This is a genomic window from Methylobacter sp. (assembly GCF_023227905.1).
Classification (GTDB): domain Bacteria; phylum Pseudomonadota; class Gammaproteobacteria; order Methylococcales; family Methylomonadaceae; genus Methylobacter_A.
The window spans coordinates 1-49586 of record NZ_JALOCF010000034.1 but is presented as its reverse complement, the minus strand read 5'-3'; the positions used below and the strand labels follow the sequence as shown (position 1 = coordinate 49586).

46 protein-coding genes are annotated in these 49586 nt (G+C 48.4%); 31 read left to right on the top strand and 15 right to left on the bottom strand.

Going from position 1 to position 49586, the window contains the following annotated elements; genetic code table 11:
• The 5 genes from M0R47_RS13910 to M0R47_RS13890 all read left to right on the top strand — a co-directional run.
• The coding region (locus M0R47_RS13910) for a U32 family peptidase C-terminal domain-containing protein (RefSeq protein WP_292555855.1) at positions 1-740 on the top strand (740 nt) is incomplete at its 5' end.
• Positions 741-830: 90 nt separating this feature from the next.
• Positions 831-1316: a ribonuclease E activity regulator RraA gene (gene rraA, locus M0R47_RS13905; RefSeq protein ID WP_292555853.1), complete on the top strand. Its 486-nt coding sequence runs from the start codon at positions 831-833 to the stop codon at positions 1314-1316.
• A 36-nt stretch (positions 1317-1352) separates the two neighbouring features.
• Positions 1353-2300, top strand: coding sequence for a 4-hydroxy-3-methylbut-2-enyl diphosphate reductase (gene ispH, locus M0R47_RS13900; protein ID WP_292555852.1), 948 nt, complete (start codon positions 1353-1355; stop codon positions 2298-2300).
• 243 nt (positions 2301-2543) lie between these two features.
• Positions 2544-2903, top strand: a complete 360-nt coding sequence (locus M0R47_RS13895; RefSeq protein ID WP_292555851.1) for a rhodanese-like domain-containing protein — start codon at positions 2544-2546, stop codon at positions 2901-2903.
• A complete protein-coding gene (locus M0R47_RS13890; RefSeq protein WP_292555849.1) occupies positions 2904-3296 on the top strand; it encodes a S4 domain-containing protein in 393 nt (130 codons plus the stop codon).
• A gap of 21 nt (positions 3297-3317) precedes the next feature.
• On the opposite strand, the gene M0R47_RS13885 is transcribed toward M0R47_RS13890, so the two are convergent.
• From M0R47_RS13885 to M0R47_RS13875, 3 genes are read right to left on the bottom strand one after another with little or no spacing between them, the layout of a single operon-like run.
• Positions 3318-3650: a TusE/DsrC/DsvC family sulfur relay protein gene (locus tag M0R47_RS13885; protein WP_292555847.1), complete on the bottom strand. Its 333-nt coding sequence runs from the start codon at positions 3648-3650 to the stop codon at positions 3318-3320.
• On the bottom strand, positions 3641-3931 hold the full coding sequence (tusB, locus tag M0R47_RS13880; RefSeq protein ID WP_292555845.1) for a sulfurtransferase complex subunit TusB: 291 nt from the start codon (positions 3929-3931) through the stop codon (positions 3641-3643). The genes M0R47_RS13885 and tusB overlap by 10 nt, the downstream gene beginning before the upstream one ends.
• Position 3932: 1 nt before the next feature.
• A complete protein-coding gene (locus M0R47_RS13875; RefSeq protein ID WP_292555857.1) occupies positions 3933-4253 on the bottom strand; it encodes a multidrug efflux SMR transporter in 321 nt (106 codons plus the stop codon).
• A gap of 258 nt (positions 4254-4511) precedes the next feature.
• On the opposite strand from M0R47_RS13875, the gene M0R47_RS13870 reads away from it, so the two are divergent.
• From M0R47_RS13870 to xseA, 3 genes are all read left to right on the top strand, one after another.
• Positions 4512-5231 carry a flagellar brake protein gene (locus M0R47_RS13870; protein ID WP_292555844.1) on the top strand — a complete coding sequence of 240 codons (720 nt, stop codon included), beginning with the start codon at positions 4512-4514 and terminating at the stop codon, positions 5229-5231.
• Between the two features lie 146 nt (positions 5232-5377).
• A complete protein-coding gene (locus M0R47_RS13865) occupies positions 5378-6109 on the top strand; it encodes a flagellar brake protein (protein ID WP_292555842.1) in 732 nt (243 codons plus the stop codon).
• A 42-nt stretch (positions 6110-6151) separates the two neighbouring features.
• Positions 6152-7516: an exodeoxyribonuclease VII large subunit gene (gene xseA / locus M0R47_RS13860; protein ID WP_292555840.1), complete on the top strand. Its 1365-nt coding sequence runs from the start codon at positions 6152-6154 to the stop codon at positions 7514-7516.
• On the opposite strand, the gene thpR is transcribed toward xseA, so the two are convergent.
• From thpR to M0R47_RS13840, 4 genes are all read right to left on the bottom strand, one after another.
• The gene (gene thpR, locus M0R47_RS13855) at positions 7500-8045 is read right to left on the bottom strand and encodes an RNA 2',3'-cyclic phosphodiesterase (protein WP_292555838.1); all 546 of its coding nucleotides are present in this window, start codon (positions 8043-8045) and stop codon (positions 7500-7502) included. The genes xseA and thpR overlap by 17 nt on opposite strands.
• 65 nt (positions 8046-8110) lie before the next feature.
• Positions 8111-8866 (bottom strand): DUF4405 domain-containing protein, encoded by a 756-nt coding sequence (locus M0R47_RS13850; protein ID WP_292555837.1) that lies wholly within the window; start codon positions 8864-8866, stop codon positions 8111-8113.
• A gap of 153 nt (positions 8867-9019) precedes the next feature.
• Positions 9020-10684: a multicopper oxidase domain-containing protein gene (locus M0R47_RS13845; RefSeq protein WP_292555835.1), complete on the bottom strand. Its 1665-nt coding sequence runs from the start codon at positions 10682-10684 to the stop codon at positions 9020-9022.
• Between the two features lie 455 nt (positions 10685-11139).
• Entirely contained in the window at positions 11140-12207 is a 1068-nt protein-coding gene (locus tag M0R47_RS13840; RefSeq protein WP_292555833.1) for a GGDEF domain-containing protein, read from the bottom strand.
• Positions 12208-12643: 436 nt separating this feature from the next.
• Here M0R47_RS13840 and M0R47_RS13835 point away from each other — a divergent pair, with 436 nt between their 5' ends.
• Positions 12644-14566, top strand: coding sequence for an ATP-dependent DNA helicase (locus M0R47_RS13835; protein ID WP_292555832.1), 1923 nt, complete (start codon positions 12644-12646; stop codon positions 14564-14566).
• A 107-nt stretch (positions 14567-14673) separates the two neighbouring features.
• Positions 14674-15357, top strand: coding sequence for a tRNA (adenosine(37)-N6)-threonylcarbamoyltransferase complex dimerization subunit type 1 TsaB (gene tsaB / locus M0R47_RS13830; protein ID WP_292555830.1), 684 nt, complete (start codon positions 14674-14676; stop codon positions 15355-15357).
• A 780-nt stretch (positions 15358-16137) separates the two neighbouring features.
• On the opposite strand, the gene M0R47_RS13825 is transcribed toward tsaB, so the two are convergent.
• The 3 genes from M0R47_RS13825 to M0R47_RS13815 all read right to left on the bottom strand — a co-directional run bounded on the left by M0R47_RS13825 (position 16138) and on the right by M0R47_RS13815 (position 22260).
• Entirely contained in the window at positions 16138-17148 is a 1011-nt protein-coding gene (locus M0R47_RS13825; protein WP_292555828.1) for a virulence RhuM family protein, read from the bottom strand.
• A 342-nt stretch (positions 17149-17490) separates the two neighbouring features.
• Entirely contained in the window at positions 17491-19542 is a 2052-nt protein-coding gene (locus M0R47_RS13820) for an AAA family ATPase (protein ID WP_292555827.1), read from the bottom strand.
• Positions 19543-19689: 147 nt separating this feature from the next.
• Positions 19690-22260 (bottom strand): chemotaxis protein CheW, encoded by a 2571-nt coding sequence (locus M0R47_RS13815; RefSeq protein ID WP_292555825.1) that lies wholly within the window; start codon positions 22258-22260, stop codon positions 19690-19692.
• Positions 22261-22725: 465 nt separating this feature from the next.
• On the opposite strand from M0R47_RS13815, the gene M0R47_RS13810 reads away from it, so the two are divergent.
• From M0R47_RS13810 to M0R47_RS13795, 4 genes are all read left to right on the top strand, one after another.
• On the top strand, positions 22726-23673 hold the full coding sequence (locus M0R47_RS13810; protein WP_292555824.1) for an amidoligase family protein: 948 nt from the start codon (positions 22726-22728) through the stop codon (positions 23671-23673).
• Complete coding sequence (locus tag M0R47_RS13805) at positions 23646-24329, top strand: gamma-glutamyl-gamma-aminobutyrate hydrolase family protein (protein ID WP_292555822.1); 684 nt, start codon at positions 23646-23648, stop codon at positions 24327-24329. The genes M0R47_RS13810 and M0R47_RS13805 overlap by 28 nt, the downstream gene beginning before the upstream one ends.
• Positions 24326-24751: a YqaA family protein gene (locus M0R47_RS13800; protein ID WP_292555820.1), complete on the top strand. Its 426-nt coding sequence runs from the start codon at positions 24326-24328 to the stop codon at positions 24749-24751. The genes M0R47_RS13805 and M0R47_RS13800 overlap by 4 nt, the downstream gene beginning before the upstream one ends.
• 175 nt (positions 24752-24926) lie before the next feature.
• On the top strand, positions 24927-25871 hold the full coding sequence (locus M0R47_RS13795; RefSeq protein ID WP_292555818.1) for a sterol desaturase family protein: 945 nt from the start codon (positions 24927-24929) through the stop codon (positions 25869-25871).
• Between the two features lie 127 nt (positions 25872-25998).
• On the opposite strand, the gene M0R47_RS13790 is transcribed toward M0R47_RS13795, so the two are convergent.
• The gene (locus M0R47_RS13790; RefSeq protein ID WP_292555816.1) at positions 25999-27057 is read right to left on the bottom strand and encodes a cyclic nucleotide-binding domain-containing protein; all 1059 of its coding nucleotides are present in this window, start codon (positions 27055-27057) and stop codon (positions 25999-26001) included.
• 268 nt (positions 27058-27325) lie between these two features.
• On the opposite strand from M0R47_RS13790, the gene M0R47_RS13785 reads away from it, so the two are divergent.
• From M0R47_RS13785 to M0R47_RS13750, 8 genes are all read left to right on the top strand, one after another.
• Complete coding sequence (locus M0R47_RS13785) at positions 27326-28477, top strand: PilT/PilU family type 4a pilus ATPase (RefSeq protein ID WP_292555814.1); 1152 nt, start codon at positions 27326-27328, stop codon at positions 28475-28477.
• 78 nt (positions 28478-28555) lie between these two features.
• Entirely contained in the window at positions 28556-29986 is a 1431-nt protein-coding gene (locus M0R47_RS13780; protein ID WP_292555812.1) for a PilT/PilU family type 4a pilus ATPase, read from the top strand.
• A 188-nt stretch (positions 29987-30174) separates the two neighbouring features.
• Positions 30175-31221: a tRNA (5-methylaminomethyl-2-thiouridylate)-methyltransferase gene (locus M0R47_RS13775; RefSeq protein WP_292555810.1), complete on the top strand. Its 1047-nt coding sequence runs from the start codon at positions 30175-30177 to the stop codon at positions 31219-31221.
• Entirely contained in the window at positions 31218-31451 is a 234-nt protein-coding gene (locus M0R47_RS13770; protein ID WP_292555808.1) for a sulfurtransferase TusA family protein, read from the top strand. Before M0R47_RS13775 ends, M0R47_RS13770 begins: the two co-directional genes overlap by 4 nt.
• A 206-nt stretch (positions 31452-31657) precedes the next feature.
• Positions 31658-32803 (top strand): cation diffusion facilitator family transporter, encoded by a 1146-nt coding sequence (locus tag M0R47_RS13765; protein ID WP_292555806.1) that lies wholly within the window; start codon positions 31658-31660, stop codon positions 32801-32803.
• Between the two features lie 170 nt (positions 32804-32973).
• Positions 32974-34188 carry a bifunctional glutamate N-acetyltransferase/amino-acid acetyltransferase ArgJ gene (gene argJ, locus M0R47_RS13760; protein WP_292555804.1) on the top strand — a complete coding sequence of 405 codons (1215 nt, stop codon included), beginning with the start codon at positions 32974-32976 and terminating at the stop codon, positions 34186-34188.
• Positions 34189-34454: 266 nt separating this feature from the next.
• Positions 34455-35378: a Nudix family hydrolase gene (locus M0R47_RS13755; RefSeq protein ID WP_292555802.1), complete on the top strand. Its 924-nt coding sequence runs from the start codon at positions 34455-34457 to the stop codon at positions 35376-35378.
• Positions 35379-35841: 463 nt separating this feature from the next.
• A complete protein-coding gene (locus tag M0R47_RS13750; protein WP_292555800.1) occupies positions 35842-37203 on the top strand; it encodes a cellulase family glycosylhydrolase in 1362 nt (453 codons plus the stop codon).
• Positions 37204-37318: 115 nt separating this feature from the next.
• Here M0R47_RS13750 and M0R47_RS13745 read toward each other — a convergent pair whose 3' ends face one another.
• Entirely contained in the window at positions 37319-38215 is an 897-nt protein-coding gene (locus tag M0R47_RS13745) for an ornithine cyclodeaminase family protein (protein WP_292555798.1), read from the bottom strand.
• Between the two features lie 342 nt (positions 38216-38557).
• A complete protein-coding gene (locus M0R47_RS13740) occupies positions 38558-38887 on the bottom strand; it encodes a hypothetical protein (RefSeq protein ID WP_292555796.1) in 330 nt (109 codons plus the stop codon).
• A 458-nt stretch (positions 38888-39345) separates the two neighbouring features.
• On the opposite strand from M0R47_RS13740, the gene M0R47_RS13735 reads away from it, so the two are divergent.
• From M0R47_RS13735 to M0R47_RS13720, 4 genes are all read left to right on the top strand, one after another.
• Entirely contained in the window at positions 39346-39564 is a 219-nt protein-coding gene (locus tag M0R47_RS13735) for a hypothetical protein (RefSeq protein ID WP_292555795.1), read from the top strand.
• Positions 39557-39826, top strand: a complete 270-nt coding sequence (locus M0R47_RS13730) for a type II toxin-antitoxin system RelE/ParE family toxin (protein WP_292555794.1) — start codon at positions 39557-39559, stop codon at positions 39824-39826. Before M0R47_RS13735 ends, M0R47_RS13730 begins: the two co-directional genes overlap by 8 nt.
• Before the next feature lie 113 nt (positions 39827-39939).
• Positions 39940-40947: a GTP 3',8-cyclase MoaA gene (gene moaA / locus M0R47_RS13725; protein ID WP_292555792.1), complete on the top strand. Its 1008-nt coding sequence runs from the start codon at positions 39940-39942 to the stop codon at positions 40945-40947.
• A gap of 166 nt (positions 40948-41113) precedes the next feature.
• Positions 41114-42424, top strand: a complete 1311-nt coding sequence (locus M0R47_RS13720; protein WP_292555790.1) for a DEAD/DEAH box helicase — start codon at positions 41114-41116, stop codon at positions 42422-42424.
• Positions 42425-42451: 27 nt separating this feature from the next.
• On the opposite strand, the gene M0R47_RS13715 is transcribed toward M0R47_RS13720, so the two are convergent.
• Positions 42452-42751, bottom strand: coding sequence for a DUF2288 domain-containing protein (locus tag M0R47_RS13715; protein ID WP_292555788.1), 300 nt, complete (start codon positions 42749-42751; stop codon positions 42452-42454).
• A 120-nt stretch (positions 42752-42871) separates the two neighbouring features.
• Between M0R47_RS13715 and M0R47_RS13710 the strand changes: the two genes are divergently transcribed.
• Both M0R47_RS13710 and M0R47_RS13705 read left to right on the top strand, forming a co-directional pair.
• Positions 42872-43786 (top strand): hypothetical protein, encoded by a 915-nt coding sequence (locus tag M0R47_RS13710; protein ID WP_292555786.1) that lies wholly within the window; start codon positions 42872-42874, stop codon positions 43784-43786.
• 58 nt (positions 43787-43844) lie between these two features.
• The gene (locus M0R47_RS13705; RefSeq protein ID WP_292555784.1) at positions 43845-44282 is read left to right on the top strand and encodes a lysozyme inhibitor LprI family protein; all 438 of its coding nucleotides are present in this window, start codon (positions 43845-43847) and stop codon (positions 44280-44282) included.
• Between the two features lie 6 nt (positions 44283-44288).
• Here M0R47_RS13705 and M0R47_RS13700 read toward each other — a convergent pair whose 3' ends face one another.
• Positions 44289-44852 carry a DUF1415 domain-containing protein gene (locus M0R47_RS13700; RefSeq protein ID WP_292555782.1) on the bottom strand — a complete coding sequence of 188 codons (564 nt, stop codon included), beginning with the start codon at positions 44850-44852 and terminating at the stop codon, positions 44289-44291.
• Between the two features lie 448 nt (positions 44853-45300).
• Between M0R47_RS13700 and adk the strand changes: the two genes are divergently transcribed.
• From adk to M0R47_RS13685, 3 genes are all read left to right on the top strand, one after another.
• Complete coding sequence (gene adk, locus M0R47_RS13695) at positions 45301-45945, top strand: adenylate kinase (RefSeq protein ID WP_292555781.1); 645 nt, start codon at positions 45301-45303, stop codon at positions 45943-45945.
• Between the two features lie 268 nt (positions 45946-46213).
• On the top strand, positions 46214-47236 hold the full coding sequence (locus M0R47_RS13690; protein ID WP_292555779.1) for an aspartate-semialdehyde dehydrogenase: 1023 nt from the start codon (positions 46214-46216) through the stop codon (positions 47234-47236).
• A 54-nt stretch (positions 47237-47290) separates the two neighbouring features.
• Positions 47291-49586: FimV/HubP family polar landmark protein (locus tag M0R47_RS13685; protein WP_292555778.1), on the top strand; the 2296-nt coding region annotated here is incomplete at its 3' end.

Genomic DNA, 49586 nt, shown 5'->3' with positions numbered 1-49586 from the left:
ACGACACTATCCCTGCCGAAGAAAACGCCGAAGGCGATTTCCTGCCGGTTGGTGAAGTATTATCGATGTCCGACATCAGCAACGCCAGCTGTGGCGGCGCGGAAAGGCATCCGTTGGCGGACAAAGTGTATTTTCTGGAGGAAGAAGGCCGCAAAGGCGAATTGCTGCCGGTGATGGAAGACGAAAACGGCACTTACATCATGAATTCGAAAGACTTAAGAGCTATCGAGCATGTGCAGCGCTTGGTCGAAATCGGCGTGGACAGCCTTAAAATCGAAGGGCGTACCAAGTCGCACTATTACGTGGCGCGCACCGCACAAACCTATCGCCAGGCAATTGACGATGCCTTGGCGGGCCGTGCATTCCAGCCCGAACTGATCGGCGTCCTGGAAAACCTTGCCAATCGGGGTTATACCGACGGTTTTTACCAGCGCCACCATACGCATGAACAGCAAAACTACATAACCGGTTATTCCAAAAGCCATCAACAGCAATTTTGCGGCGAAATCAGGAGTTATGATCAGGCAACCGGCCTTGCGACTATCGATGTGAAGAACAAGTTTTCGGTTGGTGACAAGCTGGAATTGATACTGCCGGAAGGCAATCAGGATATTATCGTCGAGCGCATGGAAGGCATGTACGGACAAGATATGGAAGAAGCGTCCGGTGGCGGTTATGAAGTGAAAATACCATTGCCGCAAATTAACGCAGATAATGGCTTGTTGGCGCGGTATACTTAAAAATAGACGAAAGGCCAAGGGCGAAAGGCGAAAAATGCTCACCGCCTTTAGTCCTTAGCCTTTAGCCCTTGGCCTTTTGAGACTTGAATCATGACATTTACTACTGCCGACCTTTGCGATGCCCATTCGGAAGAAGATCACTTCCAGATTGCCGAACCGCTGCTCAAGCCTTATGGCGGCTACCCCAGCTTTTGCGGTCAAATCACAACAGTGAAAGCTTTTGAAGACAACGTTATGGTCAGGGCTGTTTTGGAAGAGAAGGTTGAAAACAGGGTGCTGGTTGTCGATGGCGGCGGTTCCCACCGTTGCGCACTGCTGGGAGCGGATCTGGCAAAGCTTGCCATCGCCAATGGCTGGCAAGGTATTGTGATTCATGGCTGCATCCGCGATTCTGCAATCATCGACCAGCTTCCTATCGGGATACGTGCTTTACATACGCATCCGTTAAAAAGCCATAAAAAAGATCATGGCGACCGCGACTTGTTGGTCACTTTCGCCGGTATCAATTTTAAGCAAAATCATTTTTTATATGCTGATGCCGATGGAATTGTCGTCTCAGAAACAATGTTGAGTTAAAATAACTCCAAATTAACCTAGCAAAGAAGTCAAGATATGCAAATTGTACTCGCCAACCCACGTGGATTCTGTGCCGGTGTAGACCGGGCTATCGAAATCGTTGACCAAGCCATTCAGGCTTTCGGTGCACCTATTTATGTCCGTCACGAAGTTGTCCATAACCGTACTGTTGTCGATGGGCTTAAAGACAAGGGCGCTATTTTTATCGAAGATTTAACCGACGTGCCGGTCGGCTCGTATCTGATTTTCAGCGCCCACGGCGTTTCAAAACAAGTGCAGCAGGAAGCGAAAGAGCGTGATTTGACGGTTTTTGACGCTACTTGTCCACTGGTTACCAAAGTCCATTTGCAGGTCGCTAAACACGCCAAAGAGAATCGTGAAGTTATCCTGATCGGCCATGCCGGGCACCCCGAAGTTGAAGGTACGATGGGGCAATATGAAAGAAGCGCTGACAACGGCGGTATTTATCTGGTAGAAACTCCTGAAGATGTTAAAAACCTGACGGTGAAAAATCCTGATAATCTGGCTTACGTCACGCAAACCACCTTATCGATGACCGACACAAAAATTATGGTCGATGCCTTAAGAGCGCGCTTTATCGCCATACAGGAGCAGAAAAAAGACGATATCTGCTATGCCACACAAAACCGTCAGGATGCGGTTCATGAGCTGTCTAAAACGGCTGATCTTATTCTCGTAGTGGGTTCGCCTAACAGTTCTAACTCCAACCGTTTGCGCGAAATTGCTGAACAGCTCGGTAAGCGGGCTTATCTGATCGATACCGCGAAGGATATGGAGCAAAGCTGGTTTAAAGACATTGCTGTGGTCGGCGTTACCGCCGGGGCTTCCGCGCCGGAAGTTCTGGTTCAGGAAGTTATCGATCAGTTAAAGCAATGGGGCGGACAATCGGCTGTTGAGATTCAAGGTATCGAAGAAAAAGTCGTGTTTTCTTTGCCTAGAGAATTAAAAAAACATATCAACTAAGCTTCCCCTATTGCAGGCGGCCATTAAATGGCCGCCTGCGGCTCTATTTTCCTCGTCCTTTACAGTCAATGCCGATCCTGCCGCACACCTGAATTAAAATAAAGACAAAAGCTATTGTTTTTATTTAGAATAAATGTAGCTGCAAAGCCAACTTTAACGACAATAATGGCGGCCTGAAATAAGTCTTATGAACATCGGCTCGCGGTTATTGCTAACATTCATTTATTTTTGCAAAGGATAATTATGAAACTTACCCCAATGGATCTCGTTGCTCAAGCCAAACAGAATATTGTTGAAATTGATGTTGATAGCACAAAAAAATCCCTGGAAACAAGCCTGGTACTGGATGTAAGAGAACCTGCTGAATATGCAGTTGGTCATTTGCCGGGAGCGTTTAACATACCGCGCGGCGTATTGGAATTCAAGATAGGCTCACATCCTGATTTTCAGGATAAGCAAGACGCCCATATCATTGTTTATTGTCAAACCGGCGGCCGTTCCGCCTTGGCTACAGAGGCATTAAATAAAATAGGGTTCAGTAATGCCGTCAGCATGGCCGGCGGATTTAAGGCATGGGCTGAAAGCGGCAATGAAGTAGTTTAGATGTCTGAACTGGAAGCTGTTCGCTTGGATAAATGGTTATGGGCTGCGCGTTTTTTTAAAACGCGCAAACTGGCTGCCGAGGCTATTTCCGGCGGAAAAGTGCATGTCAACAGCCAGCGTGCCAAGCCCGGAAAAGAAGTCAAGGCAGGTACCGCGCTCTCTATTAGCAAAGATAATTACCGGTGGGACATTACGATTATCGCCATTAACGGCCAACGGCGATCGGCTAAAGATGCGGTTTTACTCTATGAAGAAAGCGCTGAAAGCCGTGCCAAACGTGAGCAGCAAATCATTCAAAACCGTGAGCAGCGGGAGTTGTTCGATTTTAGCGGCAGGGATCATAAACCGAATAAGAAAGACAGGCGTCTAATCCACCGGTTTAAGCAAGGGTAGGGCGTAAGCTTTGCAATAATGCTATAAACAGGTAGGCGGCTTAGGCAAACCGGCCAGCTTGCAGGCATATTTTAAAGGGCCTTCGGGAAATAATTTGTGCAAATAACGGCTGTTGCCTTTTGCCACGCCCAACTCCTTGGCAATTGCTTTAGTAAAAACCCGCGCATTGGGCAAATGCTTAAATTGCTGGTAATAACGCCGAATGAACAAAATAATTTCCCAGTGTTCATCGCTCAGTTTTATATTGTTTAATGCGGCTAACCGTTCTGCAATGCCTTCATTCCAGTCTGCGGAATTGATCAGAAAACCCTGATCGGTTGTTTCCAAATGCAAATCAGCACTCATTACGTCCATGATTGAATGATCGGACTGTTAACCGTCAATTCCACCAGCTCTGCATAATCTATCATCTCAAGCCCTTTAACCAGCTCATCAGGGGAAATTCCACGTATTGCAATGTCATCTGATAGCACGCAAAAACGACTTCTGCCTAATTGCCGTGTTAGGGTATCGCTTATGACGCTGTTTTGTAGCACGCGCAGAACTGCATTTTCAAGAAACACTACAATATCCCCGGAATCAATTCGCTCCAAAATGGCGGTTTCAACCGGCGACTGAAAAACAAGATGCAGCACTTTAAGTGTGGTCCGTTAATTTAAGGCCAATGATTCCAGTAATGACCAGCGCAATTGACATCAAGCGATACCAATCGGCAGATTCTTTAAACAAAATGATGCCTAACAACGCTACGCCGACTGCACCCATGCCGGTCCAGACGGCATATGCGGTTCCCAATGGCAGGACTTTAATTGCCAGCATTAATAAATAAAAGCTTATGCCGCCGGACACCATCGTTATGATACTGGGCCATAATTTAGTAAAGCCTTGGTTGTATTTAAGACTTAAAGCGAAAACTATTTCTGCAAATCCCGCAGAAAATAAAAGAAACCACGCCACGGACACCCCTTTTCTTTGTGCTTGAATAGCAAATATTCTACAATATAATGGACTTAGCGGCATTTAAAAGATTTTAGATGACCTCCTTCACGGGTAAATCCTAAAAGGCCAGAGGATAGGCTGAAAAATCACTCGATAAGCCCGCATGTGAACAAAGCCGTTCAGCAGATTTAACAAGAGGGAGGCAGAAGGGATGAGTTTTGCATCATACGTATGCTTCGCATTTAGTGCAGAATAATCAATAACTAATATAAATTAATGAGCGACATATCTTCTTTTTTAGTCCAAAATCCAAAGCAAATAAACAGTAATTTATTATTATTAGTTAAAAGTAAATGTTTGCTCAGCGCTCGTTTCGGAACAAATAATGAGTCCTATATCACCACACTGCTTGATATTAATGCAGGGGATAATTTATTGGTTTTAGATTGCGGATCCAAAGAAGATTTGAATCAACGCATCCTTAATGCCGACAAAGTCTCATTCGATGCGGATTATAACGGCATTAAGATTTCTTTTAGTAGTCCAGCACTGAAAAGAATTACTTACAAAAACGAACCGGCATTCACCATGCCTATCCCTAAAGCGCTTTACTGGATGCAACGTAGAGAGTATTACAGGGTTAAATCGCCGTTTTCAAAATCCAGTTATTGCCAGTTAATAGTAGCAGGCAAAGAACCTGTTAACCTTAAACTATACGACATCAGTCTTACGGGTTTTTCCATGCTGAATGTTTCCAAAGAAGTTTCTGAACTTTTGGTTCCCGGCACATCATTTTCCGACAGCAAACTTATACTTTCAGGCGCGGGCGAAGGCGTGATTTCCTTTGAGGTCCGTGCCAAATACATAATCAACCCTAATAAAGTACAAAAAATTCAAAAAATAGGCTGTAAGTTCATCAAAATAACACATCGAGTTGAAGAAATTATTCAGCATTATATGCATCAGATCCAGCGAGAAGATTTGCAAAAAGAATGACGCATTCAAATTAAAAAGCATCTAGACTGCAACGGATCGAATTAGTGGTTACAGCATCACCCTTCACTCGATTTATGCAGCGCAAAATACCGGTGACTACACATTTGATGTTCCGATAATCAGCTAAAAATATAGGGTCATTATTAATGAGCAAAGCCTCTTCTTTTTCAGTCTCCAACCCAAGACAAATAATCCAAAATTTATCGATATTAATTAAGAATAAATGCCTGCTCAGCGTTCGTTTTGGCGAAGATAAGGCATTCTTTCTTACCGCAATACTTGAGATTGATCAGGCAAATAATTCCATAGTCTTCGATTACGGCCCCAAAGAAACTTTAAATCAGCAGCTTCTTCAGGCTGCCAGAACCACTTTCGAAGCCGATTTTTCCGGCATTAAGGTTTCTTTCAAAGGCAGCAAGCTGGAACAAATTCTTTATGATGGAGAGCCGGCATTTTCCATGCCGATTCCTGAATCAATTTTTTGGATGCAGCGCAGAGAATACTTCAGAATAAAATCGCCGCGTTTGAAAGGCAGTTATTGCCGGTTGATACTGGAGGGTCAAGAGTCCGTCGATTTGCTGTTATACGACATTAGCCTGACCGGTTTTTCAATGCTCAATACCTCAGCTGAAGTATCCGACTTATTGATTCCGGGCGCGCAGTTTGAACAGGCTAAGCTTGTGCTTTCAGGTGCAGGGGAGGATACCGTTTCCTTTAAGGTCTGCTCCAAGCTCATCCTTAACCCGGATAAAATTGCCGCGCTCAAAATCCAAAAAATAGGCTGTTTATTTATCCGGGCTAAACCCGCATTTGAATCGATCGTCCAGCGCTATATCAATCAGCTGCAACGAGAGAGCATACAAAAGATGAATGGATAGGGGTAAGCTTCGTAATAACCCACTCCCAACTCGCGTAAAGTAATGACTATGATAACCCCCTCGGCTTCCATACAACGCAATGTCATCACCGTTACTCAGCTTAACCGCGCAACCAGTCAATTACTTGCCGAGCATTTCCTGTCTGTTCTGGTTGAAGGCGAGATATCCAATTTAAGCACCCCCGCTTCCGGGCATATGTATTTTTCGTTGAAAGATGCAAATGCCCAAGTGCGTTGCGCCATGTTTCGTACCCAGCAGCGCGGATTGGCGTTTAAACCGGAAAACGGAAAGCAGGTTATCGTCAAGGCGCAAGTCAGCCTGTATGAACCTAGAGGCGATTACCAGCTTATCGTCGAACATATTGAAGAAGCCGGGGATGGAGCCTTGCGCAGGGCGTTTGACGCGTTAAAGCAGAAACTGTTGGAGCAAGGGTTATTCGAGCCTGCCCATAAGCAAGCCTTGCCGGTGTTGCCAAAAGCGATTGGCGTTATTACTTCGCCTTCAGGCGCGGCTATCAGGGATATACTGACCGTGCTAAAAAGACGTTTTGCGACGATACCGGTTATTATTTACCCGGTTTCCGTGCAGGGCGATAATGCAAAACATGAAATTGCCAAGGCGATAGAGATCGCTAACCGGCATAAACAGTGCGACGTTATCATTCTCGGGCGCGGCGGCGGATCGCTGGAGGATCTGTGGGCGTTCAATGAAGAGCTTGTTGCCAGGGCCATTTATGCCAGCCAAATTCCGATCATTTCAGGCATCGGTCACGAAACCGATTTTACCATTGCCGATTTTGTCGCCGACCTGCGCGCGGCGACGCCTTCTGCGGCCGCGGAACACGCCAGCCCCGATCTGCAACAATGGCTATCGCGGTTCAGCTATCTTGAAACGCGGCTGCAACAACAACTGCAACGAAAGCTGAACCACAAGCAACAAACTTTGGACTGGTTGACCAAGCGGCTGCAACAGCAACATCCCGGCCAGAAGCTGGCTGGAAATGCACGACGCATGGACGAGCTTGAGGCTAGGCTTAATCAAGCCATGCACACAAAGCTTCGGCACATGGCCGGCATGATTGAAGCAAAAACGGCTAAATTGTGGCAGCATAATCCAGCGGTAACCATCAACAGCCTTAAACAGCGGCAAGACTATCTGACCAATCGCCTGGTTTTGGCAACCGGACACAAGCTAAGGCAACTTAAACAGCGTTTATTAAATTCCAGCCAGACCTTGCATGCGGTCAGCCCCCTGGCAACGCTAAGCCGTGGTTATGCGATGACGATAAACCCGGCTTCCGGGGAAATAATCCGTTCTACCGAACAACTCAAGCCGGGGGATATAGTGCAAACCCGTCTCGCGCAAGGCCGGTTCACCAGCCAAGTTAAAGTCATTGATCCGGATTAGCGATGGGTTTGGTAAAAGGCCATTGCTGTAGCACTTTATAACGGACGCCTTCCGGTTCGCTACAGGATTCAATCAGGCTGAATGCCTCGGCGCGCCAGACTATCGGCTCGATTTTTATATCCGGCAAATGCCGGACGTGTCGGGCCAGGGTGATATGGGGCGTGTAGGGCCGAGTATCGGTGCGCAGGCCGCAGTTTGCCGCTGCCGTCTCCAACGCGGACACCAGCATCATCGCCGGATTCGGCGCCGGTTGCCGGCAGCTCAGGCATAAAATTCTGGGCCTACGCCAGTAGCTTAAACGGTCAAAGGTCAATGTAAATGGTTGCGTCGTAATATCGGCCACTGCCTGCTTAAGCAATGATCCGGTCTCAGCATCAACTTGTCCTAAAAACACCAGCGTTACATGGAGATTGTGTGGCTGTACCAATTTTAGTCCTTTAGCGGCCATGGATGGATGCAAGCGCGTCAGCGCTTGACGGGTTTCATCGTCAGGCCATAAGGCAAAAAATAATCTTGATGTATCCGGCATGATTTTAAATTACGGTAGTATGAATAAACGCTAAACGGCCAAAGCGGAGAGATCAAACCGGGCCGCTATTTCTCGGGGAGCGACGCAGGCCATTTTGCGCCTGAATCTATCCATGCTCTGAGCAGTAATACCTCGTGTTCGGAAAGTTTGTGCGCATCAAGCATAGGCATATCTTCTCGGGCTCCGGAGATTATTGCGATCAGAGGGCTTGCATCACTCTGGCCGGGTAAAATCAGCGGTTTGCTGCCAAGGTTCCGGAAGAAATTTTCGCCACGGTCAGCACGAAAACCGGCGTACTGTTTTTGCGGTCCGTGGCATGGCAAACAATTTTTTTCAAAGATCGGATAAATATTTTTCCAAAAAGTAAGCTCCGAATCATCATTTCCCGAGTAAACAATTGATGTTGAACTTGTCTGTTCATTAAAGGGATTGCCAAAAGCGGCGGGTCGGGTTATTTGTTTGATGCTATGCTGGACTATCCATGCGAAGGCCATGAAAGTCAGGGTTACGATAACAAGCGTTAATACGCCGCTATAAAGTAGTGATGGGGGTGAGGTTTGTACGCCACGGTAATGCTTGACGATGACTGTGACGATCCACTTCCAATGGAGCATCAGATGGATGACGAGCACTGCTAACAGGCCAAAACTGATCCAGAAATGTATGTCGCCATATTGGTGACGAGTAAGACCCCACAGGCTAAAAGCTTTGTTGCTTCCGGGGAGCAACGTGAAACGCAATATATAGCCTGTCGCGATCATGCCGAGAAACAGCAGGGCCGCGGCCACATCAACAATGATGTTTATAATGGTACGGTTCATGTTTGCGACAAGCTAGCCACTATGGGCATGGGTTTTCCGCCTATGCTGCTAAGAGCTATTTTGAGGTTAGGCGGTTCCTAAGCATAATGTCTGCAAAGAAACCTCAGCACAGTGCCTGCTGCCGGAACCGGCTAACCTGAAATAAAGCCGGGATTATTTAATAAGGAAATCTCTCATCATGCCCATATCTTCGTGTTCCAGATTGTGGCAATGGTACATATACAGGCCTTTAAAATCGTTAAACGGTTTTAATAGTGTGATTTTTTCGCCCGGCATCACCAGAACCGTATCTTTCCAGCCGCTATCGATAAATCCTGCGGAAACTGTGCTGTAGGTTTCACTGAAACGCGGGCTCATTTCGCGCTTAACGATTTGGAACTGTTCACCGTGTATATGCATCGGATGCGGCATATTCATCATCATGCCATGCGTGCCGCCTTCAAAACCATTATCGAACTCGATGAGTTGCAGACTGTTAACCGGGATAGTTTCATACGGCTGAACATCGTTCATTTTATAAGCGCGGCCGTTGAGCAAGGCTGACATATGCTCCATGGATAAGGTGATGTTTCTGGGATTGCCAGCATTTGCAGCATTCTTGACCTGCAAAGCGGTAATCGGCGTCAGAGTTTTGGGCAAGCTGTTATCGCCTTGCTCCTTTTGGGTGACCCGGACCTTTAAGATCGGGTAATCGGAGCCTAAAGGCAAAGCGCTGACGGACATCATTCCCCCGCCCATCATGCCACCGCCCATCATTCCGCCGCCACCCATCATGCCCCGGCGTCCGCGTCCGCCCATCATACCCCCGCCCATACCTCCGCCACCCATCATGCCCATGCCGCCATGCGCCGCAACATCAAAGCTAAGGCTGCGCAAGTTCAGTTCGGTACCGACCGCCCGTCCGCTAAAGTCCGTCCAAACCTCCGCCCTTTCACCCGGAGCCAACATCACATAAGGATGTTGCTCCGGGGCTGGCAGCAAGCCGCCGTCAACACCTATTACCGTCATGGGGGTGCCGTCATCCCAGGCCAGTTTATAAATGCGGGAATTAGAACCATTGATCAACCTGAACCGATAGGCGCGTGTTTTGACCGGTAACGCAAAATCAGGTCGCCCATTAACCAGTATCTGGTCGCCTAAAAAGCCCTGCATGCGTTGCATCATGTGTGATGAATAAGCCAGCTGGTTTTCGCTGTCGAAACTGCGATCCTGAATCACCAGCGGCACATCCAGGTCGCCCTTTGGTAAATTCAGTGCCTGTTCCTGGTCGTCAGTAACGGTTAACAGCCCTGCCAAGCCGGAATAAACTTGTCTGGCGGTGACGCTGTGCGTATGGGCATGATAGAAATAAGTTCCCGCCCGGTTGAGTATCTCAAATTCATAGACATAGGTTTCGCCCTGATTGATCGCATACATGGGGTTGCCGTCCATGTTGGCCGGGACATGCAGGCCATGCCAATGCAGAATCGATTGCGCCGGCAAATTATTGTTAAGAATCATCCTGACTTTCTGGCCTTTCTTAAAACGCAAGGAGGGCGCCAGGTAAGTTCCTTCATTATTGTCGAGCACTCCTTGAGGGCCTTTTACGACTTTGCCGGTAATTTTCCAAATGCGGGTTTTATTGCCGCTTAAAATGGCCACATCAACCGCGTTCATGGTCAGGTCAATTTCAACGTCAGGGATAAAGTCGGCAGACGGCATGTTGGTTCTGACAAATTCACCCGCCTTAACCCAACTCGGGTAAGTGATCGCTCCGGCGATACCGATTGCGGTGTATTTTAATAGTTTGCGGCGTTGCAGATTAGTCGTCGTTTTCATGGGCTTCCCTCAATTCAAGTGACATTAACGACTTTGTACCATAGTTTTGCGATGTGTGTGAATCGGAGTCGCACACTTTGATGGAGTAACGATTGATTAATGCGGCATGCAGATTTTTCTTTACGCTAAAACCGGGCTGTAACGCTGGCAATAGCCGGAGGGTGCAGAGAATGAGTTGCTTGTTAAATAGGTGGAAATGGTTTGCAGTGCCGTTAAGTCGATGGGATGGTTTTGACGGCAATCTGCCGGCCAATCCCCGGCTTCTTTCAGTTGTTTCGTTAGACGGTAGGTGGTTGGGGCAATGATAGCCCGTTGCTGCCAACGAGTGCGCTAAAAGCAAAAGCGCTTTTTCAGGGTTTGGCCGGAAACAATTGTTATTCAGTATCCAGCTGACGGCATAATCAGTGCTTATGCTGCGCCAAACCCGGAATAAAGAAATTCTATTTTTCAGCGGCCTAGATAATGTTTTCGGCCATTACTTGATTTCTACCGTTATCTTTGGCTCGGTACATTGCCTGGTCCGCGCGCTCGACCAAGCTTTCGAGGGAGTCGTTTATTTTAAAACTTGAGACTCCGATAGAAATGGTCACTTTTCCTATCGATTTTTTACTCCCCTTGAGCTTTAAAGGGTGCTGGGCTAACGAGATTCTTATTTTTTCGGCGATTTCCATGGCCCGGTTAAGCGGTGTGTTGGGCATGATAATGGCCATTTCCTCACCGCCATAACGGGCTGCACAATGGTATTTGGTAATATGCTGCTTCATCAGATTAGCGGTATAACGCAGTACGTTATCCCCCATCTGGTGGCCAAACGTATCATTGATTTGTTTGAAGCAATCGATGTCCAAAATAAGCAGGCAAAGTTCAACATTGCTTTGTTTATGACTTTCAATATACTCATTCAACTTTTGGTCAAAAGCGCGCCGGTTTAAGAGTCCCGTCAAAGCATCGGTTTTTGCCGTTTCGCGTGCATGTGCAAGTTCCTGGCGCAGCAACTGCATTTCCTTTTTGCTCTCGTCCAGTTGAGCCTGCAACGCCATGCTGGTTTCGGCAAGATTTTTGGTTCCAGCGATGATTTCGTTTAAGACTGCTTTTATTTCAGACAGGTTTTGGTTGTTTTCCAGCCGCTTACTCTGATTTTGGAAGTCCATTGTTGCTGCACTGGCTTTTTCGCCAGTAGTATCCAACGCTTCACCGGTTTTGTTAATAAGCTGCAATAAGATGTGATTTATGTTTTCCAGGGAGTCGAATGAAGTATCGCAGATGTGTTTTTTTAAAAGTCTAACGCTTAATTCAGAAGTAAAAGCATCCTGTTTGCCCAGTAGTTCATCCAGTTCATTCTTTAAGGGAATGTTTCTGCCAACAATATATTCATAGAAAATTGCAAAATTAAGAGGATCGGTAGCAATTTTATGTTTTGACATGAGAGGAAGTATTTGCCGAAGATATTCTGCATTTTGTTCCAGCGTGTCATTATAGTTAGTAAGAAATGTTAAGCCACCCATAGTCATTTTATAAGGCAAGGATATTGATTAATTGGCATTATTCTAATCAGTTACTTTATATTTTCAAGTGTCGGTATTTTCAATGCTCACGCTCATCAATCGTTTTTTAAAACGCAGAATGCACCTTGGCTCTATAAATTCTGCGTAGCAACGTTTTATTTTAACAAGATTTGCCGATGTTGAAGCTCAAAGGCAGTCGCCCCGTTACAGCTTGTAGTTGATTTGCCGCTACCGGTATTCTCAAGCCGGAGTTCGACAGCATATCTTGAGACCCTCTTTTTCGAGTACATTATCGATTTGCTTGATCGGCAAAGCTATTAGATAGCCGAGCCACTGTCTTTAAAATCTCAATCTGGTATTTTTGTTGTTTGCTTTTTGCAATCCAATAAAAAAATGAACTGCACTTGTTATTTAAATTTAAAATAGTAAAGAAAACATAGTGCACGAGACTCAATTGACAGACACCAAACATTTTTTCAGCAGTGACGGCGACTTGGCCAAGATAATTCCGGGTTATCAGCCGCGGGAGGCCCAGGTTGAAATGGCCGAGGCCATTGCCCATGCTATCGAAGCCAACCAGCATTTAATCGCCGAAGCCGGAACCGGAACCGGCAAGACTTTCGCCTATTTGGTGCCCGCCATTTTATCGGGCAAAAAAGTCATTATCTCGACCGGCACCAAAAATCTTCAGGACCAGCTGTTTAACAAGGATCTGCCGGTGATCCGCAAGGCAATGAAAACGCCGTTTATCGCCGCCTTGTTAAAAGGCCGCAGCAACTATTTATGCACCTATCGACTGAAAAACGCGTTAACTTCCACATTGGGTTTCAGCAAGGAAGATGCGGCCGCGCTGGCGAAAATCAAATCCTGGTCGAAACGCACCAAAACCGGCGATACCTCGGAAATGTCCGAGGTGACGGAGGCCGATCCGGTCTGGTATCAGGCAACCTCGTCATTGGATAATTGTCTGGGCCAGGATTGCCCGGATTACGCCGAGTGTTTTCTGGTCAAGGCCAGAAAGAAAGCGCAGGAAAGCGAGATTCTGGTGGTCAACCATCATTTGCTGTGCGCGGACTGGTCGATACGCGACAGCGGTTTCGGCGAGTTGTTGCCCGATGCTGAGGTGGTCATCATCGACGAGGCGCACCAGCTGGCCGATACCGCCTCCAACTTTCTAGGCATCACCGTTAGCGCCAAGCAGCTGAACGATCTGGCGAAAGACGCGTTGATGGAATATTTCAAAGATGCCACCGACATACCCGCCTTACGCACCGCCTGCGAAGACCTGGAACATGAGGTTAAAGACATGAGACTGGCGTTTGGCATCGAGCTTAAACGCGGCGACTGGCAGGACATCGAAAACAACCCCAAAATAGCCGCGAGCCTGACTGCGGTTAAAGACCAATTGCAGCGCTTGTCCGATCAATTGGAGCTGGCCTCGGTAAAAACCAAAGGCCTGGATTCGTGTTTCAAGCGCGCCGACGAACTGGTGCAGCAGTTAAAAATTATTCTCGAAGACAACAGCGGCAAATGGATACGCTGGTATGAAACCTATAAAAACACCTTCACCTTAAGCCGGACGCCGCTGGATATAGCCGCGGAATTCCGTTCTTTTATGCAGCAACATCAGGCCGCGTGGATTTTTACTTCGGCGACCTTAAGCGTGGCGAACAGGTTCGATCATTTCGCCAATAACCTGGGGCTGAGCAATGCGGCCAGCGAAAGTTGGGGGAGTCCTTTCGATTACGCCCATCAATCGCTGTTTTATCACCCGAAAGGCTTGCCACAGCCGAATGATCCCGACTTCATCCCGCGAATCATCGAGTTTGCGGTGCCGGTGTTGCAGGCCAGCAAGGGCAGGGCGTTTTTCCTGTTTACCAGTCATCGCGCACTTAAAGAGGCCGCTGAATTATTGGAGAAAAAAATAGACTACCCGCTGCTGATTCAGGGCAGCCGACCCAAGGGCTTGTTGCTTGATCAATTCAAAGCGGCGGGCAATGCCGTACTGTTGGGCACATCGAGTTTCTGGGAAGGCGTGGATGTCAGGGGCGAGGCCTTGTCCTGCGTCATTATCGACAAACTGCCGTTCGCATCCCCCGGCGATCCGGTGTTGAAAGCGCGATTGGACGCAATGACCAAACAGGGGCGGAACTCATTTTTCGAATACCAGCTGCCCACCGCCGTGATTGCGTTGAGGCAGGGCATAGGCCGTTTGATCCGCGACGTGACCGACCGGGGCGTATTGATGGTCTGCGATCCTAGATTGTTAAAGAAGTCCTACGGGCAGATATTTTTAGACAGCGTACCGGCCATGAAGCGCACCCGCGACATAGAAGAGGTGCGGGCGTTTTTTCAGGACGAGTTTATTGAAAAGTAGAACGGACTTAGGTGTAGCTAAACAGGAGTGCAAGCTTCGCTTGTACTTGCAGGCGAAGCCTGCACTCCGCCAGCACTCGCTAAGTTAATTACCACAGAGACCAAATAATGAAATTACTGGCAGTAGAAACCTCGACCGAAGCCTGCTCAGCGGCGCTGTTTATTGACGGCAAAATAGCTGAACGCTTTGAGCTGGCCCCCAAAGTCCATACCCAGCTGATTTTGCCGATGATCGATTCATTAATGGCGGATGCGGGCTTAAAGCCGCAACAGCTGGACGCGCTGGCATTCAGCCGCGGCCCCGGCTCGTTTACCGGCGTGCGTATCGCCACCGGCGTGATTCAGGGCATCGCCTTGGGCGCAGACTTGCCGGTAGTCCCAGTGTCCACCCTGGCGGCTATAGCGCAGGATTTTTTCGATCATAATGATGAGAACGTCGCCTTTGTCGCGATGGATGCGCGGATGGGCGAGATATTCTGGGGCGTTTATCAACGTGATGCCCAAGGCTATGCCGAACTGATCGGCAACGAAGCCGTGACTCCGGCTGATGCAGTTGAATTTCCCGATCTGACCGGCGTAGGTATCGGCTCAGGCTGGGGCGTTTATCATCAAGAATTGACGGCGCGCTTGGGCGAGCGAGTCAGTCGCTATCAAGCCGAACTACTGCCCAGAGCCGGTGCGATTGCCCGCTTAGGCGCGCGAGGTTTCGAGCAGGGCTTGGCCGTTGCCGTCGAACAGGCCATGCCGGTTTATTTGCGGGATAAAGTTGCCAAGAAAGAATCAGAGCGATAATGCGGATGATCCAAAACAGTCTGTAAATTATGCATTGCGTACCGTTTTCCTAGCTCAGCGATGAGGGATGCCGATTATGAGTTGGCTGGGCAAATAGGGCATTTGCCAGTAAAACAAAAAGTTGAAAAAAAGCAGCGCCCGCTATCGCAAAAAGAGAGGCGAGTAAAACCAGTACGTTTAAAATTTTCATAATGAGTCATCCGTTATTGTTTAGTCTGAGGGTGATATTCCTCCGGTTAAATAAGTAAGACAAGAAATTTAATGGGCGATTAAAGCTGGGCTGGTTCCGGTTTTTAGATGCTTTGAATAACCCGTGGCTAGTCCACCACAAGTTGTTTTTTTGCGAGTTTATGCTTCGGGTACATGCTACTGGTCGCAAGTATAAATAAATATCTTGGTGAAGCTGAATTGCATGGCGTTTTGCGTAAAAACAACAGAGCAGTCAGCGGTTATTCAGCAGTAAATTAATAAGCAGGGAGCTAAAAATAACCGCAATGATTGCCGAAGCTTTGTCAGGTTAATTTCGCCATCTCTAATGAATCATCAGTCCCAATGCAAATCCAGGGAACGGAGGCGATGTCACGCCAGCGGGGAAAGGCATCGAGTTCGGTGACTTTGTCGGCGTTTAGGATGGTGCTGCTAGGGCTACATAGAAGCGATATTGGCTAGGGTACGCACTGCGTATTTAGCTTTAAAAATGACAATAAAAAAATTGCCATCTACGTTGACAATAATTTCATTGCTAAGTGCGGTAGGGTGGGGCAATGCTGTTTTGCCCGCTCATCGTTTTTTTGCCAAATAGTTTTGTAATTCGGCATCATCCAACAACGTCTCTTGTTCCGCTTCCACTGCCAAGCGGTGTTGATTGAATTTTTCGTATTGCTCCAAGGCCAGTTGATCGGCGACTGCTTTGCTGACCGTTCCGGCATTAGTCAAAATATCGCGCTCATTAAACTGCAAAAATGCATCCAGCTTGCTGCGCCAGTCGCGCATAAAAATCTGCCGGTGGCGTTTGGCTTGGTCTTCGGCATAATCCAGGTACATACTGACAATGCGGTTCAGGCCGTCCATTTCTTCGTTATTCAGATAATTCTTGGCTACGGTCACATCGCCTTTGCGGACTTTTACGCCTTTCCAGGCAGTCAAGCCCATATTCGGCTGGCTGGCATCGGCGCGATCAGCAATCAATTCTGCGGCGGTTTTACCGGAAATGGCGAAATGCAGTTTGTTTTGTACGATTTTAAAAAATTCCAGCGTTGCTTCGGCTTGGGGATCGTAATCGACCGCCAGTTTATAAATATCGCGGATTTTCTGGTAAAAGCGTTTTTCGCTGGAACGAATGTCGCGGATGCGCTCCAGCATTTCATCGAAGTAATCGGAACCGATGTTGGCGACCTGCTTTAAGCGCGCATCGTCCATCGTGAAGCCTTTCACCAGATATTCGTTCAAGCGCTCGGTAGCCCAGCGGCGAAACTGGGTGCCGCGATGAGAGCGCACCCGGTAACCGACGGCGATAATGGCTTCAAGGTTATAGTGTTTGGTGCGGTATTGCTTGCCGTCGGTGGCAGTTGTCAAGTATTCCTTGACGACTCGATCTTCTTCCAACTCTCCTTCGGCAAAGATATTTTTCAAATGTAGACTGATATTCTGTTTGCTGGTTTGAAATAGTTCTGTGAGTGTTGCTTGCGCTAGCCAGACCGATTCATCCTGCAAACGCACTTCGATACGGGTTTGGCCGTCTTCGGTTTGGTAGAGTACAAAGTTGCTGTTAGTGGGTACGTTTAAGCTCATGCTTGCAATTCTGTTTAATAAATTTATGAATTTTGGGGTTCCACTACAGCAAACCACCTTGTGATATACAAAGCAATCGAACAAAAAACTTGCTTGGAGAGAACTGTGTTGGAGTCAGGATCAAGGTTCCTATCATGGCGAATTGCCTTGCGGCGAATCCGCCTTACTGGGTCGGCGGTTGATGTAATAGTAATAGCTCTAACATTACCCTTTTTCTCCCCTAAAAAGCATAATCAACCAAAAAATGCAGTGCCGTAGGATGGGCAGAGGAACGAAGCCCAGCTTTTTTGAGCTCCGTCTGTTGGGCTTCCTTGCGTCAGTCCAATCTATGCACTTCTAGTTTTAGTGAGTGAGTGCATCAAGAATTTTACTTTTAACAAGCGTCCAATCTTCGGTCTTGTCTGCCTTTAAACGTTTAGCAAGCCTTCGCTTTAAAGTTAATTTAGCTATTGAAATTTTATACTCTTTATATAAGTCATCAATTAACCGCTTTCCACTTGCCTGCTTAAACCAATTATCTTCCCATATAGGTAAGAGCTCTGCGTGTTTAGTATTACAGGTATCTATAAAGGTGTTTTTCCAATTTGAATTATCATGATTCTGTATTTCTAACTTCAGCGTATTAAGTCTATCCGACAATATTTCAGCCATTTCTGCGAAAGACTTGCCTTCAATATCTTTCGATCTAACTCCAACGCTCTCCGGTGATTCTTTAGCGTAAACTTCTCTTGCAACTACTTCACTAAGTTGTTGCAGTGCCATTTCCTTTAATCTTTTTTCAAATATACCTCGGGAATCAAGATCAGTTACGCCCAATTCAGTAAGTTCATCGAATAGTTCTTTTGGTTTTATAAGGTAATTTTCCAGGCAGTATCTATCCCATTGAAGAACTTTTACTAATGGGGTACTAACAATACTTGAAGGCATTCGATCAAGATCGAAAATAAAACAATTTAATTTGTCAAGATCGCCCTTCTTTTCAGCTTGTTGCAATGTTGTAATTTCTTTCTCGATTCCAGTCCTACCGCCAAGGCTTGTGATTTTATAGCCAGATACAAATTCATAAAACCCATCTTCTAACACCAGTGAATCATGATCTCCTTCAACAAATATATTACCTTGGGAAAACATACTATCCGCCGCAGAAGTTCCTAAACGGGCTAAAGCGCAAAACACTTCATGGCTATCTTTCTCATATATTTTAGTAGCATCATTATGTGACCTTAGATGATGTACAGTGCAATCTTCTCTATCAAACGCTGTTCCAAGTATTTCTCCAGAATGTGTACAAAGAAGCACTTGAATGTCGTTTTTTTGGATAATTTCTTCACTAATGAAAGATATTATGTTTTTGCATACCGCGGGATTTAAATGTAGTTCTGGTTCATCCAAAAGAGCTATGCCACCTGAAGCAAGTGTTTGAAAAAGTAGCATAAATGTGAGTATTAATCCCTTCTCCCCACTACTCATTCCATCAATATCAAATACTTTGTTGGATGATTGTTCTCGAATAGCTACTTTCAAGGTTCCGACAGGAGTAACGGAGATACCCGCAAGTTCTTTTCCAGGCAAGAGCTTAGCAAAAACTGATGCGAAGTCTTTGTGTAGTTCGTTTTCATTCACGCCAGAAAGAAGTAAGTTATTTACTATTGTTTGCTTTAGTCTCTGATATTTTGTTGATGCTTGCCCCATGTGTGCCTGAATCTGACTATTTGCTTCATTTGATCCAATTTGGACCACTGTTTCTCCCGCAGGAAAAGCCCTGTCTGCTGGAAAATAACTAAATAATGCTTTATGAGGGGGATGTCTTCTCTCAAGAAGAATAACCATTGCTTGATTTAATTGATTTTCACCTCGAATACCGCCCGCAGGATCAATTGTTAGGCAAATCGGCAAGGTAAAAGGTGCCACGAATTTTGATAAATTACTGTCAATTTGACGCGCAGCTTCGTCAAGTCTTTTTTTACCTTCTTCCGAAGAAAGAAATTGCGTCAGAGCTAATTGATTTTGGTCTTCATTTCTACCCATCTGACCTTTAAGTATTTCTAAACCTAACTGTTGTGAACTAATTGAAAGGTAATTCAATTCATCACCATTAAGTTCAAGATCCATTTGTATTTTTATAGGTATAGTTTCATCGCGAGTTAGAGAAGAGAATTCTAGGTAATTATTTAGTTGAGGGTGTGGAGACATTGCGCCCAGTGAAACGAGAACTTGCTGACCCTCCTGAAAATAGCGGGGCATCAACAAACATTTAACAAGACGAATGGCTTCAAGAATTGTCGTTTTACCAATAGCATTTGGCCCGACGATTACATTAGTCGGCTGGTCAAAAACAAAATTAACATCACTTAGTCCACGTAAATTTTCTATTCTTAGTTTTTTTATCTTCATTTGAAGACTACTCCCTCGTTTTATTGCTAGTAAGTAATTATATGTTTTTGCATATATTCATAATAGCACGTAGCCTGGATGGAGCTTGCGGAATCCAGGAGCTCCGCGGCACCGATCGCTCCGTATTTCGCAAGCTACATACCGGTGCTACCTCCCACGCACCGCCGACAAAATCAAATCCTGATTCAACACGATCAGCATTTTTCCGGTCATGTTGCTTTCGGGGATATTCACCAGCGATTTGATGTAGCCACCGTCGCCCCGCAGTAATTCGCCGACCGGCTGAACCTGCGCTTTCTCGAAACTGGGAATCGCGTCAAGCCCATCCACTAATAAGCCGATCGGCCCCGTTTCTGTTTTGACCACGACAATTGCGCCGGCGGTGTTTATCGGTTCGTCCGGCTCGATGGGGGTATTGGTCAAAATCCGGCCGTCGATGACGATGATCGGGGTCTTATCATTGTTGCCGTCAGGGCTGTTATCGCAATACATGACGCTGCCGACGACATAGGACTTGGTGCCGGGCAACGGGTTGATCATTGAGACTTCTATCGCTTCGACTACCTCGGAGGCATAAAATGAGTAAATATCCGAGCCGATATAAAACGTTGCCAGATCGACCGCATCACCGGTCATCGGCTCTTGCGGGTAAGTGATGGCTACGCGTTGTTCGGAATCGGTTGCTTCGGTTTTTTCTCCGATAGGAATAAACACGAATGCAGCAACATCGTTATGATAATCACCGGTGGTTTTAAACTCGCGGTATCCGCGTGACGAATAACAGCCGACGGCGTAGTACTTTTTGTTGTAAAGCACGATCTTGGATTTTCCTGCGCCTTGTTGCAGCTCAAAAAATTCAGGGTCTATCCAGAGAATCTCGCCATTTTGATAATTGGACGCATCGGTTGACGCAATGATGCGGCCGCTGGGCCGTTCCACAAACAGGCCGAACGCGCCGGGTTTATCGGGCAGGCAATCTTCAAGCATGTGCTTGAATTCAGGCGTGGAGTCAAAAACGATGCCGATACCGCCCACTATCTTGTTCATGTCGTCAATATGCCGGATCGCGGCATTGTAAACATAGGTGGGTTTGCCGTCGTACAGCCAGGATTCTTCAAAGGGCGATACCCGGTATTCCTGCGGCGAGCGCAATGAAAAAGTGTCCTGCGCGTAAGAGGCAGTCACTTGTCTGCCGATTGCATCCATAGGGTCGTGATGCAGATTGGACTCGGCGACGATATTCCCTTTGATGTCGTAGATAAACAGGCGCGTGTAAACAGTGTAAAGCTTGTTGATATAGACCAGGATATCGGTAATTTTCGCTTTATCGTCAGAACTCAGCCGACCTTCGGAGAGGATGCGCCGGATTTCCGAGGTTAGCGCCCACCAGCGGCAATCATTGCTGCGTTCGTACAGGTTGCGATCCATGATATCAATCATCAGCCGCGCGATCGATTCGGCATTACGCAGTTCCGAGGTAATCATCGTGGTATGCAGCTTGCTGCTGGAATCGGCAAGCGCCTGGGCGGTGCGGGCTCCCATCGAGCGAAGCTGTTTTAGAATCGCCTTCAACGATAACAGGTTGCCATGCTCGTTAGTCGCCATGACCTGGCCGTTCCAGATCACGCGGTGCAGGAACAGGTTGATGTTTTCGGCGGCGTCGGCAATCAGGCTGGACAGCTCGGTAGACAGCGCGTCGCCATGGCGAAGAATTTCGGCGTTAATCTCCTTATCCGACGCGGAAAAACCGAATGCCGAATGTAACGGGATCATCGCATGCCCGTACCATTCCTGTCCGGCATAACCCTGGTAGGGACGGCCCCGGTGCGTGACCGACAGGTATTCGCGTCCGGCAAAGTCGAGCATGCCGTAGGCGTCACCTTCCGGGACGGTTTCAATGACACGGCCGATTGGGACATGGTCCTGGTCGCTGGTGGCAATGACTACCGAGTCGGCATCCAACAGCAACATGACCGCTTTGTCGCCTTTCTTTTGCAGGCTGCGGAATATGCCTTCCATTTCATTATCGAAGCGAAAGGACAGGCACAAAACGCCAATCACTGAATCATCGACCGGGTCGACGATGCGCCTTGAATAAATCAGAGCTCGGTCTGTGCCGGGGCGAAGACCGGTTTTACCAAAGGTTTCAATATATTCTGCCGTTGACTGCAAGGTTTTGCGGATAACCGGATCGGAAATTCTTTGATCGACGCCCGAGCTACTGCGGTCAAGCCGGGTCAATATGCGGCTGTCGGTATCCAGAATGATAATGTCGTCGTATACGGTATATTTGGAGCCGTACTCGTCAAGCAGTTGGTTAATTAAATCCACACTGGTTCTTTCGCCGTTTGCGGAAGCCTGAACGAAATTGCATATATCGGCATTGGTCGCCAGAAAGCCGATGTCTGCGGTGCGCTCATACAGGTTGCGCACCAGAATATCGATCGACACCTGCGCTTTGGATTCCAGCTCAAGACAGGTTTTTTTGATTTCTTCGGATACCAGTTGGCTGGTCAGTTTGCTTTCAAGATCGGCAAAGCCTTTTTTGGTGGCTTCCATTGCCGGCAATATGGTTGCGGCTTCTGCGGGACAACTGATTTCCGCGATGGCAGAAACCAAGCCCCAAGTTCCGTTCAAGTCGCGGAGAATTTCTTTGCACTGGGAAACACTTCGGATATACGGAGAGAAAGTTTCGAAACGCTCGGTTTCTGACAGCATGTGATTAATCCTTCATTATGCGTTGATGACAAAATATAAACTTCACAAAGCAAGATGCGAGCCATATGGTTTATTGCCTTGCGCGGATAAGGGTTGCGCGGATAAATGAAGTATGCCGCCTTAAGAATGCACAAAAATAGTGCATAGAATAAAGGCTGATTACCAATTTTGTGCGGTATGTGAGATGAAGGGATGTCCCGATTTGTTAGCGAGCCTGGCTCACCAGTCCTGCCATGTTCTACGTCGTTTTTATTGCATTCGCACTAAGTAATTAGGCTTATTGATCTTTATTAGGCTCGGGAGATAATGACTAGCCCTTTCAGAAACCGTCCACGTTGCCGATTCGGCGATTAAAAATTAGCGCATTTTGATTTGAGTTCCCGATAACCCTAAAGACAAAAGGCAGCTATGCGGCACACTCCAAATTCCCTACTTCCGCCCGTCAGCACCAAAGCATCAGGAGAAATGAGGCGTGTCGGCGTAGAGCTTGAATTTTCCGGGTTGACTCTTGAGAATATCGCCCTGCTGATCCGCGAGCAGTTCGGGGGGGCGATCATAGCTCACACGGCTTATGAAAATACCATTACGGGCACGAGTTTGGGCGATTTTAAAGTTGAATTGGATTTTCAGTATTTGAAAGAAAAAGGCCGTTACAAGCCGGATCCGGAGGATTTTCTGGCCCAGTTTGATGAATGGTCCGAGCTGATTTTGCGCACGGCGGCCGAACAGATTGTGCCTTTTGAAGTTGTCACGCCCCCGATTCCTATGGATCGTCTTGGTGAACTGGAGCAATTGATTTTGCGGTTACGTGAATCGGGCGCACAAGGCACGGAAAGTGGTGCATTTTATGCTTTTGGCCTGCATTTTAATCCGGAATTACCGAGCCTGGACCCTGAAACCATCGTTTCTTATCTGAAGGCTTTTCTGTGCCTTTACGATTGGCTGATTCACTATAGCAAAATCGACTTAACTCGCGCCATGTCCGGCTATATCTCCCCGTTTCCGACTGATTACATCCGGCAGGTGGTTGATTTGGATTATCATCCCAATCAGGACAGGTTGATTGATGATTACCTGATAGCTAACCCTACCCGCAACCGAGCTTTGGATATGCTGCCGCTATTTAGCTATCTGGATAAAACCAGAACGCTGTCGGTTATTGACGATCATCGCGTTCATGCCCGTCCTACCTTGCATTACCGGCTGCCCAACTGCCAGATTGACAAGCCCGGCTGGAATATTGATAGGGATTGGCATAACTGGCTGATGGTAGAAAGGCTGGCCTGTAACCGTGAGTGTTTGAACGCAATATGCCGGGCTTATATAGAGTTTCTGGAAAGGCCTGTGGTCGAGCTGTTTCAGGATTGGCAGGAAATGGTTGAGGCATGCCTGAAACATTATTGCGCCCTCTAATTGGCGTAACAGGACCTGGCAAAGGAGGCGATCGGGCTTGGTATTTTACCCGTTATGCTATTATCTGGGCCGGAGGCCTCCCTCTACGGCTGACGCCCAGGAATTTTCACCTGCATGAGGGATTAGACGGTATTGTGATCGGCGGGGGTGACGATGTTTATCCTGCACTTTACGAATCGGAGGTATTGCCCAAGACGCGTTACGACAAGGAACGGGATATGTTTGAATTACTTTATATCGAAAAAGCCTTGAGACAGGATATACCGATATTGGCTATCTGCCGCGGCGAACAGCTGCTTAACACCTATTTGGGCGGTACTTTGCATCAAAATTTACGCAACCTGCGTCGCTATACGCGCAACCGCTGGACGGTATTGCCGGTGAAAACCCTGCTGGTAGAATCGGACAGCCGTCTTGAAGAACTGCTGGGGACTAGCCGCTGCAAGATTAACAGCCTTCATTCGCAAGCCATTGATCAGTTGGGTGAAGGGCTAAGGGTCGTCGGCCGTGACCTGGACAATATTGTGCAGGCTGTAGAAGACCCGTCGCGGCTCTTCTTGATGGGGGTTCAGTGGCACCCTGAATACTTGCTTTATATGTCGCGCCAACGCAACCTTTTTCACGGACTGGTGCAATCCGCACGTCAGGCGCTATGACCGCTTATTTGAGCTTATTCGGCATGAGTTTTTTGGCCGCCACGCTGATTCCGCTTTATTCGGAAGTGGCGCTGGTCGGCTTGTTGGCTGCCGGCTATGACCCTTTGCTGCTTTGGTTGTTCGCATCGACGGGCAATACCTTGGGCGCTGTCGTGAACTGGGTCTTAGGCCGTTATCTATTGCATTTTGAACATAAACGCTGGTTTCCATTTCCCGCCTCAAAACTGCATCGTTACCAGCGCTGGTACCAGCGTTTCGGCGTCTGGTCGTTATTATTGTCCTGGCTGCCGGTGGGCGGAGACCCTCTGACATTTATTGCCGGCATCATGAAGGTAAACCTTGGCATCTTCGTTATTCTGGTGGGCCTGGGCAAAAGCTTGCGTTACGCCGTCATCATCGCATTATCAGGCTATATGTTTTGACATTCCATGATTGAAATCACCGAGGCATCCGGTTAGGATCAAGCCGCGCTGCGGTTTCTGGATGGCGAACACAACAAGCGCGGCCGCTATTTTGGATATAATTTTTAGTTAAGATAACTTTGCTCTAATCACTTACGTCAATTTTGTTCAACTTTTTGATGAGGAGGAGATGGCAATGTTAAACGAATTTAAATCTTTAATGACCTTACTTCAATCCTATCTAACCTGGGTTTTGAACATATCGTCAGGAAAAATGGCAGCATGTATCCTGTTCCTTTTTTTTGCGCTGTTGGTGATTCTTGAATCTTGCTGGCCCAGAGAACAACGGTTCAGCGAACGGTTGCGGCAGTCTTATCGGGCGAACATTCAGCTATTTACTTTCAATAGCATTGTGATGTCGTTATTGTCGATTTCATCGCTATGGGCCTTGGCTGAACAATACTCCGATAAAGGATTGCTAAATTACATTACGAATCCGCTAGGGAAAGCGATTCTTGCGTTTTTAGCGTTGGATTTACTGTTGTATATCTGGCATAAAACCAGCCATAGCTTCGATTGCCTGTGGATGTTTCACAAGGTGCATCACACTGATCCTTATTTGAACGTTTCAACGGCATTCCGGGCACACTTTCTGGAAATCTTAATCATCAATTTCATGAAGGCGATGTTAATTGTTGTTTTAGGAATACAAGAAGCCCTGGTGCTTGCGAATGAGATAATAGTTACGTTTTTTACCATGCTGCATCACACCAATATTTCATTCCGGGGCGAACGGCTTCTTGGACGACTGATTATTACGCCGTATTTGCACCGTGTTCATCACTCAGTCAAGCGTCATGAGCACGACCGTAATTACGGTTCGGTTTTATCGCTATGGGATCGTTTATTCGGCACCCTGGCAGAGCTGAAACCTGCCGAAATAGGTGTTAAGGGAAGTGCGCCGCAAGACCTTGTCGGTCTGGTAAAGTGTGGCTTTACAAGGGCGGACAGGTCGCCCGTTCAGCCTGTTAACCTTGATACAATGATCTCTGAAGCCGCTTATTACAAAGCTGAAAAGCGCGGCTTTTACCCAGGCAGTGAGCTTGAGGATTGGCTGGAAGCGCAAAGTGAAATTAAGTAAAGGCTGACGCTTCTCAGTATGAGTTTAATTTGATTTTGTAAGACAAAAAGCGTTTAAGAATATGGTTGATTTTAGACAGGCTATAAACTGAAGCCGGCGACACAGGACTGATTTTTTGTATAAATCATCATTCATTTTTAAGCTTGTTCAGTACCTGGGTTAATTTCTCCAGCTGTTTGTACAATATTCTGGCCTGTTTTTCAGCATGTTGCTTGTCAAACTCCAGCTTCATGCACTTGTCATTGAGCTGTTGGTTTGCCATTTTGAGTGCCTCAACTTCCGATTGAAGCAGCCTTATTTGAGGGGCCTGTTCGTTGCCGGCAAGGCTGGCGGAGTGACTGGCCGGTTGCATGGCTTGGTGATGTTGAGGAACAGTTTCGGAGCGCTCTGCATTAGCCTGAATAGTATCTGCAAGAGCGAGGTCCTGTTCCGAATCGGACTTGGCGCCCGTCATTCCTCCGCGCAAGATCATGGCATTAATTTTATTGCGGAGCAGTAAAAAGACAGCGGCCTCGCTGGTTTTCCCATCGTTGCAAACCACAATGATAGGCTTCTCGCGGTTTAATGTTTTAAGCTGCATCCTTAACGAGAAAAAAGGCTCGTTGATACTGCCGTCAAGATGGTGCTTTTCATAATCGTCGGGCGCACGTACATCCAGCAATATAGCGCCCTGTTTTAGCGCCTCCTGCGTCTTTGGATAAGTGACAAAGGCCAGGGAGGGCTCTTTTATTAAAGACACGAATTGTTGTTTATTAAGCCGTAATAAGGAGATATCCGTTAGTGCTGTAATTGTGACGTTTCTGGGCGCGTCGGAAAGCAGCGAGTCTTCGCCGAAAGTATCGCCGGTTGCCAGTTGAGCCAATTTAATCTCTCTTGCGTTAGGCGAGGGTTTGCGCGTTAATTCGCATTGCCCGTTTTTAATCAGGTAATAATAATCCCCCATGCCGCCTTGATCGAGAATAATTTCGCCCTTGCTAAAATGCACTGATTCCAGACTCATTAAGATCTTTTGTAAATTGACAGGTGGAAGGCGTTGGAAGATCGGCGACCTTAATAATGCGGTCATCCAGTCATCTGAATCGTCTTGAGTCTCGTCTATAAACATCTTGCTGTTGTCCTTATATTTGTTGGTGTTTTTAATATACAGCGCAGGAAATTGAGTATTCGGCAATGTTATTAGCGGCATCAGTATACAAGCAATCAGCCCAACTTTGGACTGTTTACGCCATCACACATTCATAAATGTTTTACCTGGACCGTAAATCTGTCTGCATAAAAATAAGCGATTGTTTCATAATGTAAAATCTGTTTTGCAGGCGATGTTTTTCCCAAGCCGGTTATGTCTGTAATGACCGGTTTTTTGTAGGTATCTTTACTAATTAAAATTATAATCAAAAAGTATTGCCTCATTTCAGGCAAAACCATATATAGCTAATCAATACAGGGGGAAGTCAATGGAAAGAAAAGAAGCGATGGACTTTATGATTAAGTTACTCAAACTTATGCTTCATAAAGAAGGGTCTGATTTATTTATTACCGCCGGTTTTCCGCCTGCAATAAAAATCAAAGGCAAGATGACGCCGGTTTCCCAGCAGGCATTATCGGCGAATGATTCCAAGGCCCTGACGCAATGCATCATGAATGATAAGCAGCTCAAGGAATTTGAAGAAACACAAGAATGCAACTTTGCCATTGCCCCTGCCGGGCTCTGCCGGTTTCGGGTCAATGCCTATGTCCAGCAAGGCTGTCAGGGCTTGGTTATCCGGGTTATCGCCGCGGAAATACCCAATTTCGATAAACTGGGCCTGCCGCCTATTTTAAAAGACGTGATGATGAACAAAAACGGCCTGATTATCATGGTCGGCGGCACGGGTTCAGGTAAATCAACGTCGATGGCGGCCATGATCGACCATCGCAATGCGAACAGTTACGGCCATATCATCACCCTGGAAGATCCCATCGAATATGTGCATAGCCATAAAAACTGCGTTGTCATGCAACGGGAAGTCGGCGTCGATACCAAGAGCTGGGAAGCCGGACTGCATAATACCTTGCGGCAGGCTCCCGACGTTATCGTGCTCGGCGAAATCCGCAGCGAAGAGATTATGAATTACGGGCTGGAATTTTCCCAAACCGGCCATTTGGCGATGGCTACCTTGCATGCAAACAATGCCAATCAGGCGATAGACCGGATTTTGGGCTTTTTCCCGATGGAGAGACAGGCGAAATTAATGCAGGATATTTCGGTCAACTTGCGCGCGATTATTTCCCAGCGGCTGGTCAAAACTATTGACGGCGGCCGTTGCGCAGCCATCGAGATTTTATTGAATACGCCGCTGATTTCAGATTATATCGCCAAAGGCGAGGCCGCGAGCATCAAGCCGCTGATGGCGAAATCCCGCGAGCTGGGCATGCAAACTTTCGACCAGGCCTTATTGGAGCTTTATCAGGCGGGAAAAATAGATTACGAAGAAGCCTTAAGAAATGCCGACTCTCAAAATGAATTGCGCTTGCAGATCAAACTGGCATCCGGCGAAGACCGTTCGATCGGCGGACTTTCGTTGCAGTCGAAAGATGGTGAAGAGGAAGAGCTTGTTTCTATGTGATAAAACTGTCGCAGGGGTGGGCCGTGTGTTTCGGCTCATCCCGTTTGTCCCTCATTATAATAAAAACCAGATACTGACATGACCCTGACACCCTATTTAAAATTAATGCTGGAAAAAAATGCCGATAGCCTGTCTTTGAGAGCAGGTTCTCCGGCACTCTTGGGATTGGCCGGGGAGGAATATCCCCTGGGAAAGAATGAGTTAAGTTCAAACATCATCAAGGAAATTACTTTTAGCCTGATTAATGACAGCCAAAAGCAGGAACTGGTCCAGAATAAAGCGCTGAAATTCAATTGTACTGCGCCTGACGGCGAGAAATTTATGGCTAGCGCCAAGGTCGAGGATAACGGTTTGGTGCTGTTTATTGTGCCTTCTTCAGCGCTGGCAAAAGAAGCCAATGAGCCGGAAGTAGAGAGCTTCCAGGTTCTGGGAGCTGCGCCGGAAGGCGATTTGGATATTCTGCCGTACTTGAAGGAAATGGCTCTGCTGAATGCCTCGGATTTGTTTTTGACGGTCGATTCGCCGGTTAAAGCCAAAATTTTCGGTCGGGCTGTAGCGCTGGATGATTTTATGCTGACGCCCGAGTTAACAAAATCGGGCGCTTTCGGGATCATGACCCAGGAACAAATCGACGAGTTTTTAATCACCCGGGACCTGGATTTTGCGATCAGCCTGCCGGATGGCAGCGCTCGTTTTCGCGCCAATGCCTTTTATCAGCGCAAGACCGTCGGCCTGGTTATGCGCTTGATCCCGTCGGTCATTCCTACCGGCAAAGAGTTGGGCACGCCGGATATTTTGATGGAACTGATCATGGCTAAGCGGGGCCTGTTGTTGATGGTGGGCGGCACCGGATCGGGCAAATCGACCACGCTGGCGGCCATGATCAACCACCGCAACGCCAATTCGGCCGGCCATATTCTGACTATTGAAGACCCGGTCGAGTTTTCGCACCCGAACCTGAAATCCATTGTCAACCAGCGCGAAGTCGGCGTGGATACAGACTCTTACGCCAGAGCCTTGAAAGCCTGTCTGAGGGAAGCGCCCGATGTTATCCTGATCGGCGAGATTCGGGATCAGGAAACCATGTCGGCCGCGTTGGAGTTGGCCAACACCGGCCACTTATGCATCTCGACCATGCACGCCAACAATGCCAACCAAGCCATGGAGCGGGTCATCAACATGTACCCCCATGATCATCATGCACAATTGTTTATGGATCTTGCCGTCAACTTGAATGCGGTTATTTCGCAGCGCCTGATTCCCGACACGTCAGGGAAGCGCTGCGCGGCCATTGAAGTGATGATCAACACGCCGCATATAGCCAACCTGATCCTGAAAGGGGAGCTGCATGAAATTAAATCGGCTATGTCATCAAGCGGCAGCAAAGGCATGAGGACATTTGACGACGCCTTGTACGGATTGTACAAAGAGGGAAAAATCAGTCTGGAAGAAGCACTGAAAAATGCCGATTCCAGCAACGATCTGGAAGCCAAGATCAATTTCGGTTGATTTAAAGGCATATCACCACGAAGGCACGAAGGCACGAAGGACACGAAGAAAAGCTTAGGCAAAAACTTCGTGTTCTTCGTGTCTTCGTGGTGAATTAATCTACATCCCCAATTGGGCTGCTGTTGATTGAAAGCCAAATTGGAAAAGAAGCCGGTATAATAAGCAAATTTCCCCCAATTCTGAGCAATATGAGTACACAAAGAAAAGCAGTGGCATTGATTTCCGGCGGTCTGGATTCAATGCTGGCGGCTAAAACCATCATGGACCAAGGCATTCATGTCGAGGGCATCAATTTCTTCACCGGCTTTTGCGTCGAAGGCCACACCCATGCGATCAGAGCCAAGGACAAGGAAAAGCCGAAACGCAACAATTCTTTATGGGTCGCAGAACAGTTAGGCATCAAGCTGCATATCGTCGATGTGATCGAAGAATACAAAGACGTGTTGATCAACCCCAAACACGGCTACGGCGCGAACATGAATCCTTGTCTCGATTGCAAGATTTTCATGGTCAACAAGGCCAAGCAATGGGTTAAGGAAAACGGTTTCGACTTTATCATCACCGGCGAAGTGATCGGGCAACGGCCGATGTCGCAACGCAAAGCGACGATGCCGATCATCTCCCAGCAATCAGGCGCAGATGATTTGTTATTGCGGCCTTTGTGCGCGAAAAGCCTGCCGCCAACCCTGCCGGAGCGGGAAGGCTGGGTCGACCGGGAAAAGCTGCACGATTTTAGCGGGCGTTCACGAAAGCCGCAGATGGCGATGGCCGAACAACTCGGCTTTAACGAATATGCCCAGCCTGCGGGCGGCTGCTGTTTCCTGACCGACGCCAGCTATTCAGCCAAGTTGGTCGATTTATGGAAAGCGCGCGACGGTAACAAGCAATACGACCTGGATGATGTCATGTTGCTGAAAGTCGGAAGACATATCAGGCCGGGGCAGCATTTTAAAGTCATCGTCGCTCGGGAAGAAGGCGAAGGGCGCTTTATGCAGGGCTACAAAAAAGAATTTATCACGATGAATTGCGCCAGCCATGCCGGTCCTTTGGTGCTGGTGGATGGTTCGCCTTCTGCGGAGGATTTATTCATCGCGGCACGGATTACCGCCCGCTACGGACAAGGTCGCACTGCCGAACAAGTCGATGTGAACATTGCCGATAAAGACGGCTCTGAGCGGACTATTCAGGTCAAACCGTTTGGCGCCGACGAAATCCCGCAGGAATGGTATATATGAACAGAGAAACACTAAATGCCCGCCGCCTGCTGTGCCCGCTGCCGGTCATTCGCACGCAGGATAAAGTTAAGCAGCTTAAAGCGGGCGATCAACTGGAAGTTGTCTGTACCGATCCGGGCGTTATGCAGGATATTCCGGCATGGTGCAGAATCAACGGGCATAAGGTATTGGAAACCATTTCGGGCGATAATGAATATATTATTATCCTGGAAGTGGGCGGTAATGGCTGAAGTTTTATGTGTTACCTCGTTCCCACTCGACATGTTTCGCATTCCCACTCGCTGCGTGGGAATGCAGTATCGGCGCGCTGCGTCCCGTGAAGCTGTGGAGAGCAATTGGGTTCTGCTGTGTCTGTGTGTTACAGGACGCAGCGCGTCCTTGATGCGTTCCCACGTAGCGTGTGGGGACGAGGATTTATATAAGCAGCGGCCGAATAATGGCTGAAGTCTTGGATGCCGTAAAAGCGGATAAATTAAAAGCCAGGGCCAGCTACGCGGGCGCGGCGATTAATGTTCTGCAAACACTGATCAAAATCGGTTTCGGCATCCTCGGACAATCTGCGGCTTTAATCGCCGACGGCATTCATTCGCTATCGGACCTGCTCAGCGATCTGCTGGTTATTATTGCGGTAAAACTGGGCAGCCGCGAGGCCGATCATGACCATCCTTACGGCCATCGCCGCTTTGAAACCATCGCGACGGTTATTCTGGGGGTTAGCTTAATCGGTATCGGCGGCGCTATCGTCTGGTCGGTCATGGAGCGCATGGCGGATACCGATCGTCTGCCGGTGCCGAATGTGTTGTCATTGGCCGTTGCCACGCTGTCCATCCTGATTAACGAATGGCTGTACCAATACACCAAACGCATCGCCAAAATCACCCGTTCCAAATTACTGCTGGCCAATGCCTGGCACCAACGTAGCGATGCGATTTCATCGTTGGTGGTTTTGATCGGCATAGGCGCGGTGATGCTGGGTTACCCGTTGGCCGATGGCGTTGCCGCCGTCGTGGTTGCGTTGATGGTGGCTAAAATCGGTCTGAACCTGGTGTTTGAGAGCATCAAGGAACTGGTCGATACTTCATTGCCGTCGGCGCTGGTCGAAGAGATCAGAACCGCGATCTACGAGATTGACGGTGTCGAAGGCATTCATTTATTGCGCACCCGGCAAATGGGCGAAGATGCGCTGATTGATGCGCATATTGTCGTCGATCCCCGCATTACCGTGTCGGAAGGGCATATGATCGGCGATATCGTCAGGGACGATTTGATCAAGCGCTTTGACGACGTGATGGATGTGCTGGTGCACGTCGATCCTGAAGACGACGAAAGCCTGCAAGAGCAATCCAGGCCGTTGTCTCGCGGTGAAGTGCAAAAACTGCTGAATCGCTATCTGGCGGATTTTAAGTGGGTCATAGACGATTTCAGAATCCATTATTTGGACGGCCAGATTGAAGTGGAAGTGATTTTGCCTTTTGCGCTCAGTCAGCAGTCCGAGCAGTTAGAAGCGATAAAAAAACAATGCAAGCGGATGCGCGTCGAGATCAAAAAAATCGACAATGTGTTTGTGTTTTTTAAAGTCTGACATGTATTTTACAAATTAAAAACTCACCACGAAGGCACGAACGACTGCATGGATGCAGGAGGTAGAGCACCGAAAATAGGCGCTTTAGGCGACGCAGGAGCAGTTGCCGAGGACACGAAGAAATAAAACTTCGAGCCTTCGTGGTAAATCTAATCAAACGAGGCTTACAAATGGCAGTAGGGCAGTGCAGTTTTCCAACTATGCATCCGATACCGGGTATCACGCTCGGCACCGCGAACGCAGGTATCAAGCAAACCGTCAGGGACGATATCTTGGTGATACAAATGGCCGAGCATGCAACTTGTGCGGCGGTTTTTACCCAGAACGCTTTTTGCGCCGCGCCCGTGCATGTGGCCAAAGCAAACCTGGCCCATACGCCGCGCTGGCTGTTGATCAATTCCGGCAATGCTAACGCCGGCACCGGAGAACAGGGCATGAAGGACGCTTTGGGGACCTGCGCGGACTTGGCCGAAGTGGTCGGTGGCGAAGCTCAACAAGTGCTGCCTTTTTCGACCGGCGTCATCGGCCAGCCGCTACCGGTTAACAAAATCAAGGCATCGTTGCGGGAAGCGGTATTCAACCTGGATGCCAACAACTGGGACAAAGCGGCCCGGGCGATCATGACCACCGATACTTTCCCCAAAGGCGTATCCAAGGTCATCGAAATCGACGGCCAAGCCATCACCATCAACGGCATTTCTAAAGGCGCGGGCATGATCCAGCCAAACATGGCGACGATGCTGGGTTTCATGGCCACCGACGCCAAAATCGACCAGACGCTGTTGCAGGAATGCTTGGCTGTGGCTGTCGAGCAATCATTCAATCGCATCACCGTCGATGGCGACACCTCGACCAATGACGCCTGCGTGTTGATGGCGAGCGGTTGTTCACAGGCGCCGGAAATCACCCGCGACAGCGAGCATTACCCGATTTTTGCCGATGCTGTGATGACCGTTTGCAAACAACTGGCGGAAGCCATCGTCCGCGACGGCGAGGGCGCGACCAAGTTGATGCGCATCGTCGTCGAGCAGGCTTTGACCGATGAAGAAGCGGTGCGCGTCGGCAAAACCATTGCCCATTCGCCGCTGGTGAAAACCGCCTTTTTCGCCAGTGACCCAAACTGGGGCCGAATACTGGCCGCGGTCGGCCGCGCCGGCGTCGAAAACATGGTGCTGGAAGATGTTGAATTGTATCTGGATGATGTCTGCATCGTCAGAAACGGCGGCCGGGCCGACGATTACACCGAGGAAGCCGGGCAGCGGGTGATGGACTGGGAAGAGATCACCGTGACCGTCAAACTGGGCCGCGGCAGTGCTGTGCAGGAAGTGTTAACCTGCGACTTTTCGTATGATTATGTGAAAATCAACGCTGAATACAGGACTTAAAAAAGGCGCAAGACTAAAGGCGAAAGGCACAAAGCAAGCTTTGTACTCCAAAAATGCACAGATACCGGATTTCAAAGCTTGCTTTGAAATCTTTAAATTTTATCGTTCCCATGCTCCCATGCTCGTCGTTATGCACAAGTCTGTTCAAGACCGTCATTTGGGCATGGGCGTTGACTTGGATGTAGGCCGGAATAAGACCACCCGGCGTCAGCCAGGGTGGGCGTTTCCGGCAATCGGAGCTTAGACGTTCCAGCGTCCATTAAAAAATGAACCCACTCCAAGTTGCCGTAGGCGTAGTCAAAAACCCGGAAGGAGAAATCCTGATTTCCCTGCGCCATGCCGAACTGCATCAAGGCGGCTTATGGGAATTCCCCGGCGGCAAGGTTGAAGCGTCGGAGACGGCGGAATCGGCGCTGGCCCGTGAACTGAAAGAAGAGCTGAATATCGACGTCACCGCGGCAAGCCCGCTGATCACCATCCGCCACCGCTATCCCGACCGGTTCGTGCAGCTGAACGTGTTTTTGGTCGAACAATTTTCTGGCGAGGCCAAAAGCCTGGAAGGCCAGCCGTTTAAATGGGTGGCGCCTACTGAACTCGATCAACATAAGTTCCCCGCCGCCAACCAGCCGATCATCACCGCAGCTAAGTTGCCGCCATACTATGCGATTCTGGATGATGCGGACGAAGACTTGTTATTGCCTAACCTGCAAAAAATATTAAATCGGGACATCAAGCTGATTCAGGCCAGACTAAAAAACCTGTCGCCCTCTGCCGTCGCAAAATTTATCGAGCAGGCTTGCCCGCTATGCAAACAGCAACAAGCCGTGCTGCTAATAAATTCCGCCGTTGGCTATTCAGTCGAAGTAGATGGCATCCACCTGACCAGCCGTGACTTGATGGCTTTGACCACGCGCCCCGAAAACATCAAATGGCTCGCCGCGTCATGCCATAACCTTGAGCAACTGCGACATGCGCAAAACATCGGCGTGGATTTTGTCGTGCTGGCTCCAGTGCTGGCGACCCAAACCCATCCGGACGCGGCAACGCTGGGCTGGGAGCAATTTGCCGAACTGGTCGCCGAGGTCAACCTGCCTGTCTATGCGCTGGGCGGCATGACAACATCCAGCCTGATTACCGCGCGGCAATGCGGAGGGCAGGGGATAGCGGCGATCAGGGCGTTTTTGGATTAAGGGCCGTAGCCCGGATTCCGCTGCGCTTCATCCGGGCTACTTGCTTCGGCAAAAGCTGGAGTATATCCATCAAAATCCAGTGAAGCGGGGATATGTTGCTTCTTGTTTTTATGGATTGGCTGCGATTTGCGGCGCAGCGCGCCCATCGTTATACAAGTGTCTGTGAGACAACGCACGGCACGCCCTGCCAGCGAAGTCGAGATGGGTATAACAATGAGCGCGTTCCGTGGGAACGGGAAAATCCAGAGTACAGGGATGTAATCCGCCCGCGTGGGAACGAGAAAAAATTTTGTTGTCGTATAAGACAAATCCCGTGTTTTTAAATAAACTCTACTGAGAACGGCTTAAAACCAATTTGGACTTGGATGCTTTCACTGTCTCTTTGCCGATGGTTCGAGGAAAAACGAAAGCTTGCTTGAGACTAAAACTCAAATTCCGAATCTACTACACTCTATTGATATTTATGAAACTGAAATCTGCTTTTCTCTCAATTTTACCTAAAATACCCATCGCATTCTGGATACTGACGATATCTTCGCCTTTATATTGTTCCGCTTCAGATTTTCTTAAAGTGGATGGAATGGATATCAGGGACAATTATGGCGTAGGTGAAGATGTTCATCTTTACGGTACCAACCTGGGCGGCTGGAGGGTTCACGAACCCTGGATGTCGCCATTAGCCGGGGCATCAAACGAGTGGGATGCGCGAAATATTCTTACCGATCGTTTTGGCAAAGATGCGGTCTGGGATCTATACAACGCTTACTGGGATTCCTGGATCACGGAAATCGATTTCAAGAACATCGCCGAAGCCGGTCTCAACTGTATCCGTTTGCCGATATATGCGCTTAACCATATGGATGATGAGGGTAACTGGAGGCTGGACGATACCGGCGCCATTGATTTATCCCGGATTGAATGGACCGTAAACAAAGCGCTGGAATATGGGATTTACACCATCCTTGATCTGCATGGCGCGCCAGGTTCGCAAAACGGAGCTCACCATTCAGGCCGGCAAAACGGCACTCTGCTTTATTCCACCCCGCTTTATCAGAATCAACTGGTAGAGCTTTGGGAAACCCTTGCCACGCGTTTTAAAGATAATGCCGCCGTGGCCGGTTATGACCTGCTGAATGAACCCTCCGAGACCTTTCCCGGAGGGATGGGGACTGAGGTGGTTAATCTTTACGACCGTCTGTATCACGCTATCCGGACGATTGATCCCGACCATATCATCATTATGGAGGCTATCTGGTGGTGGGACACGCTTCCGAATCCCCAAGAGAAGCATTGGGAGAACGTCGTCTATTCTTTGCACTATTACCAATGGCAAAACAATGAAGACTTCGCGGTGATGAAAAATTCTGTGGACGGGTGGGTACAGGACGCCCAAAAATGGGGTTCAAAATATAACGTACCGCATTTTATAGGGGAATTTACGCTATTCGAAAATGCCGAATCCTGGAATTACGGACTTCAGCAATTTACAGAAACCGGCAGCCACTGGACAACGTGGTCTTATAAAGTGTTGGGCCGCAATAATTGGGGTATGTACAACACAGCAAGGCAAAACAGCAATGTTGCCGATATTGCTACGGATGATTTAAACACTATCAAACACAAATGGAGTCAGTGGAACACGTCAAAATATTTTTCACCCAACCCTACCGTCATTAACGCCATGCAAAAAGCAACTTTAGGCCGAAATCTGAAGCGACCTACTCAAGCTTTTGCCGCTAAATTAGAAAAACAGGCGGAGCAAAATATTTCTTATGTTTCCGACTCGCTCGCCGAGAATCCTGAAAGCATGACAATAACGAACTGATAATGTTCATCCCGTATGCCGCGTCGAGCGCATAGGGTGAGCTGACGAAGGAGACGTATTGCTCGCAATTGATGCGCTTTGGTAGTGCATTGGCTCCATGTAATGTTAAGTGGATTTAAACTCCGCCTAATTTGTTATAGACCAGCATCGCTGCGGCTACGTCCTCGCAGGCCATGCCGATCGAGTCGAAGATCACGGTAGCGTTCGGATTCACTGGCCGTGTGCCGTCGAGGACTTCGCCGAGTTCGGCATAAATCTGGGCGTTGAATTGTCGTACATTGCCGGATTCCGCCAGTGTTCCTTCGCGAGAGTCGACAATAACGACATGCGACATCGTCTCCGCATCAACCTCTGCGCTGTCCGCGCCCGCCCAACCGACGGTTGCTACTTTCGCGCCCTGGCGCAGCCATTGGCCTTTAAGCACCGGCTCGGTGGAGGAGGTCGCCACCACAACCACATCCGCGCCGCGCACCGCTTCCTCGCATGACATCGCCTTGCCGCCTACGTCCGCGGCAAGCTGTTCGGCCCGTTGCGGCGTGCGGTTCCAGATGCGGATTTCCTCGAACTTGCGGACGCAGGATAAGGCCTCAATATGTCGCCTGCCTTGCGCGCCGGCACCCAAGACCGCAAGAGTCTTCACATCCGGCGCGGCAACGGCATCGATATAGGCCGCAGTGACGGCTGCGGTTCGCATTTCGGTAATTAAGCGGCCATCCAGCGTTGCCAGCGGCTCGCCGGTTTCGGGCTTGAACAGCACGATCGTCGCCATCACCGTAGGGAGATTCTTTTTGTCGTTGTCCGGGTAGAATGTGACCAGCTTGGCGCCCACAGCCTGCGCGCTTGCCGCCGGCATGCTTCCGAAAAAACCGCCGTGCGGCTGAACGGCCGACATGCGGCGGGGCGGTTGATCAATCCGGCCACGCGAGAAATCAATCATGGTCTGGCGCATCGCCGGAATCAGGTCCTGCATGCGTAAAACGCTGGCTATCGTTGCTTCATCTATAAAATGCATTCGTATCCTCTCGTTGGGTAGTAGGGTGCGCACCGCGCACCATTTACAAATTCAGAATATCCGCATATTGGAAAGGGGCGCAATGCGCCCCCTTACCAGGCTGTATATGTCTGCCATAGTCGCAGGCCAACACAATCCGATCATCCGAGCGTTCCGATTGCGCTTGGAGGCCAACGGAAAAAACGCATGGCCATCGTTTGCGCCTCAATGCGTAAGTTGGTGCATCTCGCCTTTGCTATCCAGTCGGGTAAGCCATTTGACCCAAATTTTTCACTTACACAAGGGGCGGCGAGACGGCATCTACATGGCTACTTTACCAATGACGCATCGCAAACGTCTTGATCAATGAAGCAGTTTGAATTGATAGAGCATCTGCTCTGGTAGATTTGGATACTGTTTTGTGAGGGCTTCTGGGTAGCGCTTTCCGAAGACAATAACGTCGGTAAAGTTCAGCGGCATAAGCATTAGATAGTCAAGCTTGAATACCCAGCCGTTGTCCAGTTTGAGTAACTTCTCCGAGTAGTTTCGCTCTATCTTTTCTTGTACGACCCCTGCGTAAATGATGGTATAACCGGTCATGTGCTTGAGTTCACTTTCGACACTGGCGGAAGATGTGCCGCAAAAGCCGAGGAGAGCAAGTGTGGCGATTACCAAAGAAAATTTAATATTCATATGCATGACCTCGCAATGCCCAACGTAATATATACAACATCAATTGTCGTATAAAAAATCGTGTTGTCGTATATTCATCATAATCTCACCTACTTAATTGTTTTAATTGAACATCACTACAGCCAACAGGACATGATGAACAGGTAAATACGACATTTACGCAGGTAGGAATTGTAGCTTATTTTGTAACGTTTTAGTTACGGCGACAGCCAGGACGTAATTTAGCCTCCGTGGCTTGAGCGCGCCCCCCTATCCGCTCAAAAATCAACAGCACTGTAGCGCGCAGTGCACCCTGCATGACTTCTCTTAAAAGGCTAATGCTATGTTAATATTGGTGTCTGGAATTTTTATCGTAGCCTTAATGGCTCATTCGGTTGCGCATCATTTTATTAACCGAGTGCTTCCTTGCGTAGGAACAGTGAAACCAGTCGTAAGAACGACATCAAGGGGATTAAATAATGACAGCAGTAATTCTTGACGAACAGCTCGACAGACAATTTAGCCAGCTGGCTAAACAAGCGCATATCTCTATAGACCAAGCCGTTAATGATGCCTTGCGCGAATATTTAGCCGATTACAATGATGCGCTGCTTGCAGAAGAAGCGCTGGATGAACTTGGTAACAATGACGATGAGCTGATTGACTGGAGCGAGGCTAAAAAAAGCCTTTATGAGTAAATGGCAGGTCAAGTTAAAGGGCAGTGCGGCTAAATCGTTAAAATCACTCGATACCGGTACAAAGCAGCGAATTGGACGGTTTATAGATCGACTTATTGAAACTGACAATCCCCGTTCGCACGGCAAGGCGCTGCAAGGAAAGCGATATACCGGATTATGGCGTTATCGAATTGGAGATTATCGGTTGGTTTGTCAGGTAAAAGACAGCGAGTTAATCATCTTGCTGTTGGAAATTGGACACCGGAAAGACATTTATAAATAATCCATCATAATGGGTCAACCGTTTCCAAATACGGCGATCAGGAACATAGCCGCTCTCTTAAAAGCCCAATACTATGTTAATATTGGCGTTCTGGATTTTTTACCGCCACGCCAATGACTCATCCGTCCCCCTCTGCTCAATTAATCGACCGCTTCGGCAGAACCGTTGATTACCTGAGAATCTCTATTACCGACCGTTGCGATTTCCGTTGCCTGTATTGCATGGCTGAGGACATGACGTTCCTGCCGCGCGCGCAGGTTTTGACGCTGGAAGAGATTTATACGCTGGCGCAAGCGTTCGCTGAGTTGGGCGTGAAGAAGATCCGAATAACCGGCGGCGAGCCTTTGGTCAGGAAAGGCGCGTTAGAACTGCTGCAAAACATCGGGCGCATTGAAAGCCTGAATGAGCTGGTGATTACGACCAACGGCTCCCAGCTTGAGGGTATGGCGGCATCATTAAAAGAGGCGGGCGTCAAACGCGTCAATATCAGCCTGGATACGCTGGATGCCGACAAGTTTAAGGCGATAACCCGGACCGGCGATTTGGCGCAGGTGCTTAGGGGCATTCAGGCCGCCAAGGCGTCAGGGTTTGAGCGGATAAAAATCAATGCGGTCATTCTTAGGGATAGAAACCATCAGGAAGTGAACGACCTGGTTCGGTTTGCGGTCGATAACGGCCTCGATATCAGCTTTATCGAGGAAATGCCGCTGGGCGTCGTCAGCCAGCATGACCGGGCGGACGCTTATTATTCCAGTGATCTGATCAAGGACGATTTGGCGAAGAATTTTACCTTGATTGCCACGCCTGAAAAAACCGGCGGGCCGTCGAATTATTTTACTGTGGCGGGCAGTTCAACCCGCGTCGGCTTTATTTCCCCGCACAGCGAGAATTTTTGCAGCACTTGCAACCGGGTGCGCTTAACGGTCGAAGGGCGCTTGCTGTTATGTCTGGGCAATGAGCATTCGGTCGATTTAAAGCAAGTCATCCGGGCTAATCCAGGCGATATGGCGGTGCTGAAACAGGTCATTGTCGATGCGATGCTGATCAAGCCGGAAAAGCACGAATTTAACATCCATGAGCAGCCGGTTATATTGCGCTATATGAATATGACGGGGGGCTGAAAAGCAGGCGAAAGGCTCAAGACGAAAGGCGAAAAAAGCCGCGTGAGATATTGAGCCTTGGGTCTTGTACAAGCCGGATGAGGAGTGCAACCCCGTTCGGCTGGAGTCCTTCGCCTTTCGCCCTTCGTCTTTTGCCTTTTTCACCATTTACCTGAGATTTTAAAAAATGTCTTTCGCCCAGCTCGGTTTAGCCGACGAACTCCTTAAAGCCGTAGCCGATCAAGGCTATGTCACGCCGACACCGGTACAACAAAAAGCCATTCCCTTGATTCTTGAAGGCAAGGATGTGCTGGCGGGTGCGCAAACCGGCACCGGAAAAACCGCCAGTTTTACCTTGCCGTTATTGCAACGGCTGGCCGAGAATCATGACCCGCATCAAAAGCCGCGCCGCGTTCGCGCGCTGATTTTAGTGCCGACCCGTGAGTTGGCCGCTCAGGTCTACGAAAGCGTAAAAACGTACGGCGCGCATTTGCCGTTGCATGCGGAAGCGGTGGTTGGTGGCGCGAGCATTGGCATCCAGACTCGCCAGTTACGCCGGGGTTGCGACATCGTCGTGGCGACTCCGGGGCGGTTGATCGATCATGTGCAGCAGCGCAATATCAATCTGGCCAACGTGGAAATGCTGGTGCTGGATGAAGCGGACCGCATGCTCGATATGGGTTTTCTGCCCGATATTAAGCAGATTATGGCGTTGATCCCTAAGAAGCGGCAGAGCCTGTTGTTTTCCGCGACCGTGCCTAATGCGATCAAATCGCTGGCCTCGCAGTTGTTGAATAATCCCGTTGAGGTCGAAGTCGCCAAGCAGAACGCCACGGCTGAAAATGTCTCTGAGCGGGTTTACGGCATCGGCCGGGAGTACAAGCGCGAATTGCTGTCCTATTTAATCGGCAGCAATAATTGGAAGCAGGTGCTGGTATTCGTGCGCACCAAACACGGCGCCGATCGTCTGGAAAAGCAGTTGATCGAGGACGGCATCCGCACCGCAGCGCTGCATGGCGATAAAACCCAAGGCGCGCGCAACAAGGCGTTGGAGCAGTTTAAAACCGGTAAGGTTTCGGTGTTGGTCGCGACCGACATTGCCGCGCGCGGCCTGGATATTGACGACTTGCCGCATGTGGTGAATTTCGATTTGCCGCAGGTGCCGGAAGATTATGTGCATCGGATCGGCCGTACCGGACGCGCCGGTTTGAGCGGCGAGGCTTTGTCTCTGGTGTGCCCCGAAGAAGCCTGGATGCTGGTGGAAATTGAAAAGCTGCTCAAGCGGCAAATTCCGCGCGTGGCCGATACCGGTTATGAGCCGGTTTCATTGAAAGTGATGGATGCGCCTAAAAAGAACGCACCCAATAAAAATACCGGAAAAAAAGATTACCGGCATACTAAAAAGCCGGCGGCACGCGGCAGTGCTAAACCGACCGGCGGTAATAAGCGGGGCGATGCCAGAGGCAAGGGCCGGGCGGGTTCGAGAGGTAAGGTTTAAGGCGAGGCGCGCCTTAAACGGTGCGATTTATTCCTGAACCAATATCCAGGGCTTGACGACAACAGCCCACACATCGGCGTCAGACTCAAGCCAGTCAATTGCCTGCTGATCGGATACCAGCGCAACCTGATTGCTTTGCATCCATAACGCTACCTGCTCTTTATTGTCGATGGAAAACTGGTAGGCCACATCGACCAAATCCAAGTCTGAGGCAACAAATACTGCGGCGCCGTTGGCAAAAAAGCGTTGCAGTTCCTTCCAGGCTATTCGCGATGTTTCCAGGTTGACTTTTTCTCTGGCAATGTCGCAAGCGTTTGATTCGTTCATGATTTTCTCTTTGTTGTGGGTCGGCAATGTGTTATTTGCACATTTGAATGGTGTCGTTATCAGCTCTGCTGTTATTCTATAGCGCACGATTATAAATTACTAAATCAAGAGAGATAAATCATGTCGTTTTTTGACTCCATATCAAAGAAATCCAAGTTGAAGGCTGCAATCAAGCAAACTGCGGAAGCGCGTAGTAACTCAGGCTATGCGGCGGATCAGCTGTTTACAAAAGTTTACCAGGATTATGCCGAGGTCGTCGCTAACGAGCCTTTGATTGCCGAAGCTTTATATAATTGGGGGCTTGCATTGTTGCATCAGGCGCGGACCAAATCTCGCGAGCAGGCGGCAAACCTGTATCAGGATGCTATTGCTAAATTCTCCTTTTGCCTGACTGTTGAGCCAGCCTATCTTGGCGCGGCATTGGATGGCGGCGTGGCTTATATGGAGTTGGCCCGGGTTAAAGCGGCTGGGGCGCATGACAGCTTGTATGGCATGGCTAAAAACTATTTTGAAAAAGCCAATGCCATTCAGGCCGGATCGGCTTCGTATAACCTGGCTTGCATCTACGGATTAAGAGGCGAGAAAGAGGCATGTCACAATGCCCTGGAAGTCTCTAAAAACAAAGGGTATTTGCCAGCCGTCTCCGATATTCTTGCCGACCCGGATCTGGATGGCGTTAAGCGTCAGGACTGGTTTGTCGATTTTATGGAGTCTTTAAATAAAAAGCCGGAAGCGGTTGCTGAAATTAATGATCCAACAGGTGCAGATGCAGCTTCGGATGAAAAAATCGAAGCCATTGCGGATGATGCGGTTTCAGATGAAAAAACCGAAGACGGTGCAGATGATGCAGAGAGGAATCCGTTTGCCGCCGCGGCAGTTGCGCCTATCAATGAAGAGGCGGATGTTGGCGATGATCATGCCGAGGATGAAGCCGAAGTTGCGGTTGAAGAGGCTTCTGCTGTTACTGAATCCGAAACCGTTGTTGAAAATAAAACGGAAGTTGATGAAGAGATTCCTGTAACCGAAAAAAACTGAAACCAGTTTGGCCATAGAAAAAGCTGAGTGTGATTTCGGATTAAATCTGGACAGGTCAATGATGTCGTTTTTTAAATATGCGGCGATTGCCGGGCTGATAGCTGCAACAGTTGCTCCGGCTGTTGCTGATGATGGAGATAAAGCAACGCAGGAGCAATTGCCGGGAAATAACGGTTTAAGTCAAACGTTTTCAGCCTGCATGGACCTGTCTAACGGCAGCACTTTATCAATGATTGAATGCATAGAGGCTGAAACGGGGCGGCAAGATGTCCGGTTAAACAAGGCCTATAAAGACGTTATGGGCAGTTTAACTCCCGAGCGCAAGAAACAGTTGCAGGAAGCCCAGCGGTTATGGCTTAAATACAGAAAGGCTAACTGTGATTTTTATTACGATCCTGAGGGAGGATCGATAGCCAGGGTTAATGCCAATGACTGTTTCATGTCTGCTACTGCCGTACGGGCTAAAGAATTAGAAGGTTTTAAGCAACAAGACTGATTTAAGTTATTGGTCAGCCGGAAAGCACGCCGCCAACAAAGCCTGCATTTTGGACAAACCCAGTTTTCGGGTTAATTCGATGTTGCGTTGCGGGATGTTTTCCGGATCAGGGTGGCCGGCTACGGCTTGTTCTAGGCTGGCTTCCCGCAACAGGTGCAGCATAGGGTAGGGGGAGCGGTTGGTGTAATTGGCGGCGTCGTCCGGATCGCTGCCTTGAAAGCAGTAGTCGGGGTGAAAACTTGCCAGCTGGTAAGTACCTTCATAGCCCTGTTCAATTAACAATGATTCGGCGATTTCAAGGAAATCCAGATAGTCGTCGAATTCTGCAAACGCATCCGCATAAATCAGCAATGTGGTTTCAATGTCGGGTTCTTTATCCAGCCGGTCACATTCAAGTATCAAGCTCAGCAGGCATTGTTCAATTTCCGTGTCGTGATTGACGCTGAAGCGGATGCTGCCCCGATTGAGTTCGCGTTTTGCGAACGGGCAGATGCTGTATTCAATGATGATGGATTTTAACCATGTCAATGTTGCGTCTTTAATGTCTTGATCGGAGGTTTTATGGGTCATGGTTTGTTGCCGGTTAAAACAGGAAAGCCTCATCGCATAGGGCTTTTGGAATGACACAGGTTGTATCATTATTATTTAGCTGATGGGTCGCGATTTTTCTATTGACGAAAAAAATCCAGATCATGTCAGTGGAAAAACTGATGCCGATAAAGTTGCCTTTTTAACGATAAGTTAAGTGACAACTGCTCTTTATAACGGATTAAAGAAAAGTTAGGTCAGTCCAATCGTGTCACTCGACCGCAAAGCCACTAAATCTTCAACATATATTCCAAAAAACTGACTAAGAATAGGGAAATCAACATATTTTTACAAGAGATAAAATTTGATGTGTTATAAAATAATCAGCCATGTTTTTGTTTGGTTTGCAGGCCGGGTTTAACTCATTCGACCTCCGCGAGCTGTTATGTTTAGAGTCTAAATCTGTCTTAGCGACACAATGGAGTTAGTTATGCGCATCATCCTGTTAGGGAGTCCTGGTTCCGGCAAAGGAACTCAAGCTCAATTTATCACTGAAAAGTACGCCATTCCGCAGATCTCAACGGGTGACATGTTGCGGGCCGCGGTAAGAGAAGGAACACCGTTGGGTGTCGAAGCAAAAAAAGTCATGGACGCCGGTGGTCTGGTTTCCGATGACATTATCTTAGGGTTGATTAAAGAGCGTATTGCACAGACCGATTGCGCTAACGGCTTTTTGCTGGACGGTTTTCCTCGCACTATCGCTCAGGCAGAAGGTCTAAATGAAATGGGCGTTAACATCGATACGGTTATTGAAATCGTGGTGGCAGATGAGGAAATTGTAAAACGCATGGCCGGCAGAAGAGTGCATTTACAATCCGGGCGCACTTATCATGTTGAATTTAATCCACCCAAAGTTGACGGGCTTGATGATGTGACCGGTGAGCCTTTGATTCAGCGTGACGACGACAAGGAAGAAACCGTACGTAAACGGCTCAGCGTTTATCATGAACAAACTAAACCCTTGGTCGGCTATTATTCAGCGCCGGAGCGGCAGGTCAAGTTCAGTTCGATAGCCGGTGTCGGCAGCGTCGATGAGATTACCAGAAAAGTTTTTGCCGTTTTAGAGGGAGCATAGGCTGGATTAACGGCTTTTGTGCTCCAGAGAGTGCTTCCGTTAATCCGGAACGTTGGAGCAGCAAATTTGGATGTAAATAGCGCAGTCCAATTCACGTAACACGGCACTCAAAAATATTCCGTGATCATCAGTATTCAAATTCAGATTAATAAGGTTTTAAAGTTAATGACAAAGAAAGTTGTAGTTTTACCGACCGGCATATGTTTAGGTTGCATTGCCATGTTGTGGATGCGTGCGCCTGTTTTAGCTGCACAGAAGGGCCGATAAGATGACCAAACTCTATAATGTTGCTGTGGTTGGTGCTACCGGAGCGGTGGGTGAAGCCATGCTGTCTATTCTGGAAGAGCGCAATTTTCCTGTCGGCGAAGTCTATGCATTGGCCAGCAGTAATTCAGCGGGTAAAAGAATCCCTTTTAAGGGCGGGTCTTTAGTCGTACAGGATTTGGCGAACTTTGATTTTTCCAAGGCGCAGATCGGGTTGTTCTCACCCGGTGCATCCGTGTCGGCGGAATATGCGCCCAAAGCCGCCGCAGCCGGTTGTATCGTGATTGATAACACCTCACAGTTTCGCTATGACGACGATATTCCGCTAGTAGTGCCGGAGGTCAATCCTGAGAAAATCGCCGATTATAAAAATCGCGGCATTATCGCTAATCCCAATTGCTCAACCATTCAAATGTTGGTGGCGTTAAAGCCGATCTATGATGCCGTAGGGATTGAGCGCATCAACGTGTGCACCTATCAGGCCGTTTCGGGAACCGGCAAAGAAGCCATAGAAGAGCTAGCCAAGCAAACGGCCAATCTGCTCAATATGCAAGCCATTACCACAAACGTCTACCCCAAACAGATCGCTTTCAACGTATTGCCGCAGATTGATGTGTTCATGGACAACGGCTACACCAAGGAAGAAATGAAGATGGTTTGGGAAACTCAAAAAATTCTCGGTGATGACAGCGTTTTGGTGAATGCGACTGCAGTACGGGTACCGGTTTTTTACGGACATTCCGAGGCCGTGCATATTGAAACCCGTAAAAAAATTGATGTAGCCACAGTAAGAGCTTTGCTTGAAAAAGCGCCTGGCTTGACGGTTATGGATGAGCGTAAAGACGGCGGTTATCCAACGGCGGTGACCGAGTCGTCAGGCCATGATGACGTGTTTGTAGGGCGCATCCGAGAAGACATATCGCATCCCCAGGGAATTGATCTGTGGGTGGTGGGCGATAACGTTCGAAAAGGCGCCGCATTAAACAGTGTGCAGATAGCAGAAGTGCTGGTAAAAAATTACATCTAGTCTAAGCTTATTCTTACATTTGACTGGACGCGGTAAGAAACTGTGGTAACTATTGTGAAGAAGAGCAAGGTGCGCAATTTAACTAAAACTTTAGCGGTTGTATCGCTCCTGGCACCGGCTAGTGGCCATACTTTGGGTATTGGTGATATTAAATTGCACTCATCCCTTAATCAAAACCTGGACGCCGAGATTGCGTTGACATTGTCAGGCGAGAGTGTATCTGACATCAAGGTAAACTTGGCCCCACCAGGGAAATTTGATGAGGCGGGAGTGACATGGAGTTATTTTCTATCGAAAATTAAGCTTGAAACCGTTACTCGCCCAAATGGCGCGACAGTCATTAAGGTGACTTCGAAAGAAGCGTTAAAAGAACCTTTCCTGGATTTTCTGCTCGAAGTAAGCTGGCCCAAAGGCAATTTATACCGTGAATTTACTGTATTAGTGGACCCGCCTTCAGTTTATAACAAAGCGACCGCTCCCGTCTCAACCAGTGCTGAGCATGATACGCCGCAGCCAGCCGTGGCGCTTCAGCCCCAATCGCATGCAAATGCGCAAAGCAACGATGGCGAATATGGGCCTACGCTTCCGCATGATACGATGTGGAGCGTGGCTGATCGTGCACGAGGAGGACAAAGCGACGTTTCCGTGGAACAGATGTTGATGGCGATTTTTGAAGCCAATCCTCATGCATTCTATAAAGGAAATGTTTATGCCTTAACGTCTGGAAAAATGCTGAAGATTCCCGAAAGAGAGGCGGTTCTAAAATTATCGCGCAATCAGGCGCTAGCGGAATTCAACCGGCATAAAAAAGCTTGGAGAACTCAATCGGCTCCAGTCCGCAATGTAGATGCGAAGGAAAAGTCTGGCGACAATCAGTTAACGCTGGTTGCCCCGACTAAAGCGGCGGTCGCAGATCATGCCGTTGTAGCGTCGGTGAATGAACAGGCAAATACTGAAAAGAAAGTAGCCGATGCATCCTCGGCGATCGCTAAAGGTAAATCTGAAGAGGGTGCGAGTGGCGCCATGCCGGTGGATGGCGCGACGCTCAGCAAAGTAGCGGAGTTGGAAAAACAGCTGGCGATGATGCGGGAATTGATCACTTTAAAAGATCAACAGCTTGCGGCCTTGCAGAATAAGTCTCAGCAAAATCCTGCTGTTCAGGAGCAGGCAGCGCCAAACGAGAGTGTGGCGGCCAAGCTTGAAGATCAAGTAACGCCAGTTCTTCAGCCAGCTGAGTCAGCGCCGGGTGAGGTTGTAGCGGAAAAACCTGCGAACCAAGTGCCGCCTGCTCCTGAACAAGCTGTTGTGCAACCAGCGCAAGTAGTTCCGCCAGCACAAACGGCACAACCAGTGCAACCCGCCCAAACAGTAAAACCGGTACAACCACTCGCTCAACCGGAACCTGAGGCGGGCGGTTTACTTGATTCTTATTATCTGAGTCTGGGGGGCGCTGGGTCAGCAATTTTGGCGTTGATGGGGTGGCTTTGGTGGCGGAAAAATAAGGTTGACGAGGAAACGAACACAGAGAGTATGTTTGCCTCTACCGATATGATTAATACCCCTGAAGTAAATGAGAGCCTTTCCGTACCGGTCGTCGAGGATGACGCCGCTCATGATGTGGGTACGGTAGGCGAAAGTTCTTTCTTAAGTGAATTTACGCCGAGTGACTTTGATTCATTCGATACTGATCAAGGGGAAATTGATCCTATATCCGAGGCTGATGTGTATCTTGCCTATGGCCGCTATCAACAGGCCGAAGAATTAATACGGCAGGCGATTAAAGATCAGCCGAACCGCGATGAATGCAAGTTGAAATTGCTGGAAATTTTTTACGCTAACGAAAACAAAGCAGCTTTTGAAGCCTATGCTAATGAGCTGGTAGAGGCAGGCAAGCGGAATGAGGCCGAGTTTTGGGAGAAAGCGGCCGAGATGGGGCGTGAAATGTGCCCCGACTTGCCGATGTTTTCTTCCGGAGAAGATTTATTTCCAATCACTGACGGTACCCCCGTTGAAAATAGTGATGAAAGCATTATAGGGAACAATGGAAGTATAACTATTGAAGCTGCTCCTTTAGAGGCATCAGCCAGTGAAAGCTTGGTCAAGGAAACAATAGAGCCAAAGAGTGAGGCAGTGGATATTGATTCGGTTTTATCTGAAGCTGAAGGTGATCCTTTTGTTGATGAACAACGAGATAACGAAGACATGGATTTCGACCTAAGCTCGTTTTCAATGGATAACCAAGAGACTGCAGATGACTCTGCCGTTCTCAGCGCTGTTGCGGATAAGCCGGGCGCAGAAATAGAAAGCGTTGATTTCGATCTAAGCTCGTTTTCAATGAATACCGAAGAGA

Excerpts from the sequence above, each read along its gene's own strand:
- rraA (WP_292555853.1), top strand. The coding sequence starts at position 831 with ATGACATTTACTACTGCCGACCTTTGCGATGCCCATTCGGAAGAAGAT.
- ispH (WP_292555852.1), top strand. The coding sequence starts at position 1,353 with ATGCAAATTGTACTCGCCAACCCACGTGGATTCTGTGCCGGTGTAGAC.
- M0R47_RS13895 (WP_292555851.1), top strand. The coding sequence starts at position 2,544 with ATGAAACTTACCCCAATGGATCTCGTTGCTCAAGCCAAACAGAATATT.
- M0R47_RS13890 (WP_292555849.1), top strand. The coding sequence starts at position 2,904 with ATGTCTGAACTGGAAGCTGTTCGCTTGGATAAATGGTTATGGGCTGCG.
- M0R47_RS13885 (WP_292555847.1), bottom strand. The coding sequence starts at position 3,650 with ATGGACGTAATGAGTGCTGATTTGCATTTGGAAACAACCGATCAGGGT.
- M0R47_RS13870 (WP_292555844.1), top strand. The coding sequence starts at position 4,512 with ATGAGCGACATATCTTCTTTTTTAGTCCAAAATCCAAAGCAAATAAAC.
- M0R47_RS13865 (WP_292555842.1), top strand. The coding sequence starts at position 5,378 with ATGAGCAAAGCCTCTTCTTTTTCAGTCTCCAACCCAAGACAAATAATC.
- xseA (WP_292555840.1), top strand. The coding sequence starts at position 6,152 with ATGACTATGATAACCCCCTCGGCTTCCATACAACGCAATGTCATCACC.
- thpR (WP_292555838.1), bottom strand. The coding sequence starts at position 8,045 with ATGCCGGATACATCAAGATTATTTTTTGCCTTATGGCCTGACGATGAA.
- M0R47_RS13850 (WP_292555837.1), bottom strand. The coding sequence starts at position 8,866 with ATGAACCGTACCATTATAAACATCATTGTTGATGTGGCCGCGGCCCTG.
- M0R47_RS13845 (WP_292555835.1), bottom strand. The coding sequence starts at position 10,684 with ATGAAAACGACGACTAATCTGCAACGCCGCAAACTATTAAAATACACC.
- tsaB (WP_292555830.1), top strand. The coding sequence starts at position 14,674 with ATGAAATTACTGGCAGTAGAAACCTCGACCGAAGCCTGCTCAGCGGCG.
- M0R47_RS13825 (WP_292555828.1), bottom strand. The coding sequence starts at position 17,148 with ATGAGCTTAAACGTACCCACTAACAGCAACTTTGTACTCTACCAAACC.
- M0R47_RS13820 (WP_292555827.1), bottom strand. The coding sequence starts at position 19,542 with ATGAAGATAAAAAAACTAAGAATAGAAAATTTACGTGGACTAAGTGAT.
- M0R47_RS13815 (WP_292555825.1), bottom strand. The coding sequence starts at position 22,260 with ATGCTGTCAGAAACCGAGCGTTTCGAAACTTTCTCTCCGTATATCCGA.
- M0R47_RS13810 (WP_292555824.1), top strand. The coding sequence starts at position 22,726 with ATGAGGCGTGTCGGCGTAGAGCTTGAATTTTCCGGGTTGACTCTTGAG.
- M0R47_RS13805 (WP_292555822.1), top strand. The coding sequence starts at position 23,646 with ATGCCTGAAACATTATTGCGCCCTCTAATTGGCGTAACAGGACCTGGC.
- M0R47_RS13800 (WP_292555820.1), top strand. The coding sequence starts at position 24,326 with ATGACCGCTTATTTGAGCTTATTCGGCATGAGTTTTTTGGCCGCCACG.
- M0R47_RS13795 (WP_292555818.1), top strand. The coding sequence starts at position 24,927 with ATGTTAAACGAATTTAAATCTTTAATGACCTTACTTCAATCCTATCTA.
- M0R47_RS13790 (WP_292555816.1), bottom strand. The coding sequence starts at position 27,057 with ATGCCGCTAATAACATTGCCGAATACTCAATTTCCTGCGCTGTATATT.
- M0R47_RS13785 (WP_292555814.1), top strand. The coding sequence starts at position 27,326 with ATGGAAAGAAAAGAAGCGATGGACTTTATGATTAAGTTACTCAAACTT.
- M0R47_RS13780 (WP_292555812.1), top strand. The coding sequence starts at position 28,556 with ATGACCCTGACACCCTATTTAAAATTAATGCTGGAAAAAAATGCCGAT.
- M0R47_RS13775 (WP_292555810.1), top strand. The coding sequence starts at position 30,175 with ATGAGTACACAAAGAAAAGCAGTGGCATTGATTTCCGGCGGTCTGGAT.
- M0R47_RS13770 (WP_292555808.1), top strand. The coding sequence starts at position 31,218 with ATGAACAGAGAAACACTAAATGCCCGCCGCCTGCTGTGCCCGCTGCCG.
- M0R47_RS13765 (WP_292555806.1), top strand. The coding sequence starts at position 31,658 with ATGGCTGAAGTCTTGGATGCCGTAAAAGCGGATAAATTAAAAGCCAGG.
- argJ (WP_292555804.1), top strand. The coding sequence starts at position 32,974 with ATGGCAGTAGGGCAGTGCAGTTTTCCAACTATGCATCCGATACCGGGT.
- M0R47_RS13755 (WP_292555802.1), top strand. The coding sequence starts at position 34,455 with ATGAACCCACTCCAAGTTGCCGTAGGCGTAGTCAAAAACCCGGAAGGA.
- M0R47_RS13750 (WP_292555800.1), top strand. The coding sequence starts at position 35,842 with ATGAAACTGAAATCTGCTTTTCTCTCAATTTTACCTAAAATACCCATC.
- M0R47_RS13745 (WP_292555798.1), bottom strand. The coding sequence starts at position 38,215 with ATGCATTTTATAGATGAAGCAACGATAGCCAGCGTTTTACGCATGCAG.
- M0R47_RS13740 (WP_292555796.1), bottom strand. The coding sequence starts at position 38,887 with ATGAATATTAAATTTTCTTTGGTAATCGCCACACTTGCTCTCCTCGGC.
- M0R47_RS13735 (WP_292555795.1), top strand. The coding sequence starts at position 39,346 with ATGACAGCAGTAATTCTTGACGAACAGCTCGACAGACAATTTAGCCAG.
- M0R47_RS13730 (WP_292555794.1), top strand. The coding sequence starts at position 39,557 with ATGAGTAAATGGCAGGTCAAGTTAAAGGGCAGTGCGGCTAAATCGTTA.
- moaA (WP_292555792.1), top strand. The coding sequence starts at position 39,940 with ATGACTCATCCGTCCCCCTCTGCTCAATTAATCGACCGCTTCGGCAGA.
- M0R47_RS13720 (WP_292555790.1), top strand. The coding sequence starts at position 41,114 with ATGTCTTTCGCCCAGCTCGGTTTAGCCGACGAACTCCTTAAAGCCGTA.
- M0R47_RS13715 (WP_292555788.1), bottom strand. The coding sequence starts at position 42,751 with ATGAACGAATCAAACGCTTGCGACATTGCCAGAGAAAAAGTCAACCTG.
- M0R47_RS13710 (WP_292555786.1), top strand. The coding sequence starts at position 42,872 with ATGTCGTTTTTTGACTCCATATCAAAGAAATCCAAGTTGAAGGCTGCA.
- M0R47_RS13705 (WP_292555784.1), top strand. The coding sequence starts at position 43,845 with ATGATGTCGTTTTTTAAATATGCGGCGATTGCCGGGCTGATAGCTGCA.
- M0R47_RS13700 (WP_292555782.1), bottom strand. The coding sequence starts at position 44,852 with ATGACCCATAAAACCTCCGATCAAGACATTAAAGACGCAACATTGACA.
- adk (WP_292555781.1), top strand. The coding sequence starts at position 45,301 with ATGCGCATCATCCTGTTAGGGAGTCCTGGTTCCGGCAAAGGAACTCAA.
- M0R47_RS13690 (WP_292555779.1), top strand. The coding sequence starts at position 46,214 with ATGACCAAACTCTATAATGTTGCTGTGGTTGGTGCTACCGGAGCGGTG.